This window comes from Streptomyces sp. NPDC033178, assembly GCF_055577685.1.
On the sequence record NZ_JBVIPT010000029.1, the window covers coordinates 57,672 to 110,055 of the forward strand.

Here is a 52,384-nt window from a genome sequence, read left to right on the forward strand (position 1 = left end):
AGTACGAGGGCGGTACGCGCGTCACGGTCGACGCCCCGCTGGACCGGATACCGCTGTTCCTGCGGGACGGGGCGGCTCTCCCGATCGCGGACTGACTGCCCTCCCTCTCAAGGCAGTTGAGGTGCGACCTCCAGGGAGTTGAGGTGCGACCTCAAGGCAGTTGAGGTGCGACCTCGGCCGCCAGCAGGTCCAGGTGGCCGAGGTCGGAGAGGTCGCGCAGCCGTACGTACACGCGGGAGGCCCCGAGGTCGGCGTACTGGCCGAGCACATCGACGATCTTCCCCGGAGGGCCGTACAGCGGCTCCTCCGGAGGGAGGCGGGACGGCTCGTGCAGGAGGGCGAGGCGGGTGTCGATCTCGGCCCCGGTGCGGCCGGAGGCGATGCCGAGGCACACCGAGAGGATCAGCGGAGGCCCGCCGGCCGCCTCCCTGGCGGACCGCGCTCCCGCGAACAGGTCGGCGCTCTGCTCGGGCGATGTGAAGGGCAGGTTGAACTCGTCGGCGTACCGGGCGGCCAGCCTCGGTGTGCGGCGGGGGCCGCGGCCGCCCACGATGATCGGCACCCGCGGCTGCTGGATCGGCTTCGGCAGGGCGGGCGAGTCGGCCAGGCGGTAGTGGCGGCCCTCGTACGAGAAGCGTTCGCCGGGCGGGGTGGCCCAGAGGCCGGTGACGATCCGGAGCTGTTCCTCCATCCGCTCGAAGCGTTCGGCGGGTGGCGGGAACGGGATGCCGTACGCACTGTGGTCCAGGGCGAACCAGCCGGCGCCCAGGCCGAGTTCGACCCTGCCACCGCTCATCGCGTCAACCTGCGCGACGGTGACCGCGAGCGGGCCGGGGTGCCGGAAGGTGGCCGAGGTCATGAGGGTGCCGAGCCGGATGCGCGAGGTCTCGCGGGCCAGACCGGCGAGGGTGGTCCAGGCGTCGGTGGGACCCGGCAGGGCGTCGGTGTAGTGCATCGGGTGGTAGTGGTCGGCGACGAAGAAGCCCTCGAAGCCGCACTCCTCCGCATGCCGGGCGGCACGCGCCAGTTCGTCGTAGGTGGCCCCGTGGTACGGCTCGGTGAACAGGCGCAGTTCCATCTTCCCGCTCACACTCCCGTCATGTGGCTGGCCAGCAGCAGGTCGTGCAACTCGGCGCGGCAGCGGGCGAGTTCCGTGGCATGTGCGTCGTGGCCCAGGGAGCGGGGCCGGGGTACGGGAACGTCGAGGACCGTACGGACCCGGCCGGGGCGCGGGCTGAGCACCACGACCCGGTCGGCGAGCAGGACCGCCTCCTCGATGGAGTGGGTGACGAGGACGACCGTGGCGGCGTACTCCATGTGCACGCGTTGCAGCACCTCGCACAACTCCTCGCGGGTCAGGGCGTCCAGGGCGGAGAAGGGCTCGTCCATCAGCATCACGCGCGGCCGCTGGATCAGTGAGCGGCACAGGGCCACGCGTTGCTGCATGCCGCCGGACAGCTCGTGCGGCAGGCGTTTGTGGAAGGGGGTGTCCAGGCCGACGGTGGACAGCAACTGCCGTGCGGCTTCGCGGTGTTCGGGGCGGGGCCGGCCGTGCACCTGGATGGGCAGCAGGACGTTGTCGAGCACCGAACGCCAGGGCAGCAGGGCCGGGCGCTGGAAGAGGATGGCGACGTCCCGGCGCGGTTCCCGCACGGGCTCGTCCGCGATCCGCACCTCGCCCGAGGAGGCCGGGAGCAGTCCGGCGATCACCCTCAGCAGGGTGGACTTGCCACAGCCGGAGCGGCCGAGGACCGCCACGAACTCACCGTCCCCGACGTCCAGTTCGACGCCACGCAGGGCCTCCACGGTCCCCCTGCGGCCGTTGAAGCTCTTCGACACGCCGCGCACTCGGATCACGGGCTGCCCTCCATCACCGGTTCACCCTGAGCGGTAGCGGTACGGCCGAGAATAGGGCGACGCAATCCGTGATCAACCACCTCGGTCGATGTTTGTTACATGACAACCAGGTCTGCGGTATCGACAACTTCCGCCTCAACAGCTCCACTTGAGAGCCATGAGACGGAATACGCGGTTACCCGCCGCGCTCCTGGCTGTCCTGCTGACGGCGGCACTCTCCACGGCCTGCGGCTCCGACGACGACAACGGCAAGGGCGCATCCTCCTCCGGCGGTTCCGCGCCCGACAAGGTCACCTACATCACCGGTTTCGGCACCTTCGGGCGCGAGGCGTACGCCTATGTCGCCCAGGACAAGGGCTACTTCAGCGACGTGGGCGTCTCGGTCACCATCCAGCCGGGGCAGGGCAGCGCCATCAGCCTGGCCGCGCTGGCCGGCGGGCGGGCGCAGTTCGCGCCCGTCGACCTCAGCAGCACGATCATGCAGGTCGGCGGCGGCAAGGTGTCCGGCGTGACGGCGGTCGCGGCCGTCCACCAGACCACGGACGCGGCCGTGATGGCGCTGGCCGACAGCGGCATCAGCAGGCCCGCGGACCTGGAGGGCAAGAAGATCGCGGACCCGGCCGGTTCGGTCATCGGGGCCCTCTTCCCGGCGTACGCGAAGCTCGCCGGATTCGACGCCGACAAGGTCGACTTCGTCAACCTCGAACCCCAGCAGCTCGGGGTCAACCTCGCGGCCGGCAAGGTCGACGCGGTCGGCCAATACCGGGTGGGCCGCCCGAACATCGAGAACGCCGTCAAGGGCAAGGAGGTCGTGGTCCTGCCGTTCGGCAAGTTCCTGACCGAGAGCTACGGCTCGGCCATCACGACCACCACGAAGATCGCCGAGGAGGACCCGGACCTGGTCAGACGCTTCACATCGGCGCTGCTCAAGGGCATGCGCTACGCGATCGACCACCCGGAGGAAGCGGCCGCGGTGCTGGCGAAGAAGCACCCGACCGTCAACGAGAAGGCCGCCGCCGCGGAGATCGAGCTGGTCGGCGAGGCCGTACAGCCCAAGGAGGAAGGGGCGCCGATCGGCACGATGGACCGTGAACGGGTGGCCGGGGCGATCAAGGCGCTGGTGGACGCCGGAGCGGTCAAGTCCGGTCTGACGCCCGAGCAGCTGGTCTCCTTCGATCTGGTGCCGAAGTCCTGAAGTGCTCAGGCGGGTGATGGAGTTCGGCTGGCCCGTGCTCGGGCTGGCCGCCGCGATCGGCGCCTGGGCACTCGCCGTGGTCGTGTTCGACGTACCGGAGATCGTCCTGCCGTCACCCGCCGACGTGCTGGACGCCTTCCTCCGCGTGCCCGGCTATCTGCTGGGCGAGGCGGTCACCACGCTCGTCGTCATCGTGCTGGGCTTCGCGCTGGCCGTGGCTGCGGGACTGGTGATCGGGGTGGCGATCGCGGCGTCGCGGATCGTGGAGCTGATGTTCTCGCCGCTCCTGGTGGCGTTCAACGCGGTGCCCAAGGTGGCGCTGGCCCCGCTGCTGGTGGTGTGGATGGGGTTCGGGCAGCAGCCGAAGGTCGTCATGGCGCTGCTCGTCTGCTTCTTCCCCGTCGTACTGTCGGTCGCGGGCGGGCTCGCCTCCACCCCGGTCGAACTCGTCGAGCTGGCACGGTCGTTGCGCGCGTCGCGCACCCAGACGTTCGTCAGGTTCCGCTTCCCGAGCGCGCTGCCGCAGATCTTCGTGGGGCTGAAGGTCGCCATGCCGCTGTCGGCCGTCGGCGCGGTCATCGGCGAGTTCAGTGCGGGCGACGAGGGGCTCGGCTTCGTCGTCGTACAGTCCGGGGCGAACTCCGACACCGCCCTGGCGTTCGCCGCGATCGCCCTGCTCGGCGCGATGAGCGTGGCGCTGTTCTACGCGCTCGTGCTCGCGGAGCGGATGCTGCTGCCGTGGGTGAGGGAGACGACGTCGCAGCGGTAGCCGCAGAGATGGGCGCAGCCCGGGCCGGCCCCGCGTGGGGGACGGCGCCGACCCGGGCGTACGGTCACCTGCCGGTGACGGTGGCGGTACGGATGGCGGTGGGGCTCAACTGCTGGAGACAGTCAGGTTGTTGGTGGCGAAGTCCAGGCCGCCGGACGACGAGGTGATCTCGAAGCCGAACTGCACGTCGCCGATGGTCTCGTTGCCCATCCAGCCCTTGGTGTCCTTGATCCACTTGAGGATCGGCAGGACGTTGACGGTCCCGGAGTTCGAGTCCGAGGTGCGCAGGAACGAGAAGACCTCGTTGGCGCCGTTGTTGCCCTTGTAGACGGTCCAGGTGTGGCCGCCGAGGGTGACATTGCCCTGGGAGGTGCCGAGCGGACCGACGGCTCCGTTGTAGTTGACCCAGAGCATGATCTCGTAGTCGTAGTCGGTGTCCCAGATGTCGTACGAGGTGTTGTACGCGCCCGAGGACGGCACGGTGACGTTGTAGCTGCTGCTGAGCGAACCGAGCGAGGTGATCGTCTTGTTGACCACCTTCTTGGAGTTCGGGTACGACTTGATGCCGCCGGTGTTGGGGTGATTGGCCCAAACGCCCCAGTTGGTGCCGGAGTTGGCCCAGATGCACTGGCTGCCGGCGCCGGAGCCCCAGATGTTGTTGTAGAGCGTGTAGCCGTTCAGGCTGGTGTTGCCCCACTGGTCGCAGGAGTTCCAGACGGCCGCCGAGGCGGGCGCGGAGGCGAGGCCGATGGTGGCGCCGAGCGCGAGCGCGGGGGCCAGGAGTGCCTTGGTGATCCGGGTCAGCGTGCGTGTTGCCATGGTGTCCCTTCCATGGGTGGGGGGGTGTGGGGGTTCGAACTGCTGTGGATCTGCTGTGGATCTACTGCGGCCCCAGGGTGAGGACGCAGTCTTCTCCGGCGCGCAGGTGGAGCGGTCGCGCTCCGGAGGAAGTCCTGAGGTCGACGCGGTGGGTCCGGGTGGGCCGTACCACCGCGCGGGCTCCCGCCGGGCTCCAGCCGAGGTCGACCTCGGCGCCGAACCTCGTCCGTACGCCCCGGAGTTCGCCCTCCGGGAACGCGGCGGGCAGTGCGGGCAGCAGGACCAGCCGGTCGGGGGTCGACTGGATCAGCGTCTCGACGATCACGGCGGGGAGCGTGTGGGCGGCGTCCGCGTTGTAGACGTCACGACGGGGGTAGTGCGCGCTCATGAGGGAGGCGTGGAAGAAGTCGCCCTCCAGCACCTGGCCGAGCGCGTGCGCCACCCGTTCGCCGTCGCGCAGGCGGGCCGCGACCAGCGCGTGGTGCAGATGGCCGTGCGCGGATTCGTTCTCGGCGCCCCTCAGTTCGAGGGCCCGGTGCGCGGCGGCCGCGAGATCAGGGGTGTCGTACGGGTTGATCTCGTCGAGCGGCCACACGCCGTACAGATTGCTGAGGTGCCGGTGGTCGTACGTGTCGTCGAGGCCGGGCCACGCCCACTCGGCTAGGGCTCCGTCGTCGTTGACGCGGTGCGGGGGCAGTCGCTCGGCGAGCGCGCGCCAGCGGTCGGCGTCCGGTCCCGGGTGGTACGCGGCTGCCGTGAGCAGGGCGTGCCGGGCCGCCGAGAGGTCCATGGCGGCGTTGACCGCGCCCCAGCTCGCGTTCGCCGGGCGGTTCTCGGGCGAGTAGGACGGGACGACGACGAGCCGGCCGTGTTCGTCGGTCCGGTTGAGGAAGTCCTCGTAGAACAGGGCTAGTTCGGCGAGTGCCGCCGCCAGTCGTGGGTCGCGCTCCCCGCGTGTCTCGTCGTGGTCGACGAGCGGTTTGAGCAGCCAGTCGGCGCCCGCCGTCCACAGGTGCAAGGGGTATTCGCGGCTGAAGTGGTACGTGTGCCCGGACTCGCCGTCGGTGTGCGGTGGGGCGACGATGCCTCGGGCTCCGAAGACGGCCCGGGCGTTGTCCCGCCAGTGCGGCAACTGCCCGTGGACCAGGGCCGCGTGGGCCTCGACGACCTCGGGCAGTGCACCGGCGACGGCCGACGCGGTCTGCAGATTGAGGTTGGCGTCCGTGGTGAACGCCCCGGACCACGCCGTGTCCCAGTCGCCGGTCCACAGCCCGGTCAGCCTCGGCGGCAGCATCCCGGCGGAGGACAGCAGGTGGTAGCGGCCGGCCGCGAAGAGCCGTTCGAGCAGTGCGGGGCTCTTGGGCCGCTTGAGCAACTCCGAGCCGGGGAGGGCACGTTCGGCGCCGTCGGCGTCCAGGGCAAGGGAGACGCGGCTGTACGCGGTGCGGTGGAGGTCCAGGTGACGCTCAAGGAGGCTGCCGAACGGCTCTTCACCACCCCCGCCGTCCGGCAGCAGCTCGCGCAGAGCCTGCGCCTCCGTCACGGTGTCCAGTTCCCCGGTGTGCCGCCGCACGCGGGTCAGCAGCAGGACCGACTCGGCCGCGGCCACGCGGATGCCGGGCGGGGTCAGCGTCGTACGGCCGCCGGTGACCACGGCCAGCGTCACTCCGGTGTACGCGCGGTCGCTGCCGGGATAGCGGGCGCTCAGGGTGAGCACGGCGCCCTCGGGCGTGAGGATCACCCCGTCGCTGACCCTCAGCCCTTCGGGGGCGCCGGGAAGCCGGTGGTCCAGCGCGATGTCCGCGGTGAGGCCGGGAGAGGTCACGTGCTGGACGATCACGTCGTCCGCGCGCGACACGAAGACGCGGCTGGTCCAGCCCGTGCAGGCCGCCTCGGCGACACCCGTGGTGAAGTCGACAGAGCGGCAGTAGCCGCGCGCCCCGTCGACGGGGCGGCGCAGCCGCACCTGGAAGGCGGGATGGAAGGGCTGCACCCACTGCAGCGGGCGCCCGTCGGTGAACTCCTCGGCCGCGGTCAGGTCTCCGGCGAGTAACCGGTCCTGGAGCTGCGGCAGTTGGGCCGCCAGCTCCGGGGGTCCGGCGCGCTCGCCGCCGTTGGGGCGGACCAGGGTGTGGTGCGTGACGATCACACGGTCGTCGTTCGGATCACCGAACACCATGGCGCCGTGACGGCCGTTGCCGCTGAGGAAGGCGTCCTCCCAGCGGAGGGCCGGGCGCGGCTCCCAGGTGCCGTGCGGCGAGGACGTGGGTGAGGGCGAGGGCGAGGGTGAGCGGGATGCGTCGGGGCTCACGGTGAGAGCACCGCCGCTCCGAAGCGGTCCAACTCCACTGATCCCGTGACCTGTTGACCGGTGAGCAGGTCCCGATACGTCGTCCCCGGCACCTGCACGGTGACCGCCTCGCGCCCGTGGTTGAGCACGAAGAGCAGCTCTCCCCGACGGACGGCCTCGACCTGCGGGGGCAGCCCGTCGAGGACGGGCCGCACGCCCGCGCCGGCCGCCAAGCCCGCCAACAGTTCGCGCAGAGCGGCGGGTTCGGGCAGCGTGGAGACGTACCAGGCGCGTTCCTTGCGCAACACCGCTGGGAAGCCGTCGAGTTCGCCGCCCTTGTAGCGGGCCTCCGCGACCGCGTCCTCCTCGGCCTCGATCTCCTCGGACCACAACGTGCCCCGGAATCCGTCGCATTCGGCCGTCTCCCGCGCGTCCAGCGGCCACCACTCGTGCAGGGTGCGGATGCCGAAGAGCTTCCGCAGTCGCTCGTCCATGCCGCCGGGCCGTACCCGGTCGTCCTCGTCGGCGACACCGGTGAGGAAGCCGCTCACGAGGGTGCCGCCGCCTCGTACGTACGCGACGAGGTTGTCGATCGCCGCGTCGGTGAGCAGGTAGAGCTGCGGCACGACGACCAGCCGGTACGCGGACAGGTCGTGCTCCGGATGCGCGAAGTCCGTGGCGATGTGGGCCTCCCACAGGGCACGGTGCCAGGCGCGCACGACCTGCGGATGGTCGACCTCGGAGGAGAGACGGCCCTCCTGTGCACCGGCCCACCAGGCGTTCCACTCATGGAGGATCGCGACGTCCGCCGTCGAGTGACTGTCCGTCACTTTCCTGCCGATACCGGCGAGTTCGGCGCCGAGCTGCTTGATCTCCTGGTAGGTACGCCCCTGCTCCCCCGCGTGACTGACCATGCCGGAGTGGAACTTCTCCGCGCCCTGGCGGGACTGCCGCCACTGGAAGTAGCAGACGGCGTCGGCGCCCCGGGCGACGGCCTGGAGGGACCAGAGGCGATTGAGGCCGCGCGGCTTGGGGTGGTTGACGCCCCGCCAGTTCACGGGCCCCGCGGCCTGCTCCATCAGCATCCACGGTCCACGGGCCTGGGAGCGCGTCATGTCCTGGATGAGCGCGCCGTTCTGGGCGCCGAAGGGATCGCGCGGGTCGGGATAGATGTCGACGGAGACGACGTCCTCCGCCGCCGCCCACCTCCAGGCGTCCTGACCGACCCACATCGGCATGAAGTTGGTGGTCACCGGGATGTGCGGAGAGTGCCGTCGGACGATGTCACGCTCGGCGACGTAGCACTCCAGGAGCATGTCGGAGGTGTAGCGCTTAAAGTCCAGCACCTGACTGGGGTTCTTCATGTAGTGGGCGTGCCGCGGCGGCAGGATCTCCTCCCAGTCGCCGTAGCCCTGACTCCAGAAGGCCGTTCCCCAGGCGGAGTTGAGGACGTCGAGTGTGCCGTACTTGTCCTGGAGCCAGCGGCGGAAGGTGGCTGCGGCCTCGTCGCCCCAGTCGTACGTGCAGTACTCGTTGTTGATGTGCCACATCGTGAGGGCCGGGTGGCTGCCGTAGCGGGCGGCCAGGTCCTCGGTGATCGCGGCGGCGTAGCGGCGGTAGGTGGTGCTGGAGTGCGAGAAGTGCTGGCGGCCGCCCCACCACTCGGTGCGGCCGTCCTCGTCCCGGGGCAGCGTGTCCGGGTGGAGACGGCCCATCCAGGGCGGGGGCGAGGTGGTGGGCGTGGCGAGGACGACCCCTATGCCGTTCGTGTGCATGAGGTCCATCAGCCGGTCGAGCCAGCCGAACTCCCTGGCCCCGGGCCGCGGTTCGAGCTTGGCCCAGGAGAAGACGCCGAGCGTGACGGAGTTGACGCCGGCCGCCTTCATGAGGCGTACGTCCTCGTGCCAGGTCTCCTCGGGCCACTGCTCGGGGTTGTAGTCGCCGCCGAAGAGGATGCGGCCCCGGGTGGCGTCGGCGAGGACGGGAGGGCCTGGGGTCGGGGGCGGGTCCGGGTTCTGGTCCGGCTTCACGTCCGGGTTCGGGTCCGGCTTCAGGTCCGCGTTCGCGTTCGGGTGGCTCATCGGCGGGGCTCCCCGTACTGGATGCCGCGCCCGTTGGTCGCCAGATACACCCGGCCGTACACGCGCGGGTCGCCAATGACGACCTCGCCCGTCCAGCCCCACTGGTGGGCGTCGTCGTTGATCCGCGTCCAGGTCTTCGCCTCGTCGTCGGAGCGGTACACGGCGGTGATGGTGTCCGTCGAGCCGACCTGATAGATCGCGGGGTAGTCGGCGCCGTCGGCGGCCCTGCCGAAACCGAGGGTGTACGAGGCCCAGCAGCTGGCCACCTTCGAGAAGCTCACGCCTCGGTCGGTGGACCGGTAGAGCCCGTTCCATTTCACGGAGAGCCACAGGTCACCGCTCCGCCCGGGCGCGGCGACGAGCTTGAACTGGGCGTCCCCGGAGGGCAGCCCACCTGCACGCTTGGTGAAGGTGAGGCCACTGTCAGTGCTGGCGAGTAGCGTTCCTGTGTCGGTGTCGTATGCGTAGAAGTGCGTCGGGTCGGCCGGGTCGGCGACCGGCGTGGCGCCCTTCGGGAAGGAGGAGATCTCGGACCAGGTCGTGCCGTTGTCGGTGGACCGGTGGGCTGCGTACTTCGTGCCGTCCCAGTGCACGAAGGACCACAGCAGCGCGCTGCCGTCGGCGTTGGCGGCGATCGGCCCCGGTGCGTTCTTGGCGATGTCGGGCTGGGCCTCGAAGGGCGCCCAGGTCTGCCCGCCGTCGTTCGAGTAGGCGCCGTTGCCGTTGTCGCCCCAGCCCGCCCGGACCACGTACGACGGCCTGGCCGCGGCCTGCGCGAGTCCCGTCGCCGACCCGAACACGGGATTCGCCGCCATGCCGCGCGCAGGCGATGCCGTGAGCCGCTCGTGGTACATCACGCCGATGTCCCCGAGTCCGCTGATCAGGTGCGCCTCCCCGACCGGGGGCGAGATCAGCTGGCGCACGGCCGTCTCCTCCAGGCCCCGGATCTGCGGCGCCCAGCGCTTCAGGTCACGGGTCCCGTAGAGGGTCGCCCCGGTCCCGTACACGATGTGCTTCGAGTCGTACGGGTCCACGGCCAGCGCCTGGATCCACCAGCCGAACTTCGGCTTGTCGTCGCCCCACTTGAGATAGGGAGTCTCGGACACGTCGAACACAGCAGCGTCCTTGAGGGACGTCCAGGTACGGCCGCCGTTCGTGGTGCGGTACACGGTGTCGACGTCGGCCCAGCGGTTGTTGGTGGAGACGACGAGGGTGCCCGGGAGGCGGGCGTCCATGGCGACCCCGCCGTAGCCGAAGGTGTCGGCGGAACCGTCGTCCGTCGTGCCGCCGGGCTTCACCGGGGTCACGTCGGCCCACTTGCCGGTCGCGGTGCGCAGCTTGTGCACGCTGCCGTCGGACTGGCCGTTGGGTCCGGGCGCGTTGGCATAGGTCACGTACAGCTCGCGGATGTGCGTGTCGTACGCGGCACGGATCGGTACCTTGGCAGCGGTACCGGACGGCTGCCCGGGAACGGCCTCCCACGCCGTCCCGTCGGCCGTGCGGTACAGGTTCGCCGTGCCCGAGGTGCCGTCGCCGTCGCCCCAGCCTGCGTAGACGGCCCGCCCGACGGCGACGAGGAACACGACGCCCTGCCCGGAAGCGCTCGCCTGCGCCGGAAATCCGGTCACGGCCGCCCAGGTGGCGCCGCGGTCGGTCGACTTGAGCAGCCCGTCGTGCCGGGTCCCCAGCCACAGGGTGTCGCTGTCACGCGGGTCGACCAGCAGGCGCTCCCCCGCACCCCGGCCGTCCTCGTTGGCACCGAGCTTCACACCCAGGTCCGAGCGCTTCCAGGTGGCACCCCGGTCCTCGGAACGCAGTACCGCGCCGTTGCCGGCCCAGGACTGGGCGTACGTACCGAGGGAGAGGTAGACGCGGTTCGGGTGCGCCGGGTCGACGGCGATCGCCTCCACGCCGAGCAGATTCCAGTCGTCCCACCCGAGGTGGTCGGTGAGCGGGGTCCAACGGGCGGCACGGTCGTCCCAGCGGTAGGCGCCACCGATGTCGGTACGGGCATAGGCGAGACCCCGTACGGACGGATGGAAGAGAACACCGGTGACGAAGCCGGTCCCGCCGATGACGACGTTGCGCCAGCGGTAGGCGGACACGTCCGTGTCAGCGGCCGGGGCCGCCAGCGCCGGGCTGGAGCCGGCGGAAACAGTGGTGAGGGCAACCGTGGCAGCGGTCCCGGCAAGGACGGCGCGTCTGCTCAGGCGGGACGTGCGCATGACATACCTCGTTCCAGGAAAGGGAGAACTTCGAAATGAGGAGTGGACGGGCGCCTCTTAAGGGGCGCGGGGAACTGCGCGATCAGCCACAGCGGCCCCGCAGCCGACAAACAACCGAACAATTCCCAGACCAAGCCAGAAGGGGGACGCAAGTCACCCCTTGACGGCGCCGGTCAGCATGCCCTTCTTGAAGTGCTTCTGGACGAAGGGCGAGAGGAACGCGACGGGCAGCAGGGCCAGCACCATGACCGCCATCTGGACGGCGAGCGCGGAGAGCTGGCCCGTCTTGATGGCCTGGCTCATACCGACCGGGGGCTCCTGCTTCTGGACGAGCTGGATCATGACGTTCTGCAGCGGCATCATGTCCTGGTCGCTCAGGTAGATCGACGCGTTGAACCAGGCGCTCCAGTAGCCGACGGCGTAGAACAGCGTGATCACCGCGATGACGGCACGGGAGAGCGGCATCACGATCTGCCAGAGGATCCGCCAGTCCCCCGCCCCGTCGATCCGCGCGCTGTCGGTGAGCTCCGGCGAGATGCTCATGAAGAACGCCCGCAGGACCAGAATGTTGAAGACACTGATCGCGCTCGGCAGGATCAGCGCCAGGTACGTGTCCGTCAGCCCCAGGGACTGCACGAGCAGATACGTGGGGATGAGGCCGGCGCCGAAGAACATCGTCGCGAGCAGGATCATCAGGAACCAGCGGTGCCCGACGGACCCGATGCGGGAGAGCCCGTACGCGGAGAGGATGGACACCGTCATCGAGAACACCGTGCCGACGAGCGTGACGCCCAGGCTGACGAGGGTGGCGCGGGTGACCTGGCCGCCGCTCAGCAGCTCCTGGTAGGCGATGAAGGTGATGCCCTTGGGGATCACCACCAGGCCGCCGGCCGCACTGATGTCCTGCTTCGAGGACAGACTGGTGACGACGACGATCCACAGCGGGAACAGCACGGCGAAGCAGGCGATGGCCAGGACGAGGCCCTTGCTCGCGATCCCGGCCTTGTTGGGCTCCTCCTCCCAGACGGGCCTCGGCGGTGCGGCCCAGCGTCCGGAAGCCTTCGGGCCGGGGGCCTTCGGCCGTTCCTCGGTGACAGCGCTCACTTCTTGTACACCCCCTGCTCGCCCATGAGATGGGCGACCTTGTTCGCGGCGAGGACGAGGCCGAGACTGACCACGCCCTTGATCAGGCCCGCCGCCGCCGCGTAACTGAAGTCCTGGTTGCGGACGCCGTTCCACCACACGAAGGTGTCGAGGACCTCCGCCGCGCCCGGCCCCACCGCGTCCCGCTGCAGCAGGATCTGTTCGAAGCCGACCGTGAGCGCGTCACCGACACGCAGCACCAGGAGCAGGGCGATCACCGGACGCAGCGCGGGCAGCGTGACGTGCCACATCCGGCGCCACCGGCCGGCCCCGTCCATCGCCGAGGCCTCGTACAGATCGGGACTGACGGAGGCCAGCGCCGCGAGGAAGACGATGATTCCCCAGCCGGCGTCCTTCCAGACGCCCTCCGCCGTCACCAGGAACTTGAAGATCCCCGGGTCGGTCATGAGGTCGAAGCCCTCGTAGCCGTGCTGGCGCAGCGTCTGCGCGATGATGCCGGCGCCGCCGAAGATCTGCTGGAAGACGGTGATGACCAGCACCCAGGAGAAGAAGTGCGGCAGGTAGAGGATCGCCTGCGACACCGCCCGCACCCGGGGCCTGATCACGCTGTTGATGAGCAGCGCCAGCACGATCGGGATCGGGAAGAAGAGCAGCAGTTGGAGGGAGAACAGGACGAAGGTGTTCTGGACGGCGTCCCAGAACGCCGAGTCCTCGAAGATCCGCGAGAACTGCTCGAAGCCGACCCAGGGGCTGTGGAAGATGGCGACGAAGCCGTTGTCGCTGATGTACGGGTCGTATTCCTGGAAGGCGACGACGTTGCCCAGGATCGGTATGTAGTTGAAGACCAGCACCAGCAGGACGGCCGGCAGGGTCATCAGGATCAGCGTGCGGTCCCGCTTGAGGCGGGTCCTGAGGGTGCCGCCGTTCGCGGCCTTCCTCAGGGCCTTCTTCTCGGATCTGGAGACCCCGGAGGACTTCGCGGGCTTGGCGGGCCTGGTGGATCTGCCCCCTCCGGCGGAGGGTTCGGCGGTGTCGTCCGTCGTCGACGGCGCGGTGCGCGAGGCGGCGCCCGGAGTGGTGCTGTGTGCCACCTCGTCACCCCTGCGCGGATCCGCTGTCGTCCAGCAGCTTTTTGTACCAGTCCCGCAGCTTGTCGCCGCCCTGGCTCTTCCACTCCGACACCGCCTGCTGCATGTCGCTGACCTTCTTGCGGCCGCGGACGACGCTGTCCTCCAGGTCCTCGAAGTCGTTGGAGAGGCTGGTGTAGCGGGCCGGTTCGGTGACCTGGAGCCCGTAGAAGGAGGACTTCTTGGTGAAGGCGCCCATCCGCTGCTGCCACTCCACCTGCTCCTTCGCGATCTCCGGGAAGTCGGGGTGCGCGATGGTCGGGGCGGGGCTCGCCAGCATGACGAAGGCGTTCAGGACCTCCTGGTTGCCCTTGTCGTTCTTGGTGGGAACACCGTCCTTGACGGTGTAGTGCGTGCCCTCCACCCCGTAGTTGGTGAGCATGTACTCCTTGGTGCCGTACGGGGCCGCGGTGACGTTCGCGGCGGCCAGCACGTCGTGGATCACGGCCTTGGACGCCTTCTTGTTGATGAAGGCGAAGATGCCGGCGGGCGATGCGGCCCACAGCTGGGGGTCGCCCCCGTCATGGCCGAAGATGTCCATGCCGGCGATGCGGAAGTCATTGTTCTGGGTGGCCTGTTCGGCCATCTTGCCCCACCAGTCCGCGATGTTCTGGTTGTACATCATGACCTGGCCGTCGGTGAAACGCTGCCCCGCGTTGCCCTGGTTCGCCGCCCTGGCGTCGGGGTGGACGACGCCCGCCGCGTACAGCTTGCGCGTCCACTCGAGCGATTCGAGGTACTCGTCGGTCTCGACCCGGTAGATCAGCTTGCCGTCGACGAGGTTCCAGCCGAGCGACTTCTCGCTTCCGGACAGCACGCCGAAGAAGTTGAAGGCGCTCCACTTCATGTCGTCGCAGGCCCACACCTTCGCCTTGGCGTTGGTGATCTCCTTGGCGAGGGCCAGGAACTCGTCGGCGGAGGTGGGGACTTCGTACCCCTTCTCGTCGAAGACGTCCTTGCGGTAGAAGGGCACGATGCCGGGGACGGTGGGAGAGGGCTGCGGAAGGCCGCGCAGCTTGCCGCCGAAGATGGAGTACTGCCAGGCGTCGGTCGGGATGGCCGCGAGGTTCGGGTACTCCTTGACCTTGTCGCCCGAGAGGTACGGGCCGAGGTCCGCCATCTTGCTGATGATGGCGCTGGGTATCTTGCCGCCCATGTTCCAGCTGGGGATCACCACGACGTCCGGCATGTCACTGGAGGCGAGAACCGCGCCCAGCTTCTCGTCGTACGTGTTGCCGTCCTGGTTCTGCCAGACGACGTTGGCGCCGATCGTCGTGTTCATCGTCGAGTAGTAGGGATTGCTGCCCTTCGGCGGCGTGCCCCAGAACGGCGACATGATCTTGATGGTGCTGCCCTTGCCTAGCTTCTGCGGCACCGAGGTCTTCAGGTCGCCCAGGACGAGCTTGCCGGTGAAACCGACCGAGGAGCCGTTCTTCGACGCGATGTCCGGCGTCACCACGTTCTGCGCCACGAAGGCGGGAAGGATCTTCTTCGCGTCCTTGCCCGAGGTCGTGCCGTCCTTGGAGCCGCCGCCGGACCCGCCGCACGCGGCGAGAAGCGGCATCCCGCCGGCCACCGCGGCGGCTGCGACCGCCGTGGAGCCGAGGAAACTTCTCCGACTGGGAGCGGAAGTGGCGGAGTTCGGCGTCATTGCGTCAACCCTTCATGGCGCACAGCAGGACACCCGGCGGTGGGGCCGTCGGCTGCGGTGTCTGAGTGGAACTGGCTGAGCTGAAGCGGACCTCGGAGGTATGCGCACCCTCCGGGGGCGACATCTTCGACTATCGACGAGAGTCGAAGCGCTTCGATGTTGCTGCGAGGTTAAGTGAACACCTGGGGGTGCACAAGAGCCGATTCCAACATTCCTCGGAGGTATAAAGGTCTGAACCGGTCGCTTCCGGCCCTTGGGATGGCGGTGAGGATTCGGAGTTGTTGCGTCGGGGTGTCTTGACACCCGCCCCGGAGTCGAATGAGCATCGAAGCGCTTCGAAAGTCCTGCGCCGTTCTCCCGCACCTTCCACAGAGGGATCCTCGCGTGACCGCTCAAACGCCGCCTTTCCGCGACTCGCAGCTGCCGTTCGCGAAGCGCATCGACGATCTTCTGTCGCGGCTCACCCTGGAGGAACGGGTCGCGATGCTGCACCAGTTCGGGCCCGCGGTGGAGCGGCTCGGCGTCGCCGCGTTCCGCACCGGTCAGGAGGCGCTGCACGGGGTCGCCTGGATGGGCCCGGCGACGGTCTTCCCCCAGGCGGTCGGCCTCGGCGCGACCTGGAACGACGAGCTCGTACGCCGGATCGGCGAGGCCGTCTCCACCGAGACCCGCGCGATGCGCTCGCGCGACGACCGCGTGGGCCTCAACGTCTGGGCGCCCACCGTCAACCTGCTGCGCCACCCCCTGTGGGGCCGCAACGAGGAGGGCTACTCGGAGGACCCGAAGCTGACCTCGGCGATCGCCACCGCGTACACCCGGGGCCTGCGCGGCGACCACCCCGCGTACTGGCGGACGGCGCCGGTCCTCAAGCACTGGCTCGCGCACAACAACGAGACGGACCGGGCGACCGCGTCGAGCTCCGTCCGCCCGCGCGTACTGCACGAGTACGACCTGCGTGCCTTCCGCGAGACGGTCGAGGCGGGCACGGTGGCCGGCGTGATGCCCGCGTACAACCTGGTCAACGGCCGTCCCAACCATGTGTCGCCGTATCTGCGCGAGCAGCTGCGCACCTGGACGGACCAGGACCTCCTGGTCTGCTCGGACGCGGGCGCGCCCTCGAACCTGGTCGACCACGAGCACTACTTCGACACCCACGAGGAGGCCACGGCCGCCTCCCTGATCGCCGGCGTCGACAGTTTCACGGACCACGGCACGGACAGCTCGCAGATCGTCGAACGCCTCCAGGGGGCCCTGGACCAGGGCCTGTTGACCGCGTCCGACATCGAAGCGGCGGTCCGCCGCCAGCTCGCGATCCGCTTCCGTCTCGGCGAGTTCGACCCGCGCCTGGACCCGTACGCGGACACGAAGGACTTCGACACGCCCGCGCACCGGTCTCTCGCGCGGGAAGCCGCGGAACAGGCGATCGTCCTCCTCAAGAACGACGGCCTGCTCCCCCTCACCGGGCAGGACACCCGTATCGCGGTGGTGGGCCTCCTCGCCGACGAGTGCAAACTCGACTGGTACAGCGGCACCCTCATCCACCGCTCCACCCCGCTCGAAGGCCTCTACGAACGCTTCGGCGCCGACCGCGTGGACTTCGCCGAGGGCGTGGACCGCGTGCGTCTGAAGACCTCCGCCGGTACGTACCTCAGCGTGCCGCCGGCGGACGAGGCGACCGACGAGGTCCGCGGCGCCGAGGGAGCGCTGGATCCGGCCCTCCTCGCGGGCCGCACGGACCTGCCCCCGCTCACCACCGACACCAGGGGCACCGAACTCGCGCTGATCGACTGGGGCGGGGGCGTCCTCACCCTGCGCGCGCCCGACGGCCGCTATCTCTCCGTCGCCGACGACGGCTTCGTACGCGCCTCCGCCGACCAGCCCGGCGGCTGGGTCGTCCAGGAGACCTTCCGCCTGGAGCCTCACGGATCCCATGAATCTCATGCATCTCATGAGCCCCGCGAATCCCGTGAATCCCACGGATCCCATGAGGGCGGTCACCTCCTGAAGCATGTCGGTACGGGTCGCTACGTCTCTGTCACCGCCGACGGCGTGAAAGTTGCCGCCGAGAACCCGGAAATCCTCGGACTGGAGATCACGGAACGCGGCGAGGACACGGTGGCCCGCACGGCCGCCGCGGCCGACGTGGTCCTCGTGGTCGCGGGCAACGACCCGCACATCAACGGCCGCGAGACGGAGGACCGTACGACCCTTGCCCTCCCCGCCCACCAGCGGCGCCTTCTGGAGGCGGCCCGCGCCGCGAACCCCCGCACGGCCCTGGTGATCACGTCCTCCTACCCGTACGCGACCGATCCCACGGACCTCCCCGCCGTCCTCTGGACGGCACACGGCGGCCAGGCGGCCGGCACGGCCCTGGCCCGCGTCCTGGCGGGCGACGTCTCCCCGGCGGGCCGGCTCCCCCAGACCTGGTACGCCTCGGACGCGGACCTCCCCGACCTCCTCGACTACGACGTGATCGGCAGCCGCCAGACGTACCTGTACTTCGAGGGCACCCCGCTTTTCCCGTTCGGCCACGGCCTGTCGTACGCGTCCTTCGAGTACGGGAACCTCGTGGCCCACGTGGGCGAGAACTCCGTGCACGTCACCTTCACGGTCACCAACACGGGCAGCACGCCGGCCGACGAGGTGGCCCAGCTCTACTCCCGTGCCGTGGCACCTTCGGTCTCCCGCCCACGCCGCGAACTGCTGGCCCACCGCAGGGTCCACGTACTGCCCGGCGCCTCCACCGAGCTGACCTTCGAACTCCCGCTGTCCGCCTTCGAGTTCTGGGACGTGGTGCACGGCATCCGGCGCCTGGAGCCGGGCCCGTACGAACTCCTCGTGGGCGCGTCCAGCGAGGACATCCGGCTGCGCGCGACGGTCGAACTGGACGGCACGCCCGCCACTCCGCGCCCGGTCCTCGAACACGGCCTGAACGCGGCCGACTTCGACGAGCAGCGGGGCGCGGAGATCGTCGACCGTACGAAACTGTCGGGCGACGCGGTGACAACCGCGCACGGGAACCACGGGAACCACGGGAACACCGCCGAACTGGTCTACCGCGGCTGCGACTTCGGCCCGGCGACCAGGACCGTCACCGTCGAGGTGTCCGGCGATGTGTCCGGCGATGTGTCCGGCGAGGGCTCAGTCGAACTGGCCCTGGACGGCGGCCCGGTGATCGCCCGGCTCGATGTCCCGGCCACGCCGGGACCGTACGACTACACCACCGTCGTCGCCCCGTTCGTGGGCACCGGGGTCCACGACCTGCACATCGGGCTGCGCGGCCCGGTGCGGCTCGCGCACGTCGGCTTCTCCGGCTGAGGGTCCGGACCAGGCCGACGGCACAAGGAAGGGGCCCGGCACCGGAAGGCATCGGTGCCGGGCCCCTTCGTCCGGGGGCGGGTGGGTCACCCCTCGGGCTTGATGAGCCCACGCTCGTAGGCGCGGATCAGTCGCCGCGGTACGGCGTACTCGCGTCCGTCGGCGAAAAACGGGACGAGATCGGGCGTCGCCGCCTTCCACTGGGACCTGCGGTGACGGGTGTTCGAGCGGGACATCTTGCGCTTCGGGACTGCCATGCCCGGCACTCTACATGAAAACGATTGTCACTAGCTATAGGGGTCGGTACCATGCGGCCCAGGTCACACGCCACACCCCAGACGCCACACCCAGACGACAGACGACAGACGACAGACGACAGACGGCGACGGCCGGAGTCCCCGCACAGCGGACTCCGGCCGTCGCCGTACCTCGCACCTGATCTCAGAGAGCGAGCCCCGTAAGCACGAGCACGCGCTCGTACGTGTAGTCGTCCATCGCGAACTTCACGCCTTCACGCCCGACTCCGGACTGCTTCACGCCGCCGTAGGGCATCTGGTCGGCGCGGTAGGAAGGCACGTCACCGACCACGACGCCGCCCACCTCCAGCGCACGGTGGGCGCGGAAGGCGGTCTGCAGGTCATGGGTGAACACCCCTGCCTGCAGCCCGTACTTGGACTCGTTGACGGCGGCGAAGGCGGCCGCCTCCCCCTCCACCTTCTGCACGGTGAGAACGGGCCCGAAGACCTCCTCGCAGGAGAGCGTCACATCGGCCGGCACATCGGCCAGCACGGTCGGCGCGTACGAGGCACCGTCGCGCTTGCCGCCCGCGAGCAGCGTGGCACCGGCGTTGACGGCCTCGTCCACCCAGGTCTCGACCCGCTTGGCGGCGTCCTCGCTCACCAGCGGCCCGACATCGGTGGCGTCGTCGGCCGGATCACCGGTGACCTGCGCCTCGACGGCGGCCACCACGCGGGGCAGCAGCCGCTCGTACACCGAGGCGTCCGCGATCACCCGCTGTACGGAGATGCAGGACTGACCGCCCTGGTAGTTGGAGAAGGTGGCGATCCGCGAGGCCGCCCGGTCCAGGTCCTCGTCGCTCGCCCAGTCGGCGAGGACGACGGCCGCGCCGTTGCCGCCCAGTTCGAGGGTGAGGTGCTTGCGCGGTACGGAGTCCATGATCGCGTAGCCGACCTTGTCGGACCCGGTGAACGAGATGACGGGCAGCCGGTCGTCCTGCACGAGGGCGTGCATCTTGTCGTTGGCGACGGGCAGCACGGACCAGGACCCGGCCGGCAGGTCGGTCTCGGCCAGCAGCTCGCCGATGAGCAGCCCGGAGAGGGGAGTCGCGGGAGCCGGCTTGAGGATGATCGGGGCGCCGGCCGCGATCGCGGGGGCGATCTTGTGGGCGCAGAGGTTCAGCGGGAAGTTGAAGGGCGCGATGCCGAGGACGACGCCCTTCGGGAAGCGGCGGGTGAGGGCGAGGCGCCCCTGGCCGCCGGCGTCGGTGTCGAGCCGCTGGGCCTCGCCGCCGTTGAACCGACGGGCCTCCTCGGCCGCGAACCGGAACACGGACACGGCCCGGCCGACCTCGCCGCGGGCCCACTTGACCGGCTTGCCGTTCTCGGCGGAGATGAGCCGGGCGATCTCCTCGGTCCGCTCCGCCAGGCGGCGGCTGACGTGGTCGAGGGCGGCGGCGCGTACGTGGGCGGGGGTGGCGGCGAACTCGTCCCGTACGGCGTACGCGGCGGCCACGGCCTCCTCGACCTGGGCGTCGGTCGGTACGGAGACCTTGCCGACGAGGTGGCCGTCCCACGGGGAGGTGACGTCGAAGGTGGACTCGCCTGTGGCCTGGCGGCCGGCGAGCCAGAAGGCGTGGGTGGAGGTCATGTGCGAGTCCGGGCCCTTCCGCGTTCGGGGGTGTTCTTGGTCTTTCGCGTCCACGGTAGGGCCGCGGTGCCGTGGCGACGCCTGTCCGAGTCGTAGCACTCCCCGACCCGGGTGCGCCGCTTTGGCCTAGTCCCCGATTTGTTCTCGCCCCCGCCGCCCCTACCCGTCCCATCCTTCTGGGGCTCCGCCCCAGACCCCGTGGGGTGGGTTGTCGAGTGCGGGTTCGTCGTGGCTGGTCGCGCAGTTCCCCGCGCCCCTATAGGGGCGCGGGGAACTGCGCAATCTTTTAACGGGGGTTCGGGGGCCGGCCCCCGAGTAAGTGACGGGAATGGGTAGGGGCGGCGGGGGCGAAAAAGGGCCCTCCTACTCCGCCGACGCCGTCGTCTTCAGTGCCAGCCACAGCTCCATCCGCACATCCGGATCGTCCAGAGATCGCCCGAGGATCTCCTCGACCCGCCGCATGCGGTACCGCAACGTATGCCGATGCACGCCAAGATCCGCCGCGGCCGCGTCCCACTGCCCGTGCCGCGACAACCACGCCCGCAACGAGGCGACAAGATCCCCCCGCCCGGTGGCGTCATGCTCGTACAGGGGCCTCAACAGCCCGTCCGCGAACGCCCGCACCGCGTCATCCGCGAGCAACGGCACCACGGACCCCGCGGCGAGATCCTCGTGCTCGACGAGCACCCGCCCCCGCCGCCGGGCGACGGACAGGGCCTGTTCGGCCTGCTTGTAGGCGGCCCCCGCGGCGATGGGCCCGGCGGGAGCCGAGATCCCGACCACCAGCTCGTCCTCGTCGCCGGCCTGCTCACCGCCGCCCTGAGCGCCCCCGACGGCCTCGGCGTACTGGGCGCAGGCGGCAACGACCGCACCCCGATCCGCGGCGAGCACCACGAGCCGCTCCCCGTCGGGCACCACGAGCACGGCCTCGCCGGACCGGGCGGCGGCGGACTCCACGACCTCACCGAGCCCGCCCACGAGATCGCCGCCGGCATCGGCAAGGGCGGCGGCGGCCTCGGCGCGGACCGTGGCCCCGCCGCCGTCCTCGGCGTCCCCGGCCCGAGCCCGGGCCCGCCCGGCGGAAGCCGACGCGGCCTCGGCCAGGATCATCCGGTAGGGCGCGTCCAGCAGCCCTCCGTACAGGTCACCGGCGACCCCCCGCGCATGATCCGGCTGCCCCGCCAGCAGCATCCGCAGCACGGCCGCCCCGATCCGCTGCTCGGCGGCGTACAGCGACCGGGATCGTTCCGTGGTCAGCGTCAGCAGGGCGATGGCCGAGTGCACGGCGTACCGCTCGGCCGTACCCAGCGCGGCCGCGGTCCCCACGGCCAGCGCGGCCCGAGCCCGCCGGCCCGTCCCGAGCGAGTGCAGCTCGACGCGGTCCTCCCCGTTCCCGTCCCCGCCGTCACCCTCACCGTCGCCCGCGCCGCCGACGACGGAACTCGCGGGCGCGGCCCGCTCCCGCAGCCGCTCCACGTCGCCGGTGATCCGGGCGGCCCGCCGCCCCGCCCACTCGGGCGCGGTGGCGACGACGGCGCCGGACGCGTCGTACAGGGCGGCCCACCCGTCCACCTGCGAGGCGAGCGCGGTCAGCAGCCCCTCGGGCCCGCCGCTCAGCGCCTGCTTGGTCAGTTCCCGCTGCGCCGCGAAGCCTGCCGTCACCGCCCGGTACTGATCGGCGGCGATGGCGGCGGACACGGCCTTACTGATGGCGAGGAAGGGTGTGCGCCGCGGCACTTCCAGCAGGGGCAGCCCCTCGCCCTCCGCCGCGTCGACGAGCGCCTTGGGTGTCTCTTCGTAATGCACCCCGACGGCGAAGCCGAGCCCTGCCACCCCGGCTCCCACCAGGCGCTTCACATACCGCCGCATGGCGTCGGCGTCCTCCGCGTCCAGCTTGAGCGCGGTGATGAGGAGCAGTTCCCCGCCCTCCATATACGGCACAGGGTCGGTGAGCTCGCTGGCGTGCACCCAGCGGACGGGGGTGTCCAGACGTTCCCCGCCCGCGCGCACGGTGAGCTTGAGCGCCGAGTGATGGACGAGCGAGGCGAGCGTGGGGGGCATGAGGCCTTCAGGTCTTCGGATCTTCACAGGTTCTTCGACGGTCGCGGGCTATGTGATCTTTGCGATCCTTTGGCCGCAGCGTATGAACGACCTATGTCGATTCTGCCTCACCGTACGGTCGGCCCGTGACCATATGTCCGGACGTCCCGCTCGGCGCACCCGTCAAATGCCCCTCACCTCAGGAGCCCCCGGCTCCCGCACCCGCGTCCCGCGCCCGCCTCAGCTCCGCAGATCCACCAGCAGCGGGGGCGCATGCTCCCCGCGCACGCTGGTGAGCGAGAGCACCGCGTGCCCCGGCGGCACCCCGTGCGCCAGCTCGGACGCGGACCACCGCTCACGCTCGACCTGCCGCACGGTCACGGCCCGGGCGGTGGGCGCGTTTCCGGTGATCACCCGCCGCAGCATGTGTACGGCCTTGCCGGCCGGTGTCTCCGCGATGATCTGCCGGTCGGTGACGTCCCGCGCCTCGGTCCACTCCTTGCCCCACACCTCGGCGAAGTCCTGCCCGTCCCACGGTGTGAGCCCCGACAGCGCCATCCGGCACCCGATCGCCCCGAGCAGCGGCGACCGCAGCGGCCGGGGTACGTCGTCGAGCGTGCGCAGGGTCATGACGACCCCGGCGTTGGCGGACCGCAGCCGCTGAATGCCCCGTACGGCCTCGGGCGTGATGACCCCTGTGGCGTCGTCGAGCACGAGGCAGGCGAACAGCGACCGGTCCTCCCGTACGGCGACGCTCGCGGCGAACTGGGCGAGCACGAGCCGCGCGAGCATCCGGGAGGCGTCGGCGTGCCCGCGCTCGGGCAGGTCGATCCGCACCCGCACGGGGTGGTCGAGGGCGCGCAAGGAGAAGGGGCGGGACTGCCCGGACGTGTCGAAGAACCCGGCGAACGCGGGGCGGTCGAGCAACGCCACCCGATCGGCGAGCACACTCCCCAGATCCCCCGGATTCCCCAACTGCCGCTCCCGCGCGTCGAGTTCGCGGAGCAGCGACTCCTGGCCGCCCTCGGTGAGCGCCTTGCGGAGCGCGCCGAGCGGTCCGGGCGAGCCGTCGAGCAGCTGCCTCAGCTCGGGCACGGACGGGAAGCGGCCGTGCACGCCCCGGTACGGCCCGAGCAGCTGGGCCAGCACGGTGGTGGACCGCCTGCTGTCCGCGCCGGGATGCGGATCGGCGAGGTCCCCGACGAGCGCCTCGGCGAGCACGGCCGCCGCCTCGTCGGGGTCGGTGGTCCCGCCGTACAGGTCGAGGTCGTACACGGACTCGGGATTGCCCACCCGCACCACGACGTCGTACGCGTCCACCGGCCCGAGCCCCGCCCCCGCGGCCCCGACGACGACCACTGCCGCCCGCCCCGCGAGCGCGTGCAGGCAGAGCGACTCGGCGAGCGGCCAGACGACCCCGCCGGTCTTGCCGGATCCTGCGGGCCCGACGGCGAGCAGCGAGGTGCCCAGCAGGTCCGGTCCGAGCGCGAGGCCGGTCCCGCGGTAGGAGTACGGGTTCCGCGGGTCGTCGGCGGTCGTGCCGAGCCGTACCTGCCCGGTGACGAGGTCGTGCTTGGCGAGCCGTCCCGGCAGGTCCCGCTCCCCGGAGGGGTGCAGACAGGCGGCGGCTCCGTCCTGCAGGACGGCACCGCTGAAGGTGGCAAGACTGTGCCGTCCGCTCCGCACGCCCTGCCAGGCACGGGCGATCCTGGCCTGGTCGACATCGCGCATGCGTCCGGCCCTGGCCTCGGCGCCGAGCCGCTCGGCGGCGTCGGCGGCTCCGGCGGCGCGGAGCTGGTTCCACTGGGCGGGGTCTTCCTCGGGCGCGGGCGGCCGCTCACTCACGGGCGCGGCCCGGCGCCAGGCGGGCAGCCCGTAGCGGTGCCACACCTCGCTCCAGCGGCCGAGGCGCCCGACCCCGATCATGATCCCGAGGGCGATGGCCACGTAGTAGGCGTAGACGACCACGACGGAGCCGAAGCTGTGGGGCTCGGCCCAGGAGTCGGGGATCATCGCGTAGAGCGGCAGCAGCCACCATCCGCCGAGGTAGCCGTTCCACAGCAGAGACCAGATCAGCCATCCCACGAGGAACGCGATGAGCGCCCCGCCGATCAGCTGCCGGGCCGGAATCCGCTCGGGCTCCTCGTCCGGCCGCGGCAGGTGCCCGAAGCGCCAGACGCCCGGGGCGGCCTCGGGGCGCGGGGTCCGCAGCCAGGTGAGAAAGGCGGACCCGTCCGGCGCCGGCGGCATCCCGGGCGCCTGCGCGGGCCGTGGCGGCACCTGGGGCGGTCCCGCCGGCCGCGGCACACGATCGGCGTGCGTGCCCCGTGCGTCCTGCGTGCCGTCGCTGTCCATCGCCTCTGCCACCCCTGACCAGCCGCTCCGTACGTGGTTTGCGAGTCAATCTAACGCCCTCACAAGGGGAGTTCACCGCTTACCGGGCCGGGTACGCGGCGATACGGACACCCCGGCCCCTCGTCGCTCCCCGCCCACGCTATGTCCATGACGGACAACCGAATCTCCCGACACCGCCCAGATGGAGCATGCCCACCCCCCACTCCCGGCTCTAGCCTGCGAAGAAGGAAGCCGGGCGTCCGAAGAACCCGTGGAACCCGTTCGCAAGCCGTCCGCCACACCCTTCCCGATGTCCTTCCGGCGTCGTACCACCGACGTCCTTCCCGAAGTCCTTCCCCAAGCCGTTCGCAAGACCCCCAGGGAGCCCCTCATGAGCACACTTCCGCAGGAGCGCCGCGTCGTCACCGCCATTCCCGGTCCGAAGTCGCAGGAACTGCAGGCCCGCCGTATCGCCGCGGTCGCGGCCGGAGTGGGGTCCGTGCTGCCCGTCTTCACCGCGCGCGCGAGCGGCGGGATCATCGAGGACGTCGACGGGAACCGGCTGATCGACTTCGGTTCCGGCATCGCCGTGACGTCCGTCGGCGCGTCCGCCGAGGCCGTCGTACGCCGGGCCTCCGCCCAGCTCCAGGACTTTACCCACACCTGTTTCATGGTCACGCCGTACGAGGGTTACGTGGCCGTCGCCGAGGCGCTGGCCGAGCTGACCCCGGGCGACCACGCCAAGAAGAGCGCCCTCTTCAACTCCGGCGCCGAGGCCGTCGAGAACGCCGTCAAGATCGCGCGGGCGTACACCAAGCGGCAGGCCGTCGTCGTCTTCGACCACGGCTACCACGGGCGCACCAACCTCACGATGGCGCTGACCTCGAAGAACATGCCGTACAAGCACGGCTTCGGCCCGTTCGCGCCCGAGGTCTACCGGGTGCCGGTGGCGTACGGCTACCGCTGGCCGACCGGTGCGGAGAACGCGGGCCCCGAGGCCGCCGCGCAGGCCATCGACCAGATCAGCAAGCAGGTCGGCGCGGAGAACGTGGCCGCGATCATCATCGAGCCGCTGCTCGGCGAGGGCGGCTTCATCGAGCCCGCCAAGGGCTTCCTGCCGGCCCTCAGCAGGTTCGCCACGGACAACGGCATCGTCTTCGTCGCGGACGAGATCCAGTCCGGCTTCTGCCGTACGGGCCAGTGGTTCGCGTGCGAGGACGAGGGCGTCGTCCCGGACCTGATCACCACCGCCAAGGGCATCGCGGGCGGTCTGCCGCTCGCCGCCGTCACGGGCCGCGCCGAGATCATGGACGCCGCGCACGCGGGCGGCCTGGGCGGCACCTACGGCGGCAACCCGGTGGCCTGCGCGGGCGCGCTCGGCTCGATCGAGACGATGAAGGAGCTCGACCTCAACGCGAAAGCGAAGAACATCGAGGCCGTCATGAAGGCCCGGCTGGGCGCGATGGCCGAGAAGTTCGACATCATCGGCGACGTCCGGGGCCGCGGCGCGATGATCGCCATCGAGCTGGTCAAGGACCGTACGACCAAGGAGCCGAACGCGGAGGCGACCGCCGCGCTCGCCAAGGCGTGCCACCAGGAGGGCCTGCTGGTCCTGACCTGTGGCACCTACGGAAACGTGCTGCGCTTCCTGCCGCCGCTGGTCATCGGCGAGGACCTGCTGAACGAGGGCCTCGACATCATCGAGCAGGCTTTTGCCCGCATCTGAGCGGAGTCTGTCTCATCGGTTCCGGTGTCGCGGCGGCGAGGAGCGGGGCGTGTGAAGAACGTGTGCGAGGTGCATGGCGGGACGCGAATCCACCTGTCGGAGGCCTCGGCCCTGACGTAGGTTCTACCCAGATGAGAGATACACCCGGCCACAGGGGACTGTGGACGGTACCGGGACGGGGCCTCCCCAGCTTCCGCCCTGGGCGTGCCTCGCGCACACAACCGGAGCCTCTGGTTTCGGGTCTCCTCACCGATCGGACAGTCGCCCGCCCCAAACCCCCCGGGGCGTGCGACAACCCGATCTGATCGGTTCCACCGAAGGGCTTGCACCTACCCCCCTGGTGCAAGCCTTTCGGCGCGTTTGCGTGGCTTGTGTTTGTGGTGTGGCTGCGGGTTGGTGGGGGCTTGTCGCGCAGTTCCCCGCGCCCCTTAAGGGGCGCCATCGTCATACCGGGCGATCATGGCTGGCAAGGTGTGGGGCATGGCTAGCGTTCCGGATCGGCGTTCATCGCCACATGCGCCTGGCAGTCAGCGTCAGGCTGGAGGACACCCAGTTTCGGTGCCCCCGGTCTGGGTCCTCGGGCCGCTTGTCCTCCTCTTCGCCCTCCTGACCTGGCAAGCAGCCGTCGACGGTCCTGTGCGGCGGGCGGACGAGCGGCTGGCCGGGGAGGTCAGGGCCAGTCGTCTGCCGAGTGGCGCCGCCGAGTTTCTCGCGGACCTCGGCAACCTCGTGGTGGCCGTTCCGGTGCTGCTCGCGGTCGTTGTGTATGCGTCCTGGCGGGCCCGGCGCGCGGGCCTGCCCCGCTGGTGGCTCCCGTCGCTCGCGGCACTGGTAGCGATGGCCGCCGTACCGGCATTGGTCGTACCTCTGAAGGAAGCCGTCGGCCGCACCGGCCCACCCGGTATGGCAGGCGACGGCTACTACCCCTCGGGCCACACGGCCACGGCCGCCGTCGCCTACGGGGCGGCCGTCCTCCTCCTGCTCCCCTGGCTCCACAGCCGCTACCGCCGCCGCGAACTGGTCATCGGCTGCGTGGTCCTGGTGACGGCGGTGAGCTTCGGCCTGGTCCGCCGCGGCTACCACTGGCCGCTGGATGTGGCGGGGAGCTGGTGTCTGAGCGCCATGCTGCTGCTGGGGCTCGCGATGGTCACGAGCCCCGGCGGCGACACGGCTCGTCAACCGAAATAGCTGTCGAAGTTCTTCGAGAACTCCCACCCTCCGAACCGGTCCCAGTTGATCGACCACGTCATCAGGCCGCGGAGGGCGGGCCAGGTGCCGTGGGTCGTGTAGGAGCCGCAGTTGGTCTTCTTGGTGAGGCAGTCGAGGGCCTTGTTGGTTTCGGCGGACGGTACGTGGCCGTTGCCCGCGTTCGTCGTTGCCGGCATGCCGATGGCGATCTGGTCGGGGCGCAGGGGCGGGAAGACGTTGTTGGCGTCGCCCGCGACCGGGAAGCCCGTGAGGAGCATGTCGGTCATGGCGATGTGGAAGTCGGCGCCGCCCATGGAGTGGTACTGGTTGTCGAGGCCCATGATCGGGCCCGAGTTGTAGTCCTGGACGTGGAGAAGAGTGAGGTCGTCGCGCAGGGCGTGGATGACCGGGAGGTAGGCACCGGCGCGCGGGTCCTGGCCGCCCCACTTGCCGGTTCCGTAGTACTGGTAGCCGAGCTGGACGAAGAACGTCTCCGGCGCCATCGTCAGGACGAAGTCGTCGCCGTACTTGGCCTTGAGGGTCTTCACGGCCGAGATGAGGTTCACGATCACCGGTGTCTTCGGGTTCTTGAAGTCGGTGTCGTCGGCGTTCAGGGAGAGCGAGTGGCCCTCGAAGTCGATGTCCAGGCCGTCCAGACCGTAGGTGTCGATGATCTTCGAGACCGAGGTGACGAACGTGTCGCGGGCCGCCGTGGTCGTCAGTTGCACCTGGCCGTTCTGGCCGCCGATGGATATCAGGACCTTCTTGCCCGCCGCCTGCTTCGCCTTGATCGCCGCCTTGAACTCGGCGTCGCTCTCGACGTTCGGGCACTCGGCGGCCGGGCAGCGGTCGAAGCGGATGTCGCCGGAGGTGGTCGAGGTGGGTTCGCCGAAGGCCAGGTCTATGACGTCCCAGCTGTCGGGGACGTCGGCCATGCGCGTGTAGCCGGAGCCGTTGGCGAAGCTCGCGTGGAGGTAGCCGACCAGGGCGTGGGCGGGGAGGTCCGCGGGGTCGCCGCCACCCGGACCGGATGTCGTGGTCGCCGTGACGGCCGGGGACTTCGCGGACTCGCCCGCCTCGTTCACGGCCGTGACCTGGAAGGAGTACGCCGTGGAGGGGGACAGCCCGGAGACGGTGGCCGAAGTGTCGCTCGCCGACTGGATCTTCGTACCGTTGCGGTGGATCGCGTAGCCCGTCGCGCCGGGGACGGACGGCCAGGACAGGGCGACGCTGGTGGAGGTGACCGTGCCGACCGTGGGAGCGGTGGGTGCGGCCGGCGGTTGTCCGGCGTCGACGCCCGGGCCGGCCAGGGAGATGTCGTCGGCGTGATACCCGCCGGTGCCGTACCAGCCGTGGGTGTAGATCGTGACCTTGGAGGTGGACGGGCCGGTGCGGAAGGTCGTGGTGAGCCGCTGCCAGTCCGGCGCGGACTGCGTCCAGGTGGAGACGTCGGTGGTTCCGGTGCCGCTCGCGCCGAGGTAGGCGTAGTCGCCCCGGACGTATCCGGCGAGCGTGTACTGGGAGTCGGGCTTGACGGTCACGGTCTGCGCGCAGCGCGCGTTGTCACTGCCGGCCGGGGTCGCCTTCAGTGCCGAACCGCCGCTCCGCACGGGCGAGTTGACCACACTGCCCGCGGTACAGGCCCAGCCGTCGAGGCCCGCCTCGAACCCGCCGTTCCTGGCGAGGTCCGCGTCGGCCGCACGGGCGGCCGACGAGAGTGCGGTGATGCCGGGTACGGCCAGGACGGTGGCCGCACAGAGGGCTAGGACTGATCTGACGCGATCCACAAGTACCTCCTGGCGTGGGGGAATTGGAGGGTGGAGCGCGCCCAATTTGGTCCAGACCAATCCAGGTTGTCAAGACCTCCGGCGACTGGCGGCGGTCAACTGCGGCTGGCCACGGTCAACTCCGGCCGGCCGTGGTCATCGGCAGCCGGCCGCGGTCATCCGCGACTGGTCGTGGCCATCAGCAACTGGTCGCGGTCATCGGCGGCTAGCTGGGGTCATCGGTCGCCAGGCCCGCCGCCGCCTCGTGCATCGCCAGTTCCAGCAGCGTCGGGTCGGTGAGTGTGCCGGAGCCGTCCGGTGGGACGAGCCAGCGGACCCCGCCGGTCGACCTCCCCGGATACGGCACCACGATCCACGTACCGTGCCCCGCCGTGCGCACCCCCGTGCCGAGCCAGCGGGCCGCCGTGCCCGCGGGCACGAAGAACCCCATCCGGGCGTCGCCGAAGTCGACGAGCACCGGACCCGGTTGATCGAGCACCCGGGTCAGCACGTCGAGCGTCGGATAGCCGAGCTCGCCCGGCAGGATGAGTACGTCCCAGGCCCTGCCCGCCGGCAGCAGCGCCACCCCCAAGGGGTTGCGCTCCCACTCCCAGCGGCAGGCCTCCGGATCCGGAGCGACGGATGCCAGCCACTCGACCGCCGTCTTGGCCCCTGTCATGGCGGAACCTCCCTTTTTCTCGTGTCGACGCTGGTCGCGTCACAGGAGAGAGGGAGGTTCGGGCCTGGCATTACGCGGGTTCTGACAACTTGTTGAGAGTGAGGCGGGTCACACGGTCTCAGCTGTCGAAGCCGAGCCCCAGCCGGTCCATCGTCTTCAGCCACAGATTGCGCCGGCCGCCGTGCGCGTCCGCCCGCGCCAGCGACCACTTGGTGAGCGCGATCCCCGTCCACGCGAACGGCTCCGGCGGGAAGGGCAGCGGCTTCTTGCGGACCATCTCCAGCGACGTACGTTCCGTGCGCTCCCCCGACAGCAGGTCGAGCATCACGTCCGCACCGAAGCGGGTGGCACCGACGCCGAGGCCCGTATAGCCCGCCGCGTAGGACACGCGGCCCTGGTGCGCCGTGCCGAAGAAGGCGGAGAAGCGGGAGCAGGTGTCGATCGCGCCGCCCCACGCGTGGCTGAAGCGGACGCCCTCCAGCTGCGGGAAGCAGGTGAAGAAGTGCCCGGCGAGCTTCGCGTACGTCTCCGGCCGGTCGTCGTACTCGGCGCGCACCCGGCCGCCGTACGGGTAGACCGCGTCGTAGCCGCCCCACAGGATCCGGTTGTCGGCGGACAGCCGGAAGTAGTGGAACTGGTTCGCCGAGTCCCCGAGGCCCTGCCGGTTCTTCCAGCCGATGGAGGCGAGCTGGTCGGCGGTCAGCGGCTCGGTCATCAGCGCGTAGTCGTAGACCGGGACGGTGTACGAGCGCACCCGCCTGACCAGGTTCGGGAAGATGTTGGTGCCGAGGGCGACCCGGCGGGCGCGGACACTGCCGTACGGAGTGCGTACGGCCATACCGGCGCCGTACGGCTTGAGGGTGAGCGCGGGCGTGTTCTCGTACACGCGGACACCCAGTTCGACGCAGGCGCGCTTGAGGCCCCAGGCGAGCTTGGCGGGGTGCAGCATGGCGACGCCGCGGCGGTCGTGCAGGCCCGCGAGGAAAGTCGGTGAGTCGACTTGTTCCCGTACGGCCTCGGTGTCCAGGTACTCGACGCCGTTCGCCAGGCCGCGGCGCTCCAACTCCTCGTACCAGTCGCGGAGTTCGGAGGCCTGGTACGGCTCGGTGGCGACGTCGATCTCGCCGGTGCGCTCGAAGTCGCAGTCGAGGGAGTAGCGGGCGACGGTGGCCTCGATGCCGTCGAGGTTGCGGGCGCCCAGCTCCTCCAGCTTGTGGATCTCGTCGGGCCAGCGGGTCAGGCCGTTGGACAGGCCGTGGGTGAGGGAGGCGGCACAGAAACCGCCGTTGCGGCCCGAGGCGGCCCAGCCCACCTCGCGACCCTCGACCAGGACGACCTCGCGCCCGGGGTCGCGCTCCTTGGCGAGGAGCGCGGTCCACAGCCCGCTGTAGCCACCGCCGACGACGAGCAGGTCGCAGGTCTCGGCAGTGGTGAGCGCGGGCTCGGGGCGGGGCTTGCCCGGGTCGTCCAGCCAGTACGAGACCGGCTGGACGTCCGAAAGCGACTTCGCCCAGTTCTTGTCACGGCTCATGGCGCTTGGGGCCATGATTTCAACTCCCTACGACTGCTGCCTTCTTGAAGTTTCTTGAGGTTCTTGACGTTTCTTGACGTTCCCTGAAGCGCTATGCCTTTTGGCGGTTTCGGCGGTTGCCGATGACCATTCCGGCCAGCACGAACAGTACGGCGACGATGAACATGGCCGTACCGATGACATTGATCTGAACGGGTGTTCCGCGCTGGGCCGAGCCCCAGACGAACATCGGGAAGGTGACGGTCGAGCCCGCGTTGAAATTGGTGATGATGAAGTCGTCGAAGGAGAGCGCGAAGGCGAGCAGCGCTCCGGCGGCGATTCCGGGGGCGGCGATGGGCAGGGTGACGCGGACGAAGGTCTGCACGGGACCGGCGTACAGGTCCTGGGCGGCCTGCTCCAGCCGCGGGTCCATCGACATGACCCGGGCCTTGACGGCGGTGACCACGAAGCTCAGACAGAACATGATGTGGGCGATCAGGATCGTCCAGAAGCCGAGCTGCGCGCCCAGGTTGAGGAAGAGCGTGAGCAGCGAGGCGGCCATCACGACCTCGGGCATCGCCATCGGCAGGAAGATCAGCGAGTTCACGGCGCCGCGCGCCCGGAAGCGGTAGCGGACGAGCGCGAAGGCGATCATCGTGCCGAGGACGGTCGCGCCGAGGGTCGCCCAGGCCGCGATCTGCAGGCTCAGCGAGAGCGAGCCGCACAGGTCGGCGACCCCGCAGGGATCGGTCCAGGCGTCCGTGGAGAACTGCTGCCATTCGTAGTTGAAGCGCCCCTTCGGATTGTTGAAGGAGAACACCGTGACGACGATGTTCGGCAGCAGCAGATAACCGAGGGTCAGCAGACCCGCGATGACGACGAGACGGCGCTTCAGCCAGCGTACGAGGGCCATCTAAACCAGATCCTCCGTCCCGGACTTGCGAATGTAGAGCGTGACGATGGCGAGGATCCCGGCCATGAGAATGAACGAGAGAGCCGCGGCCGTCGGATAGTCGAGAATCCGCAGGAACTGCGTCTGGATGACGTTTCCGACCATGCGGGTGTCGGTGGAGCCGAGCAGATCGGCGTTCACGTAGTCGCCGCTCGCCGGGATGAACGTCAGCAGCGTCCCGGAGACGACACCGGGCATCGACAGCGGGAACGTCACCTTGCGGAAGGTCGTGAACGGCTTCGCGTACAGGTCGCCCGCCGCCTCGTGCAGCCGCCCGTCGATCCGCTCAAGGGAGGTGTAGAGCGGCAGGATCATGAACGGCAGGAAGTTGTACGTGAGACCGCAGACCACCGCGAGCGGTGTAGCCAGCACACGGTCCCCGGCCGTGATGCCGAGCCAGCTGGTGACGTCCAGGACGTGCAGCGAGTTGAGGGCGCTGACGACCGGGCCGCCGTCCGCGAGGATCGTCTTCCAGGCGAGCGTACGGATCAGGAAGCTGGTGAAGAACGGCGCGATCACCAGGATCAGGATCAGGTTGCGCCAGCGGCCCGCGCGGAACGCGATCAGATACGCGAGCGGATAGCCGAGCAGCAGACACAGGATCGTGGCGGTGCCGGCGTACGCGATGGAGCGCAGGAACTGGGGCCAGTAGTCGGCCACCGCGTCCCAGTACGTCGCGAAGTGCCAGGTGACCTTGTAGCCCTCCTCCAGGGAGCCCGTCTGCACGGACGTGGAGGCCTGGTAGACCATCGGCAGCGCGAAGAAGACGAGCAGCCAGAGGATGCCGGGGAGCAGCAGCCAGTACGGGGTGAGGCGCCCTCTCTTCCGAGGCGGGCGCTCCTCGGGAGCGGGTGTGGGCGCCAGGGGTGGCGCGTCGGTGACGGTCGTCATCAGGCCGCCTCTTCCTCGACCGTTTCAATGCCGGCGTCGATGTCCTGAGCGGCGTCCAGGCCGAAGGTGTGGGCCGGGTTCCAGTGCAGGACGACCTCGGTGCCGGGCACGAGCCGGGAGTCGCGGTCGATGTTCTGGGCGTAGACCTCGAACTCGGGGCAGACCGGGCTGTCGATGACGTACTGCGTCGAGACGCCGGTGAAGCTGGAGTCGGCGATCGTGCCGGTGATGCGGTTGCGGCCCGCCGGGATCTCGCCGGCGTCGTCGGCGTGCGTGAGCGAGATCTTCTCGGGGCGGACGCCGACGAGGACCTTGCCGCCGGCCGTCGTGGGCGCGGAACATCGCGCCTCGGGCAGGACGAGCTTGCCGCCACCCGCCTTGAGGACGATCTCGTCGCCGCTCCTGGTGTCGACCTCGGCCTCGATGAGGTTCGAGGTGCCGAGGAAGTTGGCGACGAACGTGGTGTTCGGGTTCTCGTAGAGGTCGGCGGGCGAGCCGAGCTGCTCGACGCGGCCCGCGTTCATCACGGCGACCGTGTCGGCCATGGTCATGGCCTCCTCCTGGTCGTGCGTGACGTGCACGAAGGTGATGCCGACCTCGGTCTGGATGCGCTTGAGCTCCAGCTGCATCTGGCGGCGCAGCTTGAGGTCGAGGGCGCCGAGGGGCTCGTCGAGGAGGAGCACCTTGGGGGTGTTGATCAGCGCGCGGGCCACGGCGACGCGCTGCTGCTGGCCGCCGGAGAGCTGGTGCGGCTTCTTACGGGCCTGCTCACCGAGCTGGACCAGCTCCAGCATGTCCTCGACCTGCTTCTTCACCGACTTGATGCCGCGCCGGCGCAGACCGAAGGCGACGTTCTCGAAGATGTCGAGGTGCGGGAAGAGCGCGTACGACTGGAAGACGGTGTTCACCGGCCGCTTGTACGGCGGCAGGTTCGTCACGTCCTGGTCGCCGAGCCGGACCGAGCCGGAGGAAGGTTCCTCCAGACCGGCGATCATGCGAAGGGTGGTGGTCTTGCCGCAGCCCGAGGCGCCCAGGAGCGCGAAGAACGAGCCCTGGGGGACGGTCAGGTCGAGCGGGTGGACGGCGGTGAAGGCGCCGTAGGTCTTGCTGATTCCGGAGAGGCGGACGTCGCCACCGGTGTCTGTGCTGTTCTTCGTGGTCACGGTGATCACGCCCCCGTCAGCTTTGCGAACTTCTCTTCGTACGACGTCTCTTCCTTCGTGCTCAGCGAGCGGAAGGAGTGGGACTTGGCCGCCATGGCGGCGTCGGGAATGATCAGCGGGTTGTCCGCCGCCGACTCGTCGATCTTCGCCAGCTCGGCCTTCACGCCGTCGACGGGACAGACGTAGTTGATGTACGCGGCGAGCTGCGCGGCCGGAGCGGGCTCGTAGTAGTAGTCGATGAGCCGCTCGGCGTTGGTCTTGTGCCGCGCCTTGTTGGGGACCAGCAGGTTGTCCGTGGACGTCAGATAGCCGCTCTCCGGGATGACGAAGTCGACGTCCGGGCTGTCCGCCTTGAGCTGGACGACGTCACCGGCCCAGGCGACACAGGCCGCGAGGTCGCCCTTGGTGAGGTCGGAGGTGTAGTCGTTGCCGGTGAAGCGGCGGATCTGGCCCTTGTCGACGGCCTTCTGGAGGCGGGCGATCGCCGCGTCGAAGTCGTCGTCGCTGAACTTCGCCGGATCCTTGCCGAGGTCGAGCAGCGTCATCCCTATGCTGTCCCGCATCTCGGACAGGAAGCCGATGCGCCCCTTGAGCTTGGGGTTGTCGAGCATGTCGGAGACCGACTTCACCTCCACGCCGTCCAGCGCCTTCTTGTTGTAGGCGATGACCGTGGAGATACCGGTCCAGGGGTAGGAGTACGCGCGTCCCGGGTCCCAGTCCGGCGTACGGAACTGCTGGGAGAGGTTGGCGTACGCGTGCGGCAGGTTGGAGGCGTTCAGCTTCTGCACCCAGCCGAAGCGGATGAGCCGGGCGGCCAGCCAGTCGGTGACGCAGATCAGATCGCGGCCGGTGTCCTGGCCCGCCGCGAGCTGCGGCTTGATCTTCCCGAAGAACTCGACGTTGTCGTTGATGTCCTCGGTGTACTTGACCTTGATGCCGGTGCGTTTCGTGAACTCGTCGAGCGTGGGGTGGTGCTTCTCGCTGTCGTCGACGTCCATGTACTCGGTCCAGTTGGAGAAGTTGATCTGCTTCTCCTTGGCCGAGTGGTCCTCGGACGAGACGCCCGCGGTGTTCTTCGCCGCGGGGATCCCGCAGGCGCTCAGCGTCCCGAGCCCGCCAAGCGCGAGCGCGCCGCCGGCGGACGCACGCATCAGCGAACGGCGGGTGAGGGAGGCCCTACCGTTCCTGAGGCTGCGCCGCATGGCGGCCAGTTGGGCCGGGGACAGGCTGTCGGGCTCGTACTGCTCCATGCTCGTGGTGCCCTTTCGGGAGGGTGCGGCCTGGTCTTGGCCGGTGACGACTAGCGGTCCCCGAAGATCGTGCGGTGCCAGTCCTTCCTGGCCACCGCGGTGTTGTCGAACATGACGTGCTTGATCTGGGTGTACTCCTCGAACGAGTACGAGGACATGTCCTTGCCGAAACCGGACGCCTTGTAGCCGCCGTGCGGCATCTCGCTGATGATCGGGATGTGGTCGTTGACCCACACGCAGCCCGCTTTGATCTCGCGCGTGGCGCGGTTCGCGCGGTACACGTCACGACTCCAGGCGGAGGCGGCGAGGCCGTACGGGGTGTCGTTGGCGAGCCGGATGCCTTCGTCGTCGCTGTCGAAGGGCAGGACGACGAGAACGGGACCGAAGATCTCGGACTGCACGATCTCGCTGTCCTGCGCGGCGTCCGCGACCAGGGTGGGCCGGTAGTACGCGCCGTGCTTGAGGTCCTGCGGGATCTCGCCGCCGGTGACCACGCGCGCGTAGGAGCGCGCCCGGTCGACGAATCCGGCGACGCGGTCGCGCTGGGCGAACGAGATGAGCGGCCCGAGGTCGGTGTCCGGCGCGAACGGGTCGCCGAGCCGGACGGTCGCCATCAGGTCCGCGGTCCTGGAGACGAACTCTTCGTAGAGGGGCCTTTGCACGTACGCGCGCGTGGCGGCCGTGCAGTCCTGGCCCGTGTTGATGAGGGCGCCCGCCACCGCGCCGTGCACGGCGGCCTCCAGGTCCGCGTCGTCGAAGACCACGAAGGGCGCCTTGCCGCCGAGCTCCAGGTGGAGACGCGTGACGGTGGCGGTGGCGATCTCGGCGACGCGCTTGCCGACCGCCGTGGAGCCGGTGAAGGAGGTCATGGCGACGTCGGGGTGCCCGACGAGATGCTCACCGGCGTCCTTGCCGGCCCCCGTGATGATGTTGACGACACCGTCCGGGATGCCCGCCTGGGTGGCCGCCTCGGCGAACAGCAGCGAGGTGAGCGGGGTGAGCTCGGCGGGCTTCAGGACGATGGTGTTGCCCGCGGCGATCGCCGGGAGGACCTTCCAGGCGGCCATCTGGAGGGGGTAGTTCCAGGGCGCGATGGAGCCGACGACACCGATGGGTTCACGGCGTACGTACGAGGTGTGGTCGCCGGAGTACTCGCCAGCGGACTGGCCCTGCAGATGCCGGGCGGCGCCCGCGAAGAAGGCGGTGTTGTCGATCGTGCCCGGGACGTCGAACTCCCGGGTCAGCTTGATCGGCTTGCCGCACTGGAGGGACTCCGCCCTCGCGAACTCCTCCGCGCGGTCGGCCAGCACGGCGGCGAAGCGGTGCATGGCGTCCGAGCGCTCGCCCGGGGTGGTGGCGGCCCAGCCCGGGAACGCCTCGTGGGCGGCGGCGACCGCCGCGTCCACGTCCACGGTGCTCGCCAGCTCGTACGTGTAGACGTCGTCGCCGGTGGCCGGGTCGACGACCGCGTGGGTGCGGCCGGACGTGCCCTTCGTGAGCCGGCCCGCGATGTACTGCGCGCCTGCCTCGAAGCGGTCCTGTGCCTGGAAGCGATGGCCCGGATTGTGCATGTCGCTCTCCTCCGCCGTCCTCCCCGTGTACCGGGGGTCGGCGTAGCTCCAGCTCGATTTGAGTGCCGATCCTGACAGAGCAACGGCCCTCCAACAAGTGATTCCGTTGTTGCCTTTTGGTTACGCGACGGAATCTGTCGACCAGGTGTCGAGTTCGCTTGGAAAAGGAGGGACGGAGTGTCAGTGGTTCCTGCCAGACTCGCGTGCATGGGGAAGATCGATTCGCGGGACGCGCTGGTCAGCGCGGTCCGGTCGGGGACGAAGGTCAAGTACCTCCACTTCTGGGGGCACCGGGCGCGGGCCGACGGGCAGGTGGGGGCGAGCTGTCTGAGTCAGTGGTGGCCCTCGCCGTTCACGGTGGACGGCGTGGAGTACCGGACTGCCGAGCACTGGATGATGGCGCGGAAAGCGCGGCTCTTCGGTGACGAGCGGGCCGAGCGGCTCGCTCTCGACGCGCCGAATCCCGCGCTCGCCAAGAAGGCGGGGCGGCTGGTGCGGGGGTTCGACGAGGCCGTCTGGGAGCGGGAGCGGTTCGGGATCGTCGTGGAGGGGAGCGTGCGGAAGTTCGCCGCGGACGGTTCGCTGGCGGCGTTCCTGGTGGGTACGGGTGAGCGGGTCCTCGTTGAGGCCAGCCCTCTTGACCGGGTGTGGGGGATCGGGTTGGCGGCGGACGACGACCACGCGTTCGATCCCGAGCGGTGGAGGGGACCGAACCTGCTGGGGTTCGCGCTGATGGAGGCGCGGGAGCGGTTGCGGGCCGGGTGACGACTGCGGGCCGTCGTGGGCCGGTCGGAGGTCAGCTGTTGACGGTCAGTGACGTGTTGAAGCCGTCGTCGACGGTTCCCGAGTCGCTCTCGGAGTCGTCGGGGACGATCAGGAACACCACCACGAAGGCGATGGCCAGGGCTATGCCGACGGCACCGCAGATGATGCCGGCCAGCGCCTGACCGGGATTGGTGGCCTCACCGCGGCGAGCCTTGCCGCGCCCGATCGCACCGAAGATCACCGCGAGGATCCCGCAGGCGAGGGCGACCGGCCAGAGACAGAAGCCGACCGCCGCGATGATGCCGAGTACGAGCCCTGCCGTGCCCAGCCCGTTGCTGGGCGCCATGGGCATCCCCGGCCAGCCGTAGCCGGGACCCCCGCCGGGGCCACCGTAGGCGGGGTATCCCGGGTAGCCGTATCCGTACGGCACCTGGCCGGGGCCCTCGGGCGCGATGGGAGGCGGGGGGACGGAGGAGCCGGGAGCGGGGTGGAGGTGGGGCCCGGCCGGGGGCGCGTACGGGTGGGGTGCCCCTCCGGGAGGCCCGAAGGGGTTCGGCGGGGCCGAGGCGGCCGGCGGCGCGAACGGGTTGGCCCAGGGCTGCTGGCCTGAGGGGGCCGAGGGAGTCGAAGGGGTCGCCGGGGGCACAGAGCCCGAGCCGGGCGGCACCGGAGTGCCCGTGCCCGGAGCCTGCGGCGCCCCGCCCGGCAGCGATGTCACCGTCTGCTGGTCGTGCACCGAAGGCGGCGTCGGGCCGGCCCGCTCTCCAGGGGCCGCGTCCGCCGGTGGGGCCCAGGGGTTCGGCTCGGCGGACGGCTTGCTCAGCGGGACCTTCGCCGCGGGAGCCGCGTCCTCGGGGCGGGCCCCCGATTCGTCGCCGGCCGCCGCACCCGGCGTCTGCGCGTCGTCGGACATGCGCGGAGTCCCCTCTGTCGTACGTAGCGTCATGCTACGGGCCGGGCCTCCCCCGCACGGACCGCGTCCTACGATGATCCCTGAACCATCGATCAGCCGATCACCCGCGTCCGCCGGACACACGGCCGGGCGCCGTTCCCGGGGAGGAACCCTTGACCGACCACCACGACCTGCACGCCTTCATCGCCGGACTGCCCAAGGCCGAACTCCACGTGCACCACGTCGGCTCAGCCTCCCCCCGGATCGTCTCGGAACTGGCCGCCCGCCACCCCGACTCCAAGGTGCCGTCGGACCCCGAGGCCCTGGTCGACTACTTCACGTTCACGGACTTCGCCCACTTCATCGACGTGTACCTGTCCGTCGTCGACCTCATCCGAACCCCCGAGGACGTACGTCTGCTGACGTACGAGGTCGCCCGGGACATGGCCCGCCAGCAGATCCGCTACGCCGAGCTGACGATCACGCCGTTCTCGTCGACCCGTCGCGGTATCGACGAGGGCGCCTTCATGGAGGCGATCGAGGACGCGCGCACGGCCGCCGAGGCCGACTTCGGGACCGTGCTGCGCTGGTGCTTCGACATTCCGGGCGAGGCGGGGCTCGAATCCGCCGAGGAGACGGTCCGGCTCGCCACCACCGACAAGCTCCGCCCGGAGGGCCTGGTCTCCTTCGGGCTCGGCGGACCCGAGATCGGCGTGCCCCGGCCGCAGTTCAAGCCGTACTTCGACCGTGCGATCGCGGCCGGCCTGCACTCCGTACCGCACGCGGGCGAGACGACGGGACCGGAGACGATCTGGGACGCGCTGACCGATCTGCGCGCCGAGCGCATCGGGCACGGCACCAGCTCCGCCCGGGACCCGAAGCTCCTCGCGCACCTCGCCGAGCACCGGATCCCGCTGGAGGTCTGCCCGACGTCCAACATCGCCACCCGCGCGGTCCGCACGCTCGACGAGCACCCCATAAAGGAGTTCGTCCGGGCCGGAGTCGTCGTCACGATCAACTCCGACGACCCGCCGATGTTCGGCACCGACCTCAACAACGAGTACGCGGTGGCCGCCCGCCTCCTCGACCTCGACGAGTGGGGTCTCGCCGCACTCGCCAAGAACGCCGTCGAGGTCTCCTTCCTCGACGACACCGGCAAGGCGAAGCTCGCAGCGGACATCGACACGTACACCTCTGACTGGCTCGCTCCCTGAGCCGGCACAGACCCAGCACAATGGGCCCATGCGTACCGTGACTGCCGTGGCCCATCGCGGCGACCCCTACCGCGTCCGCGAGAACACCATCGACTCCCTGCGTTCAGCGCTCCAACAGGGCGCGGACGCAGTGGAGATCGACGTCCGGCTCACCCGCGACGGCGTGCCCGTGCTGCTGCACGACAGCACGCTGAAGCGGTTGTGGGAGCAGGACCGGCCGTTGGTGTCGCTCTCCTCGGACGAGGTGCGGGGCCTGACCTTCGGCGGTGTTCCCACGCTGGAGGAGGCGCTGAAGTCGACGGACGACGGCCGGTTCATGGTCGATCTGCCGGGTCCGGCGGACGCGCGTGCCGTCCGCCGGATCATCGGTGTCATCCGTGACCTCGGCGCCGAGGAGCGCGTGTACTACTGCGCGGGCGCCGACGTCATGCTCGCCGTCCGCGCTGCCGACCCCGCCGCGGAGATCGCCCTCACCTGGACGACCCTCGCGCCCCCGCGGCCCGCGCTGCTCGACGCGGTGCGGCCGCGGTGGCTCAACTACCGCTTCGGGCTTGCCAATCGCGACGTGATCGCCCGTACGCACCGCGACGGGTATCTGGTGTCGGTGTGGACGCCCGACACCGGCCGCTCCATGCGGCGCCTCTTCGACGCGGGCGTCGACTCGATCACCACGAACCGCATCGACACGCTCTGCGCCCTGCGCAAGGGACCGAAGGCCTAGCGAGCGGGCCGCGCGAACTCCAGTGGCGGGGCGATCGCCTGGGCGTCCGCCCCCTCCCCCACCCACAGTCCGATCAGCAGTGCCGCCGTCGCCTCCAGCAGCCCGGCCCGGTCCAGGCCGCCCGCGTTCAACGGCTCGCAGCCCAGGTCGCGTACGAGCCGGCGTACGACGGTCAGCGCCGCCTCGTCGTCGCCGCAGAGCGGGACCGCCAGCGGGCGGCCGTCGAAGACCGGCGGAGTCAGCCGCCAGACGTCCACGTGGCAGAGGTTGAAGGCCTTGACGACGGGCGCGGCCGGGGCGGCGGAGGCGATCCGCTCGGCCGCCGCGGGCCCGCCCGCCGTGAGCAGGGCGAAGCCCGGGCCCACCGGGTTGGTGCAGTCGATCAGCACCCGCCCGCGCAGTACGTCCTCAAGACCGGCGACCACGTCGACCACCGCCGCGTACGGCAGCGCCAGCAGCACCGCGTCCGTGCCGAACTCGGCCGCCTCCCTCAACCCGCCCGATCGGCTTCCCGCGCGTACTTCGTGTCCGGCCCGCCGCCACTGCGTGCCCAGCGCGTCCGCCATGCCGCCCGTGCCGAGAATCCCTATCCGCATACGCCCCTGCCTCCTCCGGTCCGTGGGTCGATCTCCCACGACAGTAGGCAGCCGCTCGGGCACCATTCGGTATGTGAGCACCGAACCGTTCTTCCTCGCCGACTGCCGTGCCCGGCTCGCCTTCGACCTGCTCTCCAACACCTGGAACGCCGTGGTCCTCTGGGCGCTGCGGCACGGGTCCCGGCGGCCGGGCGAACTGCGTGAACACATAGGCGGGATCAGCCAGAAGGTCCTGACCCAGACCCTGCGGCGGCTGGAGTTCAACGGTCTGGTCGTGCGGCGCGCGTACACCGGGTCGCCGCCTCGCGTGGAGTACGAACTCACCGCGCTGGGACGGACGTTGCTCGATCCGATCGAGACATTCGGGGCATGGGCCTTCGACCACGGGGACGAGGTGATGGCCGCACAGGACCGGGCAACTAGCCCGTCACCTGCGACTTCTGACGGACCGTCGACGCGTCGGCCGGTCTCGAGCGGGTGACGTACTGCGGGACCGGTGCCGTGTCCTCTCCGGTGTCGCGGACGAGGCCGTAGCGGATGGCGCCCTGGGCGGGGCCGGTCATGACGTCCTTGGTCACGGCGTCCCGGTTCGACGGGAAGACGATCAGCCCGTAGTCGGCGCCCCGCTCGTTCTGGACGAGGGTGACGGTGCCGTCGACGTAGAAGTACTCGTTCTGCCACATCTGCTGGGTGCCGGCCGGCAGGACGGTGTATCCGACACGCGGCCCGCCCATGCCGGAGGTGTAGCCGTCGGCGTTCTCCGCGAAGGTGTCGTCCATCCGGCGGCCGCCGCCCGACGCCACGTGGAACAGCTTCCCCTTGAGGCCGGTCCAGGCCGGCATGACCAGGGCGCCGGGCCGCGACTTGGGGGAGATCTGCCAGCGCACCAGCACATAGCCCTGGCCGCTGAGCGTCACGCTGTCCCCGCGGTGCTGCATCACGGCCTTGGGGCCGCCGGTGCTGGTGAGGCCGGAATCGGGGCGGCGCGGCAGGTCCGCGGGCCGCGCGTTCGGGTCCGGGGCCCTGTCGACGGCGTCGACGACCGTGCCGTACAGGTCCTTGCGGGTTCTGCTGGGGGAGGGTGACGGGCTGGGCTTCGCGGTGGGACTCGGTGCCTTCGGGCGCGAGGTGCTCGCCGCGGTGGGCGGGGCGGCGGCCTTCGGCGGGGCCGAGTCCGGCTGGGTGACGACGTACGCGCCGCCCGCGACGATGGTCGCCCCGGCCGTCATGGCGACCACGGGCTTGGTGAGCGCGGCGACGACCTTGGCGGACCAGCCGACCCCCGTGGCGGCGGTCGTCGCGGCTGCCGCCGTCTTGCCGCCGAGGGCGAGCGAGAGCGTGAAGCCGACCGGGATCGGGACGAGCGCGAGCCCGACGAGCAGCCGCTCGGCCGGTACGACCGCCTCGCCGGGCGCCGCGCAGTGACGGCAGCCCCTGATGTGCCGGGCCAGCCGCTTGCGCCACACCGAGTCGGGGCGCCCGTCCCAGCGGGCGGTCAGCTCGCGCAGTTCGGGGCAGGACGAGTCCAGTGCCCGCACGATGCCGCGCGCGGCCTCCAGGCGGGCCTTCATCCGCTGGACGCGTACGGCGGTGTGCTGGCGGCTGATGCCGACGGCCGCCGCCAGTTCACGCCGGGTAAGTTCGCCCGCGACCTCCAGCCACCACAGCGACAGCAGTTGCCTGTCCTCGTCGTCGAGCCAGCGCACCGCCTCCGCGACCTCGCGCCGTTGGCCCTCCAACTGGAGCCTCAGCACGGTGAGTTCGGCGAAGTCGGTGGCCTCCTGGGCCGCGTCGTCGGCCAGCGACTCGGAGGTCCGGCGTCTGGCCCGGTCGCGTATCTGACGCATGGCGATGGCGACCAGCCAGGAGCGGAAGCTGTCCGGGTCACGCAGGGTGCCGAGGTTGTCGACGGCCCGCAGCATCGTCTCCTGCACGACGTCGTCGACGTCCGCGTGACCGTTCAGCGCGCGGCCGACGATGTTGTAGACCAGCGGCAGCCAGCCCTCGACGAGTTCGTCGAGCGCGCGCCGGTCACCGGCCTGCGCCGCCGCGATCGTCGTACGCCACTGCCGCCCGTTCACGTCCGTCCCTTCCCGAGGAGGTGTCACTTGGCGTAGAGGAGCGTCCCGAAGCCGAGCTGGTCGAAGCCGCCGCTGTTCGGGCCGTAGTCACCGCCTCCGCCTTCCGCACGCACCTTCTCAGCCATGGCCGTGATGTTCGGAACGGAGAGCCGACGGCGGCGCGCGTAGTGATAGTGCAGGATCTCCCAAACGGGACGAATCTCTCCACGCGCTATGTCGGAGATCACAGCCTGCTCGTTGTACTTGCCCCTCCCGGTGCCGCTGCGCCAGCTGTATTTGGTGAAGGGCACGTCGCCGCCGAGGTTGTACTTGGCGACGTACTCGGCGGCCTTCATGAACCGGCTGTCGTCGTAGCCGTAGAGGTCGACGCCCTGGTTCCAGGCCATCTCGCAGATCGCGCCCATCTGGCCCATGCCCATCGCGGTGTGTCCCTGGTCGCGGCCGGCCTCCTGCCACTGGGCGAGGCCGTCGGACTCGTGGACGAAGGGGACGGCGTTCCCGATCGAGCCGTTGCCCGCCCCCTTCTTGAAGTACTCCACCGCGCGGTCGAACAGGGCCTTGTCGTCGCAGAGGATGCCGATCGCCATGACCGAAGCCACGTTGCACAGGTCCCAGTTGGCCCAGTAGTTGGTGATGACGGCGCCGTTGTGGTGGGTGAGGAAGTCCTCGTTCATGGGGTGGAAGACCTTGAGCATCATCTTCTGGAAGCGGGCCAGGTCGAAGCCGGCGTGGTCGCGCACCAGCTCGGCGGCGTTGGCGAACTGGTAGCCGTAGATCCCGGCGGCCAGGAACCGGTCGGCGTTGCCGGTGACCGTGGTGAGCGTGGCCGACCAGGCGTTGAGGATCGCGACGGCCGCCTCGGCGTTCTCCTTCGTGCCGGCGATCTTCCAGCGCAGGGCGTTCTGGTAGGCGGCGTGGATGTCGTTGTAGAGGGTCACGTAGTTCTGGCCGGTGCCGCCGCGGACGACCGTGGTCTGCGGCCTGGGGGTCCAGGTGCTCGCGGAGTGCCGGTTCGCGGTCAGCCGCTGCCAGCCCGCCGTCCAGGGCTCCCGGCGGGCGGCGACGCGCACCTTGGCCCGGTTGAGGTCGCCGGCGTTGTGCAGCATCCCGGGGTGCGCGAAGACCGGTTTCCCGGCGGACTCGCCGGGCGACGGGGAGGCGCCGGTCTGCGCCGCGTCGGCCGAGTCGCCACCGCTCAACGAGACCGCGATACCACCGACGGCTCCCGCGGCGGCGACACCGCCGGCGATCTGGAGGACGCTGCGACGGCTGAAGCGGTGCTTGTTGTGCTCTGCCACGAATAACTCCTGTGCGGATGGAGGGGCGTGTGCGCTGTGTGTTGCCCGCGCTCGGTGTGGTGCGTGTGGTGCGTATGTGCACAGGAGACGGAGGAGAGGCTTCCGGGATAACAGTTTTTCTCGTGAAGGCATGCGTCGCCCTAGGGGCAACCCCTGACAACCCCCTTGTCCCGCACGGCAGTTGATGAGGGTCGCGGTCAGGGTCGGTGCCCTCCTCGGAGAGGATCCGCGGCAACGGCGTACGACCGGAGGATGAAGGTCACCGACCACCCCTGGGAGTCAGCCGATGCATCTCCGTATCCGTACCGCCTGTGCCGCCGTCGTGGTCCTGGGCCTCACCGCGGGGCCCCTGGCCGGGACCGCGCTCGCCGCCCCCTCCCCCACGGCGGTCGTACGGGAGACCGTGAACCCGAAGACCGACAAGGCCTTACGCGAAGCGCTCAAGGGAATTCCGGACAAGGACACGACGGCCGCGCTCGTACGTGTCGGGGGCAAGGCCGGCACCTGGCGGGGCAGTGCCGGGGTGCACGACCTGGCGAGTGGCCGCAAGGCTCTGGAACACGGGCGCTTCAGGGCCGGTTCGACCACCAAGGTGGTCACCGCGGCCGTCGTGCTGCAGCTCGCCGCCGAAGGCAGGATCGACCTGGACGGACACGTCCAGACCTACCTCCCCGGCCTCCTCTCGAAGGCCTTCAAGCCCATCACCGTACGGCAGTTGCTGACCTTCACCAGCGGGCTGAAGCCGGGAGCGACGCTGGGTGACGTGAACGGTGAGGGGTACGAGCGGCGGTTCGAGACGCTGACCCCGGAGGCGGTCGTGGCCTCGTCCGTCGCCGCCGGCCCCGCCTTCTGCCCGGGTGAGCGGCAGAAGTACGCCAACATCGACTACACCGTGCTCGGCCTGCTCATCGAGAAGGTCACCCGCGACACCTACGAGCACCAGGCGGCCGTACGGGTCCTGCGGCCGGCCGGGATGCGTCACACGTCCTTCCCCGGCGGGCCCGACCCCCGTATCCACGGCCCGCACAACCGCGGCTACCAGATCCTGGCTGACGGCAGGCTGGTGGACGCCACCGAGTGGAACATGTCGGACCGGTGGGCCGCGGGCGACATGATCTCCACGACTCAGGACCTGGAGCGCCTGCTCGTCGCACTGTTCCGCGGCCGACTGGTCCCCCAACCCCTCCTGGACAAGGAGATGTTCACGCTCCCGGACGTGCCGAACGCGACGATGAGCGCCGGTCTCCAGCAGTTCAAGCTCGACGACGACACAGTCATCTGGGCCAAGTCCGGTGCCAGGCCCGGCTACAGCACGGTGATCGCCGCCACGCGCAATCTGTCACGCACCCTCGTGTACTCGGTGAACGCGACCGACGCGAAGAGCGAGGAGATGAACCCGGTGGCGGAGCGGATCGTGGGGGCGGCGTTCGGAACGGGGAGCTGAGGATCCGGCCCGGGCGGCCCGGGGCGCTCAGCTCTGGGTCTCGCGGGGCCAGGCCGCTGCCGTGACGGCGCAGGCAAGGACATGAACGGCGACGAGGACGGTGAATGTGGTGGCGAGGGCGTCGGCGTCCTTCAGGCGTTCGGTGGCGATGGGCGGCGACCAGCCGTCCGGGATCACGGAGGCGGTGATGACGGCGCCGGCGGGTACGCGTGTCCGCGGGCCGAACCGCATGCGGCCGAGGTCACGCTCGGTCGCCGCGTCCGCGACGCGGTAGTAGGTGAGCCCGGTGTCCTCGCCATAGTCGTCGGTGACGGGCTCGGCCTCGATGACGCGGACCTGCGCCGACTGCCCGGCCGGCTCGTGGAAGGCCCAGGGAGCCGGCCCCGGTGCGGTGAAGATCAGAGCGGCTGCCGTGAGCCCGGGCGCCGCAGTCAGGAGCTCTCGCGGCGCGGCGTCCGCCATGTACGGGTGGACCAAGGGGTGGCCGATCGCCAGACCCGTGGCGCCCGAGACGATGGCGAGGAGGACGAACACCGCCACCCATGACGTTCCGTAGCTGCGCGACGCCAGGACGACCAGGGTCGGTACGACGACCAGGGACCACGTCATCGTGAAGATGAGGCGCCCTCGCCCGCGCAGGCCGACTCCCTCACTCCGGCCGGTCCTCGGCCGTGCCGTGCAGGGAGCGGGTGATCTCGTCGAGCGTGTCGAGTCCGCTCTGTACGGCGTCGAGCTCGTGGTCGAGTGCGGTGAGATCCGGAGGGGCTGCTGAGGCGTCCGTCGCGGCCTGGAGGGACAGCAGCATGGCCCCACGCTCCGCCGCGGCTTCCAGGCGCAGGGCGGTGGCCTCCATGGTGGTGATCAGGAGCTGGCGCAGTTCGGCCAGGCGCTTCAGGGTGGCGGCGCGTTCGCCCGTGGCGCGCGCGGCGTCCTCCTTGGCCCGCCGCAGCGGGCCGTCGGGGAGGGCCCGGGCCTCTGCCTCCAGGCGCTCCTGGTCACACCGCAGGACCTCGTGGTCGGCGGGTGTGCCGCTGGTACCGCTGGTACCGCTGGTGTCGATGACGCGGACCGCCTCGGCCGCCGCCGTCAGCCGGTCGGCCGCGGCCCGTACGGATGTCGCCGCCGTTGCCAGCGTCGGCCAGAGCGAGGCGTTGGGACTCTGTCGGCACTGGTGCTGCAGCCGGTCGGCGGCCGCCGACGCGCGGTTCAGCCATCGGACGGCGTCGGCGGGCTGTTCGGACAGTGACCCGGACGGCGGGTCGGACAGCGGGTCCGTCGGCCGATCCGCGTCCCGGGCATCCGCCCGGCCGGTCGCGGGCCTCGCGGATGCCGACGCCGCGGGGCGGGTGAGACGGCCGGTGAGGGCATGCGCCCCCCATACGAGGCCGCCGACGCCCGCACCGACCGGCAGGGCGGCGGCGGCCGGGGCACCGGCGAGGAGAGCCGTGACGCTGCCCGCGACGGCGAACAGCGCGACCGCGGCGGCGGGAAGGAGACGGCTGCCCATCGTGTCCTCTCTCTTCTCTTCTGTCTGTACTGCCCATGAGATGTGGTCTGTCGGTACCGCCCATGAGGCCGAGCCCGTCTTCACGTGCTGTGCTTCACGTGCTGTGCCGGGTCAGAAGTTGCTGATGACGGAGACCATCACCTTGTCGATGACCGCCGGGTCGCGGGCGTCGTACGACGTGGCCTTGGTTGCGGTGGCGATCTTCGTGAGCGTGCCGAAGTCGGCCTGGCCGCTGAAGGCGACGGTGAAGACGCGTACGGAGCGCTCCAGCTGACTGGCGTCGAGGTCGCGCAGAAGTGAGTCGAGGTCGTTGTCGGCCGGGTATTCGTTCCGGCCGTCGGTCAGGACGACGACGGCGTTGATGCGGTCGGTGTCCAGGTCGGCCAGCATCTCCTTCTGGGCGGCGCGCACGGTGGTGTAGAGGGCGGTGCCGCCTTCGGCGTTGAGCCCGTTGATGGCCTCGGTGAGCCGCTGTTCGTTGTCACGGACGGGGCGGGGCGGCACGATCTCCCGGTACGGCTCGGGGTGGTCGTCGGTCTCGGTGGAGAACGCCCACAGGCCGACCTCGTCGTCGGGGTGGTAGAGATCGAGCGTGTCGGCGGCGGCCTTCTTGGCAGCCTCCATCCGGCTCTGTCCGCCGCCCGCGGTCTGGTTCATCGACCCGGAGACGTCCATGACGAGCAGCACCCGGGCCTTCTTGCGCAGCTCGTCCCAGCTGTCCAGGACCGCCGCCAGCACGTCGACCGCGGGCGGGTCGATCAGCGACAGGTTCCCCTGGCTCTGCTCGGACAGGCTGACCGAGCGGGCGAGTTCGCTGCCCGCGTTGCCCTCGTGGTCGCGGAATCCGGTCTGCTGGAAGCGGCGCTGCTGGGCGTCCTCCAGCAGGAAGGCACGGAAATCGGCCGCCGCGGCCCGCTGGTCCCTGGACGCCGTGGGCAGCACCGCGAAGGGGTGGTCGAACATGAGCGTGCCGTCGGCCGGGTGCACGGCCACCAGAGGCACCTGCGGCTTCTTCCCCTTGCCGATCCGCTCGGTCTCGCCCGTGGGGCTGCCCTGGTTGTAGAGGTGGATCAGCTGTTCCTGTACGGCGATGGCGCTGGCGTACGACAGTGCCTGTCCGTCGGCGTCCGCCTCGGCGAGGTTGGCCATGTACGCGGTCGCGTCGGAGGCGTAGTGCAGGACACCCGCCTCGACGCCGGCCACGAACCGCCGGGTCCTGGGGTCCTCGACCTCTTTCACGGTGAGGTCGCTGGAGCGGCCGGTGGCGGCGTAGAAGGTGGCCACGGTCGCGCCGAGGCCCGAGGTGGAGGTGTGCGGGTTGTCCTTGCCCAGGCTGAAGCGGCCCCACTCGGGCCGCCCCTTCGAGGCCCAGCCCTTCTCCGTCAGCGACAGCACATCCCGCCAGCCGATCTTCTTCTCCGGCCAGCCGAGTGCCTCCGCCATCGGCCGGGGCATGCCGATCGCCAGCGGGCTGGTGGCAAGCGACTGCGGCTTCTCGTCGGTGAGCAGCTTGCGGTCGGCAGCGGTCGCGTCGCGCTGCAGCAGTGTCAGCCACAGCGAGGAGGACGGCGTCCACACCTGCGGTTCGGGCGCGCCGTCGCGCCGCTCGTCCCACCCCTGGGCCAGTGCGTCCTTGGCCACGCCGGAACTCGTCTCCGACACCGCCACTCGGGCGCACTTCCCGCCCGTGAGCTCGCGCCCGGCGTCGTTGTAGTCCTCGGCCAGGACGGAGAGCAGATCGCCCTTCTCCGTCGAGGAGTTCACCTCAAGCCGTACGTCGCAGTCGTCGTCCGAACCACCGACGGCCGCGCTCACCACCACGCCGACGGCAACGAGCAGCACCAGCCCCACCATGACCGCCACCAGCATGGGCAGCCTGCGTGCGTTCCCCATGACACCCCCGTGTCCATGCCTCACCCGAGGCGGACTCACACACAATGAGACGCGTGTCATCACACGGTCTACACAGCGCGCTGCGATGTCAATGGCCTTTCCCACAAAGGAAGTTGGGGTGTTCGTGGGCCCGGCGCGGCACTGCTGAGGCGAGTCAGGTTCGACACGGATTGAGTTGATCTATGCGACCTGGGAGGTTTGGCGTTGGTCGTCCGCCACCATGGCGACCACCATCGATCGCTGGAACAAGGGAAAGGTGTCGCCGACCATGTCACTCGCCCGCGTCCACAACTTCTCCATCTCACTCGACGGCTTCGGCACCGGTGAGGGCCTGAGCCGTGACGCGCCCTTCGGCCACGCCGGCGAAAGGCTGCACCAGTGGATGTTCACCACCCGGTTCTGGCACGAGATGACCGGCCGTTCCGGCGGAACCGCCGGCCTCGACGACGCCTTCGCGCGGCAGTTCGAGCCCGGGATCGGCGCCGAGATCATGGGCGCCGGCAAGTTCGGCTACCCCGGATGGCACGAGGACCCGGACTGGAAAGGTTGGTGGGGGCCCAACCCGCCCTTCCACACACCGACCTTCATCCTCACCCATCACCCGCGCCCGTCGATCGAGATGGAGGGCGGCACGACGTTCCACTTCCTCGACACCTCACCCGCCGAGGCGCTCGCTACGGCCCGCGAGGCGGCGGACGGCCAGGACGTACGCATCGGCGGTGGCCCCACCGTGGTCCGCGACTTCTTTGCCGCCGGACTCATCGACCGCCTGCACGTCGTGGTGACCCCGATCCTCCTGGGCCGAGGCGTACGCCTCTGGGACGGACTGGAGGGCCCCGAGAAGGACTACGAGGTCGAGGCCACTTCCTCGCCCAGCGGAGTGACGCATGTGACGTTCACGCGTGCGGGCCTCTGAACACCTTGGTGAACCGCGTCGGTCGAGGCCCGTCGGAAGGTTCCCCAGATTCCTCGTCACGGTTGAACGCGCGACCCTCTACAGCCCCGCGATCGCGTTCCACCGCTTCGCGAACTCCGTGCGTTCCTTCGCCGTGATGTCCCGGGCGATCGCGAGCCGCCTGCGCATGGCGGTGTCGGGGAAGATGAGCGGGTCCTCGGCGAGGGCGGCGGTCTCCTCGTCCTTGGAGGAGGCGAGGATGTCCTGGGCCGCCGGGACGGGGCAGACGTAGTTGACCCACGCGGCGAGCTCGGCGGCGACGGACGGTTCGTAGTAGTAGTCGACGAGCGTCTCCGCGTTCGCCTTGTGGCGGGCGAGGTTCGGGATCATCAGGGACTCGGACCAGAGCTCGGCGCCCTCCTCCGGGACGACGAACTCGATGTCGGGATCGTCGGCCTGGAGCTGGATCACGTCACCGCTGTACGCCTGGCAGGCCAGTACGTCGCCGCTCGACAGGTCCTTGATGTAGTCGTTGCCGGTGAAACGGCGGATGTGGTCCGTGCGGACGAGTTTCTCGACCTGCTCGCACATCGTGTGGAAGTCGTCCGCGGTCCACTTGGTGATGTCGACACCGTTGCCCTGCATGAGCAGCGCGAACGCCTCGTCGAGACCGGAGAGGAGCGTGACGCGGCCCTTGAGGTCGTCCGCCCACAGGTCGGAGACGTGCCGGATCTCGCGGCCGACCGCGCGGCGGTTGTACGCGATGCCGGTGATCCCCGACTGCCACGGCACGGTGTACCCCCGGCCCGGGTCGAAGGCCGGTGAACGCAGTTGTGGGTCCAGGTACTTGGTGACGTTGGGCTGCCTGGACCTGTCCATCTCCTGGACCCAGCCCAGGCGTACGAACCGCGCGCACATCCAGTCGCTGATCACCATCAGGTCCCGGCCGGTCTCCTGATGGTTCATCAGGGAGGGGCTGACCTTCCCGAAGAACTCGTCGTTGTCGTTGATCTCCTCGGTGTACGTGACCTCGATCCCGGTGCGCTTCTCGAAGGCATCCAGGGTGGGGCGCCTCGACTCGTCCTCGTCGTCCGTGTCGATGTAGAGGGGCCAGTTGGCCCAGGTCAGGCGCTTGTCCGTGGCCGACAGGTCGCTTCTCGACCGGTCCGAGGGCGCGACGTACGCTGCCGGTACTCCGCAGCCGGCTGCCAGTGCGGTGGCGGCGCCCGTGCCGAGGGTGCGCAGCAGGCTGCGGCGGGAGATTCGAGTTCTCGGGTTCGCTGGCACGTGGGCAGCATGCCGTTTGCCCTGCCGGGCGGGCAATGGACGCTGCGTCGAGCGGTCCGCCCCGGGGACGACAGAGTGTCGCCCCCGCCGCCCCTACCCGTCCCGTCCGTCCCTGGGGGCTGCGCCCCCAGACCCCCGCTCATCGGCCTGAACGTCCTCGTCCTCAAACGCCGGACGGGCTGAAGGTGTCGGCCCGGGCTGCGAAACCTTCAGCCCCTCCACCATCCGAATCTTCAGCCCCTCCGGCGTCCGAATCCTCAGCCCCTCCGGCGTTTGAGGAGCGGGGGTTCGGGGGCCGGCCCCCGAAAAGGGACGATGGGGGTCCCCCCGCTCGAGCGAAGCCGAGAGTGGGGGAGGGTAGGGGCGGCGGGGGCGAAAAAAGTACTCGCCTTCCGCCG

At 70.1% G+C, this 52,384-nt stretch carries 40 protein-coding genes and 1 pseudogene (1 of these 41 running past the window's edge); 12 read left to right on the top strand and 29 right to left on the bottom strand.

The annotated features are described in order from the left end of the window. A protein-coding gene (locus tag ACZ5VQ_RS45215) for a glycoside hydrolase family 31 protein (protein ID WP_469110077.1) crosses the window boundary here: on the top strand, positions 1-95 show its 3' portion. The gene continues 1,993 nt to the left of window position 1, outside the view; only the last 95 of its 2,088 coding nucleotides appear in the window; the start codon falls outside the window, past its left edge; it ends in the stop codon at positions 93-95. A gap of 56 nt (positions 96-151) precedes the next feature. Here ACZ5VQ_RS45215 and ACZ5VQ_RS45220 read toward each other — a convergent pair whose 3' ends face one another. Beyond that, positions 152-1,078, bottom strand: a complete 927-nt coding sequence (locus tag ACZ5VQ_RS45220; protein ID WP_469110112.1) for an LLM class F420-dependent oxidoreductase — start codon at positions 1,076-1,078, stop codon at positions 152-154. A gap of 8 nt (positions 1,079-1,086) precedes the next feature. Continuing rightward, the gene (locus ACZ5VQ_RS45225) at positions 1,087-1,857 is read right to left on the bottom strand and encodes an ABC transporter ATP-binding protein (RefSeq protein ID WP_469110078.1); all 771 of its coding nucleotides are present in this window, start codon (positions 1,855-1,857) and stop codon (positions 1,087-1,089) included. 157 nt (positions 1,858-2,014) lie between these two features. On the opposite strand from ACZ5VQ_RS45225, the gene ACZ5VQ_RS45230 reads away from it, so the two are divergent. Beyond that, positions 2,015-3,052, top strand: coding sequence for an ABC transporter substrate-binding protein (locus tag ACZ5VQ_RS45230; protein WP_469110079.1), 1,038 nt, complete (start codon positions 2,015-2,017; stop codon positions 3,050-3,052). 1 nt (position 3,053) lies between these two features. Next, entirely contained in the window at positions 3,054-3,821 is a 768-nt protein-coding gene (locus ACZ5VQ_RS45235) for an ABC transporter permease (RefSeq protein ID WP_469110080.1), read from the top strand. Between the two features lie 105 nt (positions 3,822-3,926). Here the strand turns inward: ACZ5VQ_RS45235 and ACZ5VQ_RS45240 are convergent, their stop codons facing one another. From ACZ5VQ_RS45240 to ACZ5VQ_RS45270, 7 genes are all read right to left on the bottom strand, one after another. Continuing rightward, the gene (locus tag ACZ5VQ_RS45240) at positions 3,927-4,640 is read right to left on the bottom strand and encodes a glycoside hydrolase family 12 protein (protein WP_189845186.1); all 714 of its coding nucleotides are present in this window, start codon (positions 4,638-4,640) and stop codon (positions 3,927-3,929) included. 61 nt (positions 4,641-4,701) lie between these two features. Next, positions 4,702-6,951, bottom strand: coding sequence for a glycosyl hydrolase family 95 catalytic domain-containing protein (locus ACZ5VQ_RS45245; protein ID WP_469110081.1), 2,250 nt, complete (start codon positions 6,949-6,951; stop codon positions 4,702-4,704). Then, on the bottom strand, positions 6,948-9,011 hold the full coding sequence (locus tag ACZ5VQ_RS45250; protein WP_469110082.1) for a beta-galactosidase: 2,064 nt from the start codon (positions 9,009-9,011) through the stop codon (positions 6,948-6,950). Before ACZ5VQ_RS45250 ends, ACZ5VQ_RS45245 begins: the two co-directional genes overlap by 4 nt. After that, the gene (locus ACZ5VQ_RS45255; RefSeq protein WP_469110083.1) at positions 9,008-11,236 is read right to left on the bottom strand and encodes a WD40/YVTN/BNR-like repeat-containing protein; all 2,229 of its coding nucleotides are present in this window, start codon (positions 11,234-11,236) and stop codon (positions 9,008-9,010) included. The genes ACZ5VQ_RS45250 and ACZ5VQ_RS45255 overlap by 4 nt, the downstream gene beginning before the upstream one ends. 153 nt (positions 11,237-11,389) lie before the next feature. Next, positions 11,390-12,340: a carbohydrate ABC transporter permease gene (locus tag ACZ5VQ_RS45260; RefSeq protein ID WP_469110084.1), complete on the bottom strand. Its 951-nt coding sequence runs from the start codon at positions 12,338-12,340 to the stop codon at positions 11,390-11,392. After that, positions 12,337-13,431, bottom strand: a complete 1,095-nt coding sequence (locus ACZ5VQ_RS45265) for an ABC transporter permease (protein WP_469110085.1) — start codon at positions 13,429-13,431, stop codon at positions 12,337-12,339. Before ACZ5VQ_RS45265 ends, ACZ5VQ_RS45260 begins: the two co-directional genes overlap by 4 nt. A gap of 4 nt (positions 13,432-13,435) precedes the next feature. Then, complete coding sequence (locus ACZ5VQ_RS45270; protein ID WP_469110086.1) at positions 13,436-15,118, bottom strand: type 2 periplasmic-binding domain-containing protein; 1,683 nt, start codon at positions 15,116-15,118, stop codon at positions 13,436-13,438. Positions 15,119-15,502: 384 nt separating this feature from the next. On the opposite strand from ACZ5VQ_RS45270, the gene ACZ5VQ_RS45275 reads away from it, so the two are divergent. Continuing rightward, a complete protein-coding gene (locus ACZ5VQ_RS45275) occupies positions 15,503-18,436 on the top strand; it encodes a glycoside hydrolase family 3 C-terminal domain-containing protein (protein WP_469110087.1) in 2,934 nt (977 codons plus the stop codon). Between the two features lie 86 nt (positions 18,437-18,522). Here the strand turns inward: ACZ5VQ_RS45275 and rpmF are convergent, their stop codons facing one another. The 4 genes from rpmF to ACZ5VQ_RS45295 all read right to left on the bottom strand — a co-directional run bounded on the left by rpmF (position 18,523) and on the right by ACZ5VQ_RS45295 (position 24,718). Continuing rightward, positions 18,523-18,693, bottom strand: a complete 171-nt coding sequence (rpmF, locus tag ACZ5VQ_RS45280; protein WP_143640723.1) for a 50S ribosomal protein L32 — start codon at positions 18,691-18,693, stop codon at positions 18,523-18,525. Positions 18,694-18,877: 184 nt separating this feature from the next. Continuing rightward, on the bottom strand, positions 18,878-20,323 hold the full coding sequence (locus tag ACZ5VQ_RS45285; RefSeq protein WP_469110088.1) for an aldehyde dehydrogenase family protein: 1,446 nt from the start codon (positions 20,321-20,323) through the stop codon (positions 18,878-18,880). 363 nt (positions 20,324-20,686) lie between these two features. After that, positions 20,687-22,384: a PucR family transcriptional regulator gene (locus ACZ5VQ_RS45290; protein WP_469110089.1), complete on the bottom strand. Its 1,698-nt coding sequence runs from the start codon at positions 22,382-22,384 to the stop codon at positions 20,687-20,689. Between the two features lie 219 nt (positions 22,385-22,603). Next, positions 22,604-24,718 carry an ATP-binding protein gene (locus ACZ5VQ_RS45295; protein ID WP_469110113.1) on the bottom strand — a complete coding sequence of 705 codons (2,115 nt, stop codon included), beginning with the start codon at positions 24,716-24,718 and terminating at the stop codon, positions 22,604-22,606. A 370-nt stretch (positions 24,719-25,088) separates the two neighbouring features. Here ACZ5VQ_RS45295 and gabT point away from each other — a divergent pair, with 370 nt between their 5' ends. Next, a complete protein-coding gene (gabT, locus tag ACZ5VQ_RS45300; RefSeq protein WP_469110090.1) occupies positions 25,089-26,423 on the top strand; it encodes a 4-aminobutyrate--2-oxoglutarate transaminase in 1,335 nt (444 codons plus the stop codon). A gap of 558 nt (positions 26,424-26,981) precedes the next feature. After that, the gene (locus ACZ5VQ_RS45305; RefSeq protein WP_469110091.1) at positions 26,982-27,611 is read left to right on the top strand and encodes a phosphatase PAP2 family protein; all 630 of its coding nucleotides are present in this window, start codon (positions 26,982-26,984) and stop codon (positions 27,609-27,611) included. Here the strand turns inward: ACZ5VQ_RS45305 and ACZ5VQ_RS45310 are convergent. The 8 genes from ACZ5VQ_RS45310 to ACZ5VQ_RS45345 form a co-directional block, all read right to left on the bottom strand. Beyond that, complete coding sequence (locus ACZ5VQ_RS45310) at positions 27,599-29,398, bottom strand: chitinase (protein WP_469110092.1); 1,800 nt, start codon at positions 29,396-29,398, stop codon at positions 27,599-27,601. The two genes, ACZ5VQ_RS45305 and ACZ5VQ_RS45310, sit on opposite strands and share 13 nt — an antisense overlap. Positions 29,399-29,603: 205 nt before the next feature. Beyond that, a complete protein-coding gene (locus tag ACZ5VQ_RS45315; protein ID WP_200395586.1) occupies positions 29,604-30,056 on the bottom strand; it encodes a bifunctional DNA primase/polymerase in 453 nt (150 codons plus the stop codon). Positions 30,057-30,174: 118 nt separating this feature from the next. Next, entirely contained in the window at positions 30,175-31,602 is a 1,428-nt protein-coding gene (locus tag ACZ5VQ_RS45320) for an NAD(P)/FAD-dependent oxidoreductase (protein ID WP_469110093.1), read from the bottom strand. A 76-nt stretch (positions 31,603-31,678) separates the two neighbouring features. Continuing rightward, positions 31,679-32,479, bottom strand: a complete 801-nt coding sequence (locus tag ACZ5VQ_RS45325; protein WP_055617187.1) for an ABC transporter permease — start codon at positions 32,477-32,479, stop codon at positions 31,679-31,681. Next, entirely contained in the window at positions 32,480-33,409 is a 930-nt protein-coding gene (locus tag ACZ5VQ_RS45330) for an ABC transporter permease (protein ID WP_469110094.1), read from the bottom strand. After that, positions 33,409-34,581, bottom strand: coding sequence for an ABC transporter ATP-binding protein (locus ACZ5VQ_RS45335; RefSeq protein WP_469110095.1), 1,173 nt, complete (start codon positions 34,579-34,581; stop codon positions 33,409-33,411). The genes ACZ5VQ_RS45330 and ACZ5VQ_RS45335 overlap by 1 nt, the downstream gene beginning before the upstream one ends. After that, positions 34,578-35,822 carry a polyamine ABC transporter substrate-binding protein gene (locus ACZ5VQ_RS45340; RefSeq protein ID WP_469110096.1) on the bottom strand — a complete coding sequence of 415 codons (1,245 nt, stop codon included), beginning with the start codon at positions 35,820-35,822 and terminating at the stop codon, positions 34,578-34,580. The genes ACZ5VQ_RS45335 and ACZ5VQ_RS45340 overlap by 4 nt, the downstream gene beginning before the upstream one ends. 50 nt (positions 35,823-35,872) lie before the next feature. Beyond that, positions 35,873-37,393 carry a gamma-aminobutyraldehyde dehydrogenase gene (locus ACZ5VQ_RS45345; protein ID WP_469110097.1) on the bottom strand — a complete coding sequence of 507 codons (1,521 nt, stop codon included), beginning with the start codon at positions 37,391-37,393 and terminating at the stop codon, positions 35,873-35,875. A 207-nt stretch (positions 37,394-37,600) separates the two neighbouring features. Here ACZ5VQ_RS45345 and ACZ5VQ_RS45350 point away from each other — a divergent pair, with 207 nt between their 5' ends. After that, positions 37,601-38,158 (top strand): NADAR family protein, encoded by a 558-nt coding sequence (locus ACZ5VQ_RS45350; RefSeq protein WP_469110098.1) that lies wholly within the window; start codon positions 37,601-37,603, stop codon positions 38,156-38,158. A 31-nt stretch (positions 38,159-38,189) separates the two neighbouring features. Here ACZ5VQ_RS45350 and ACZ5VQ_RS45355 read toward each other — a convergent pair whose 3' ends face one another. Next, positions 38,190-39,071, bottom strand: coding sequence for a DUF4190 domain-containing protein (locus ACZ5VQ_RS45355; protein ID WP_469110099.1), 882 nt, complete (start codon positions 39,069-39,071; stop codon positions 38,190-38,192). Positions 39,072-39,170: 99 nt separating this feature from the next. On the opposite strand from ACZ5VQ_RS45355, the pseudogene ACZ5VQ_RS45360 reads away from it, so the two are divergent. Together ACZ5VQ_RS45360 and ACZ5VQ_RS45365 are read left to right on the top strand one after the other, a co-directional pair. Continuing rightward, positions 39,171-40,264, top strand: a pseudogene (locus tag ACZ5VQ_RS45360) (adenosine deaminase). 28 nt (positions 40,265-40,292) lie between these two features. Next, positions 40,293-40,985 carry a glycerophosphodiester phosphodiesterase gene (locus tag ACZ5VQ_RS45365; protein ID WP_469110100.1) on the top strand — a complete coding sequence of 231 codons (693 nt, stop codon included), beginning with the start codon at positions 40,293-40,295 and terminating at the stop codon, positions 40,983-40,985. On the opposite strand, the gene ACZ5VQ_RS45370 is transcribed toward ACZ5VQ_RS45365, so the two are convergent. Continuing rightward, positions 40,982-41,581 (bottom strand): NADPH-dependent F420 reductase, encoded by a 600-nt coding sequence (locus tag ACZ5VQ_RS45370; protein ID WP_469110101.1) that lies wholly within the window; start codon positions 41,579-41,581, stop codon positions 40,982-40,984. The genes ACZ5VQ_RS45365 and ACZ5VQ_RS45370 overlap by 4 nt on opposite strands. Before the next feature lie 73 nt (positions 41,582-41,654). On the opposite strand from ACZ5VQ_RS45370, the gene ACZ5VQ_RS45375 reads away from it, so the two are divergent. Then, positions 41,655-42,062 carry a winged helix-turn-helix transcriptional regulator gene (locus tag ACZ5VQ_RS45375; protein ID WP_469110102.1) on the top strand — a complete coding sequence of 136 codons (408 nt, stop codon included), beginning with the start codon at positions 41,655-41,657 and terminating at the stop codon, positions 42,060-42,062. Here the strand turns inward: ACZ5VQ_RS45375 and ACZ5VQ_RS45380 are convergent. Beyond that, entirely contained in the window at positions 42,001-43,662 is a 1,662-nt protein-coding gene (locus tag ACZ5VQ_RS45380) for an RNA polymerase sigma factor (RefSeq protein WP_469110103.1), read from the bottom strand. The genes ACZ5VQ_RS45375 and ACZ5VQ_RS45380 overlap by 62 nt on opposite strands. Before the next feature lie 23 nt (positions 43,663-43,685). Beyond that, positions 43,686-44,960 (bottom strand): alginate lyase family protein, encoded by a 1,275-nt coding sequence (locus ACZ5VQ_RS45385; RefSeq protein ID WP_469110104.1) that lies wholly within the window; start codon positions 44,958-44,960, stop codon positions 43,686-43,688. 286 nt (positions 44,961-45,246) lie between these two features. On the opposite strand from ACZ5VQ_RS45385, the gene ACZ5VQ_RS45390 reads away from it, so the two are divergent. Beyond that, positions 45,247-46,404 carry a serine hydrolase domain-containing protein gene (locus tag ACZ5VQ_RS45390; protein WP_469110105.1) on the top strand — a complete coding sequence of 386 codons (1,158 nt, stop codon included), beginning with the start codon at positions 45,247-45,249 and terminating at the stop codon, positions 46,402-46,404. 27 nt (positions 46,405-46,431) lie between these two features. Here the strand turns inward: ACZ5VQ_RS45390 and ACZ5VQ_RS45395 are convergent, their stop codons facing one another. The 3 genes from ACZ5VQ_RS45395 to ACZ5VQ_RS45405 form a co-directional block, all read right to left on the bottom strand. Continuing rightward, complete coding sequence (locus ACZ5VQ_RS45395) at positions 46,432-47,013, bottom strand: hypothetical protein (protein ID WP_469110106.1); 582 nt, start codon at positions 47,011-47,013, stop codon at positions 46,432-46,434. Between the two features lie 40 nt (positions 47,014-47,053). After that, on the bottom strand, positions 47,054-47,911 hold the full coding sequence (locus ACZ5VQ_RS45400) for a hypothetical protein (protein ID WP_469110107.1): 858 nt from the start codon (positions 47,909-47,911) through the stop codon (positions 47,054-47,056). Positions 47,912-48,022: 111 nt separating this feature from the next. Continuing rightward, the gene (locus ACZ5VQ_RS45405) at positions 48,023-49,804 is read right to left on the bottom strand and encodes a vWA domain-containing protein (RefSeq protein ID WP_469110108.1); all 1,782 of its coding nucleotides are present in this window, start codon (positions 49,802-49,804) and stop codon (positions 48,023-48,025) included. A 268-nt stretch (positions 49,805-50,072) separates the two neighbouring features. Here ACZ5VQ_RS45405 and ACZ5VQ_RS45410 point away from each other — a divergent pair, with 268 nt between their 5' ends. After that, positions 50,073-50,720, top strand: a complete 648-nt coding sequence (locus tag ACZ5VQ_RS45410; protein WP_469110109.1) for a dihydrofolate reductase family protein — start codon at positions 50,073-50,075, stop codon at positions 50,718-50,720. A 78-nt stretch (positions 50,721-50,798) separates the two neighbouring features. Here the strand turns inward: ACZ5VQ_RS45410 and ACZ5VQ_RS45415 are convergent, their stop codons facing one another. Continuing rightward, positions 50,799-51,962, bottom strand: a complete 1,164-nt coding sequence (locus ACZ5VQ_RS45415; RefSeq protein WP_469110114.1) for a polyamine ABC transporter substrate-binding protein — start codon at positions 51,960-51,962, stop codon at positions 50,799-50,801. Positions 51,963-52,384: the final 422 nt, after the last annotated feature.

Excerpts from the sequence above, each read along its gene's own strand:
- ACZ5VQ_RS45400 (WP_469110107.1), bottom strand. The coding sequence starts at position 47,911 with ATGGGCAGCCGTCTCCTTCCCGCCGCCGCGGTCGCGCTGTTCGCCGTC.
- ACZ5VQ_RS45285 (WP_469110088.1), bottom strand. The coding sequence starts at position 20,323 with ATGACCTCCACCCACGCCTTCTGGCTCGCCGGCCGCCAGGCCACAGGC.
- ACZ5VQ_RS45390 (WP_469110105.1), top strand. The coding sequence starts at position 45,247 with ATGCATCTCCGTATCCGTACCGCCTGTGCCGCCGTCGTGGTCCTGGGC.
- ACZ5VQ_RS45340 (WP_469110096.1), bottom strand. The coding sequence starts at position 35,822 with ATGGAGCAGTACGAGCCCGACAGCCTGTCCCCGGCCCAACTGGCCGCC.
- ACZ5VQ_RS45395 (WP_469110106.1), bottom strand. The coding sequence starts at position 47,013 with ATGACGTGGTCCCTGGTCGTCGTACCGACCCTGGTCGTCCTGGCGTCG.
- ACZ5VQ_RS45315 (WP_200395586.1), bottom strand. The coding sequence starts at position 30,056 with ATGACAGGGGCCAAGACGGCGGTCGAGTGGCTGGCATCCGTCGCTCCG.
- ACZ5VQ_RS45370 (WP_469110101.1), bottom strand. The coding sequence starts at position 41,581 with ATGCGGATAGGGATTCTCGGCACGGGCGGCATGGCGGACGCGCTGGGC.
- gabT (WP_469110090.1), top strand. The coding sequence starts at position 25,089 with ATGAGCACACTTCCGCAGGAGCGCCGCGTCGTCACCGCCATTCCCGGT.
- ACZ5VQ_RS45325 (WP_055617187.1), bottom strand. The coding sequence starts at position 32,479 with ATGGCCCTCGTACGCTGGCTGAAGCGCCGTCTCGTCGTCATCGCGGGT.
- ACZ5VQ_RS45255 (WP_469110083.1), bottom strand. The coding sequence starts at position 11,236 with ATGCGCACGTCCCGCCTGAGCAGACGCGCCGTCCTTGCCGGGACCGCT.
- ACZ5VQ_RS45230 (WP_469110079.1), top strand. The coding sequence starts at position 2,015 with ATGAGACGGAATACGCGGTTACCCGCCGCGCTCCTGGCTGTCCTGCTG.
- ACZ5VQ_RS45220 (WP_469110112.1), bottom strand. The coding sequence starts at position 1,078 with ATGGAACTGCGCCTGTTCACCGAGCCGTACCACGGGGCCACCTACGAC.
- ACZ5VQ_RS45320 (WP_469110093.1), bottom strand. The coding sequence starts at position 31,602 with ATGGCCCCAAGCGCCATGAGCCGTGACAAGAACTGGGCGAAGTCGCTT.
- rpmF (WP_143640723.1), bottom strand. The coding sequence starts at position 18,693 with ATGGCAGTCCCGAAGCGCAAGATGTCCCGCTCGAACACCCGTCACCGC.
- ACZ5VQ_RS45330 (WP_469110094.1), bottom strand. The coding sequence starts at position 33,409 with ATGACGACCGTCACCGACGCGCCACCCCTGGCGCCCACACCCGCTCCC.
- ACZ5VQ_RS45405 (WP_469110108.1), bottom strand. The coding sequence starts at position 49,804 with ATGGGGAACGCACGCAGGCTGCCCATGCTGGTGGCGGTCATGGTGGGG.
- ACZ5VQ_RS45295 (WP_469110113.1), bottom strand. The coding sequence starts at position 24,718 with ATGGACAGCGACGGCACGCAGGACGCACGGGGCACGCACGCCGATCGT.
- ACZ5VQ_RS45355 (WP_469110099.1), bottom strand. The coding sequence starts at position 39,071 with ATGTCCGACGACGCGCAGACGCCGGGTGCGGCGGCCGGCGACGAATCG.
- ACZ5VQ_RS45350 (WP_469110098.1), top strand. The coding sequence starts at position 37,601 with ATGGGGAAGATCGATTCGCGGGACGCGCTGGTCAGCGCGGTCCGGTCG.
- ACZ5VQ_RS45365 (WP_469110100.1), top strand. The coding sequence starts at position 40,293 with ATGCGTACCGTGACTGCCGTGGCCCATCGCGGCGACCCCTACCGCGTC.
- ACZ5VQ_RS45345 (WP_469110097.1), bottom strand. The coding sequence starts at position 37,393 with ATGCACAATCCGGGCCATCGCTTCCAGGCACAGGACCGCTTCGAGGCA.
- ACZ5VQ_RS45240 (WP_189845186.1), bottom strand. The coding sequence starts at position 4,640 with ATGGCAACACGCACGCTGACCCGGATCACCAAGGCACTCCTGGCCCCC.
- ACZ5VQ_RS45290 (WP_469110089.1), bottom strand. The coding sequence starts at position 22,384 with ATGCCCCCCACGCTCGCCTCGCTCGTCCATCACTCGGCGCTCAAGCTC.
- ACZ5VQ_RS45250 (WP_469110082.1), bottom strand. The coding sequence starts at position 9,011 with ATGAGCCACCCGAACGCGAACGCGGACCTGAAGCCGGACCCGAACCCG.
- ACZ5VQ_RS45410 (WP_469110109.1), top strand. The coding sequence starts at position 50,073 with ATGTCACTCGCCCGCGTCCACAACTTCTCCATCTCACTCGACGGCTTC.
- ACZ5VQ_RS45270 (WP_469110086.1), bottom strand. The coding sequence starts at position 15,118 with ATGACGCCGAACTCCGCCACTTCCGCTCCCAGTCGGAGAAGTTTCCTC.